Annotated in this window: 57 protein-coding genes and 2 pseudogenes (1 of these 59 only partly in view); 32 read left to right on the top strand and 27 right to left on the bottom strand. The window is 70.6% G+C overall.

Annotation, left to right across the window (positions count from 1 at the left end; translation table 11 throughout):
- Positions 1 to 891, top strand: the 3' portion of a protein-coding gene (locus ACIRHA_RS33255; protein WP_403853585.1) for a Bax inhibitor-1/YccA family protein. The gene continues 12 nt to the left of window position 1, outside the view; 891 of the gene's 903 nt are visible here — the last part of the coding sequence; the start codon falls outside the window, past its left edge; it ends in the stop codon at positions 889 to 891.
- Between the two features lie 105 nt (positions 892 to 996).
- Here ACIRHA_RS33255 and ACIRHA_RS33250 read toward each other — a convergent pair whose 3' ends face one another.
- Positions 997 to 1,227, bottom strand: coding sequence for a DUF4287 domain-containing protein (locus ACIRHA_RS33250; RefSeq protein WP_326019949.1), 231 nt, complete (start codon positions 1,225 to 1,227; stop codon positions 997 to 999).
- Between the two features lie 87 nt (positions 1,228 to 1,314).
- Between ACIRHA_RS33250 and ACIRHA_RS33245 the strand changes: the two genes are divergently transcribed.
- Complete coding sequence (locus ACIRHA_RS33245; RefSeq protein ID WP_403853583.1) at positions 1,315 to 1,626, top strand: hypothetical protein; 312 nt, start codon at positions 1,315 to 1,317, stop codon at positions 1,624 to 1,626.
- 134 nt (positions 1,627 to 1,760) lie between these two features.
- On the opposite strand, the gene ACIRHA_RS33240 is transcribed toward ACIRHA_RS33245, so the two are convergent.
- The 3 genes from ACIRHA_RS33240 to ACIRHA_RS33230 form a co-directional block, all read right to left on the bottom strand.
- Entirely contained in the window at positions 1,761 to 2,579 is an 819-nt protein-coding gene (locus ACIRHA_RS33240; protein ID WP_403853954.1) for a hypothetical protein, read from the bottom strand.
- 243 nt (positions 2,580 to 2,822) lie between these two features.
- Complete coding sequence (locus ACIRHA_RS33235; protein ID WP_403853581.1) at positions 2,823 to 4,043, bottom strand: acetyl-CoA C-acetyltransferase; 1,221 nt, start codon at positions 4,041 to 4,043, stop codon at positions 2,823 to 2,825.
- A gap of 299 nt (positions 4,044 to 4,342) precedes the next feature.
- Positions 4,343 to 5,362, bottom strand: coding sequence for an SGNH/GDSL hydrolase family protein (locus ACIRHA_RS33230; RefSeq protein ID WP_403853579.1), 1,020 nt, complete (start codon positions 5,360 to 5,362; stop codon positions 4,343 to 4,345).
- Between the two features lie 158 nt (positions 5,363 to 5,520).
- On the opposite strand from ACIRHA_RS33230, the gene ACIRHA_RS33225 reads away from it, so the two are divergent.
- Positions 5,521 to 6,912, top strand: coding sequence for a cystathionine beta-synthase (locus ACIRHA_RS33225; protein ID WP_403853577.1), 1,392 nt, complete (start codon positions 5,521 to 5,523; stop codon positions 6,910 to 6,912).
- A gap of 295 nt (positions 6,913 to 7,207) precedes the next feature.
- On the opposite strand, the gene ACIRHA_RS33220 is transcribed toward ACIRHA_RS33225, so the two are convergent.
- Together ACIRHA_RS33220 and ACIRHA_RS33215 are read right to left on the bottom strand one after the other, a co-directional pair.
- On the bottom strand, positions 7,208 to 8,089 hold the full coding sequence (locus ACIRHA_RS33220) for a MurR/RpiR family transcriptional regulator (RefSeq protein ID WP_403853575.1): 882 nt from the start codon (positions 8,087 to 8,089) through the stop codon (positions 7,208 to 7,210).
- Between the two features lie 147 nt (positions 8,090 to 8,236).
- Entirely contained in the window at positions 8,237 to 9,715 is a 1,479-nt protein-coding gene (locus ACIRHA_RS33215) for an aromatic amino acid ammonia-lyase (RefSeq protein ID WP_403853952.1), read from the bottom strand.
- A gap of 189 nt (positions 9,716 to 9,904) precedes the next feature.
- Here ACIRHA_RS33215 and ACIRHA_RS33210 point away from each other — a divergent pair, with 189 nt between their 5' ends.
- From ACIRHA_RS33210 to ACIRHA_RS33185, 6 genes are read left to right on the top strand one after another with little or no spacing between them, the layout of a single operon-like run.
- Entirely contained in the window at positions 9,905 to 11,131 is a 1,227-nt protein-coding gene (locus ACIRHA_RS33210; RefSeq protein WP_403853573.1) for an ABC transporter ATP-binding protein, read from the top strand.
- Positions 11,128 to 11,784, top strand: coding sequence for an ABC transporter permease (locus ACIRHA_RS33205; protein WP_403853571.1), 657 nt, complete (start codon positions 11,128 to 11,130; stop codon positions 11,782 to 11,784). The genes ACIRHA_RS33210 and ACIRHA_RS33205 overlap by 4 nt, the downstream gene beginning before the upstream one ends.
- Before the next feature lie 7 nt (positions 11,785 to 11,791).
- Entirely contained in the window at positions 11,792 to 12,469 is a 678-nt protein-coding gene (locus ACIRHA_RS33200) for an ABC transporter permease (protein WP_403853569.1), read from the top strand.
- A gap of 20 nt (positions 12,470 to 12,489) precedes the next feature.
- Positions 12,490 to 13,425 (top strand): ABC transporter substrate-binding protein, encoded by a 936-nt coding sequence (locus ACIRHA_RS33195; protein ID WP_403853950.1) that lies wholly within the window; start codon positions 12,490 to 12,492, stop codon positions 13,423 to 13,425.
- Positions 13,426 to 13,437: 12 nt separating this feature from the next.
- Positions 13,438 to 14,850, top strand: a complete 1,413-nt coding sequence (locus ACIRHA_RS33190; protein WP_403853567.1) for a purine-cytosine permease family protein — start codon at positions 13,438 to 13,440, stop codon at positions 14,848 to 14,850.
- An 11-nt stretch (positions 14,851 to 14,861) separates the two neighbouring features.
- Positions 14,862 to 15,293, top strand: a complete 432-nt coding sequence (locus ACIRHA_RS33185; RefSeq protein WP_403853565.1) for a hypothetical protein — start codon at positions 14,862 to 14,864, stop codon at positions 15,291 to 15,293.
- A 73-nt stretch (positions 15,294 to 15,366) separates the two neighbouring features.
- On the opposite strand, the gene ACIRHA_RS33180 is transcribed toward ACIRHA_RS33185, so the two are convergent.
- From ACIRHA_RS33180 to ACIRHA_RS33165, 4 genes are all read right to left on the bottom strand, one after another.
- Positions 15,367 to 15,741, bottom strand: coding sequence for a hypothetical protein (locus ACIRHA_RS33180; RefSeq protein WP_403853563.1), 375 nt, complete (start codon positions 15,739 to 15,741; stop codon positions 15,367 to 15,369).
- A 66-nt stretch (positions 15,742 to 15,807) separates the two neighbouring features.
- Entirely contained in the window at positions 15,808 to 16,311 is a 504-nt protein-coding gene (locus ACIRHA_RS33175; RefSeq protein WP_403853561.1) for a roadblock/LC7 domain-containing protein, read from the bottom strand.
- 44 nt (positions 16,312 to 16,355) lie between these two features.
- The gene (locus tag ACIRHA_RS33170) at positions 16,356 to 17,114 is read right to left on the bottom strand and encodes a transcriptional regulator (RefSeq protein ID WP_403853559.1); all 759 of its coding nucleotides are present in this window, start codon (positions 17,112 to 17,114) and stop codon (positions 16,356 to 16,358) included.
- Positions 17,111 to 17,524, bottom strand: a complete 414-nt coding sequence (locus tag ACIRHA_RS33165) for a hypothetical protein (protein ID WP_403853556.1) — start codon at positions 17,522 to 17,524, stop codon at positions 17,111 to 17,113. Before ACIRHA_RS33165 ends, ACIRHA_RS33170 begins: the two co-directional genes overlap by 4 nt.
- Positions 17,525 to 17,820: 296 nt before the next feature.
- Here ACIRHA_RS33165 and hutU point away from each other — a divergent pair, with 296 nt between their 5' ends.
- The 5 genes from hutU (at position 17,821) to ACIRHA_RS33140 (ending at position 24,511) form a co-directional block, all read left to right on the top strand.
- Entirely contained in the window at positions 17,821 to 19,479 is a 1,659-nt protein-coding gene (hutU, locus tag ACIRHA_RS33160; protein WP_403853554.1) for a urocanate hydratase, read from the top strand.
- 92 nt (positions 19,480 to 19,571) lie between these two features.
- On the top strand, positions 19,572 to 20,774 hold the full coding sequence (locus ACIRHA_RS33155) for an allantoate amidohydrolase (protein ID WP_403853948.1): 1,203 nt from the start codon (positions 19,572 to 19,574) through the stop codon (positions 20,772 to 20,774).
- A complete protein-coding gene (locus ACIRHA_RS33150; RefSeq protein ID WP_403853552.1) occupies positions 20,771 to 22,108 on the top strand; it encodes a formimidoylglutamate deiminase in 1,338 nt (445 codons plus the stop codon). The genes ACIRHA_RS33155 and ACIRHA_RS33150 overlap by 4 nt, the downstream gene beginning before the upstream one ends.
- A 234-nt stretch (positions 22,109 to 22,342) precedes the next feature.
- Positions 22,343 to 23,512, top strand: coding sequence for an imidazolonepropionase (hutI, locus tag ACIRHA_RS33145; protein WP_403853550.1), 1,170 nt, complete (start codon positions 22,343 to 22,345; stop codon positions 23,510 to 23,512).
- 258 nt (positions 23,513 to 23,770) lie between these two features.
- Entirely contained in the window at positions 23,771 to 24,511 is a 741-nt protein-coding gene (locus ACIRHA_RS33140) for a dienelactone hydrolase family protein (protein ID WP_403853548.1), read from the top strand.
- 65 nt (positions 24,512 to 24,576) lie between these two features.
- On the opposite strand, the gene ACIRHA_RS33135 is transcribed toward ACIRHA_RS33140, so the two are convergent.
- The 4 genes from ACIRHA_RS33135 to ACIRHA_RS33120 form a co-directional block, all read right to left on the bottom strand.
- The gene (locus tag ACIRHA_RS33135; RefSeq protein ID WP_403853546.1) at positions 24,577 to 24,990 is read right to left on the bottom strand and encodes a type II toxin-antitoxin system VapC family toxin; all 414 of its coding nucleotides are present in this window, start codon (positions 24,988 to 24,990) and stop codon (positions 24,577 to 24,579) included.
- Positions 24,987 to 25,283: a type II toxin-antitoxin system Phd/YefM family antitoxin gene (locus ACIRHA_RS33130; protein WP_403853544.1), complete on the bottom strand. Its 297-nt coding sequence runs from the start codon at positions 25,281 to 25,283 to the stop codon at positions 24,987 to 24,989. The genes ACIRHA_RS33135 and ACIRHA_RS33130 overlap by 4 nt, the downstream gene beginning before the upstream one ends.
- Positions 25,284 to 25,681: 398 nt before the next feature.
- A complete protein-coding gene (locus ACIRHA_RS33125; RefSeq protein ID WP_403853542.1) occupies positions 25,682 to 27,562 on the bottom strand; it encodes a ricin-type beta-trefoil lectin domain protein in 1,881 nt (626 codons plus the stop codon).
- Between the two features lie 278 nt (positions 27,563 to 27,840).
- Positions 27,841 to 28,752 (bottom strand): RNA polymerase sigma factor SigF, encoded by a 912-nt coding sequence (locus tag ACIRHA_RS33120; RefSeq protein WP_403853540.1) that lies wholly within the window; start codon positions 28,750 to 28,752, stop codon positions 27,841 to 27,843.
- Between the two features lie 243 nt (positions 28,753 to 28,995).
- Between ACIRHA_RS33120 and ACIRHA_RS33115 the strand changes: the two genes are divergently transcribed.
- The 6 genes from ACIRHA_RS33115 to ACIRHA_RS33090 all read left to right on the top strand — a co-directional run bounded on the left by ACIRHA_RS33115 (position 28,996) and on the right by ACIRHA_RS33090 (position 34,582).
- Complete coding sequence (locus ACIRHA_RS33115) at positions 28,996 to 29,379, top strand: STAS domain-containing protein (protein ID WP_403853538.1); 384 nt, start codon at positions 28,996 to 28,998, stop codon at positions 29,377 to 29,379.
- Between the two features lie 282 nt (positions 29,380 to 29,661).
- Positions 29,662 to 30,153: an ATP-binding protein gene (locus ACIRHA_RS33110; protein WP_403853536.1), complete on the top strand. Its 492-nt coding sequence runs from the start codon at positions 29,662 to 29,664 to the stop codon at positions 30,151 to 30,153.
- Positions 30,154 to 30,317: 164 nt separating this feature from the next.
- A complete protein-coding gene (locus ACIRHA_RS33105) occupies positions 30,318 to 31,022 on the top strand; it encodes an LPXTG cell wall anchor domain-containing protein (protein WP_403853534.1) in 705 nt (234 codons plus the stop codon).
- 136 nt (positions 31,023 to 31,158) lie between these two features.
- Positions 31,159 to 32,070 (top strand): hypothetical protein, encoded by a 912-nt coding sequence (locus ACIRHA_RS33100; protein ID WP_403853532.1) that lies wholly within the window; start codon positions 31,159 to 31,161, stop codon positions 32,068 to 32,070.
- The gene (locus tag ACIRHA_RS33095; protein WP_403853530.1) at positions 32,067 to 33,230 is read left to right on the top strand and encodes a hypothetical protein; all 1,164 of its coding nucleotides are present in this window, start codon (positions 32,067 to 32,069) and stop codon (positions 33,228 to 33,230) included. The genes ACIRHA_RS33100 and ACIRHA_RS33095 overlap by 4 nt, the downstream gene beginning before the upstream one ends.
- Before the next feature lie 38 nt (positions 33,231 to 33,268).
- Positions 33,269 to 34,582 (top strand): hypothetical protein, encoded by a 1,314-nt coding sequence (locus tag ACIRHA_RS33090; RefSeq protein WP_403853946.1) that lies wholly within the window; start codon positions 33,269 to 33,271, stop codon positions 34,580 to 34,582.
- Between the two features lie 63 nt (positions 34,583 to 34,645).
- Here ACIRHA_RS33090 and ACIRHA_RS33085 read toward each other — a convergent pair whose 3' ends face one another.
- Genes ACIRHA_RS33085 through ACIRHA_RS33075 form a run of 3 tightly spaced genes read right to left on the bottom strand, consistent with a single transcriptional unit; the run spans position 34,646 to position 35,216 of the window.
- On the bottom strand, positions 34,646 to 34,774 hold the full coding sequence (locus ACIRHA_RS33085) for a hypothetical protein (RefSeq protein WP_403853528.1): 129 nt from the start codon (positions 34,772 to 34,774) through the stop codon (positions 34,646 to 34,648).
- Entirely contained in the window at positions 34,771 to 35,073 is a 303-nt protein-coding gene (locus ACIRHA_RS33080) for a hypothetical protein (protein WP_403853526.1), read from the bottom strand. The genes ACIRHA_RS33085 and ACIRHA_RS33080 overlap by 4 nt, the downstream gene beginning before the upstream one ends.
- Positions 35,070 to 35,216: a hypothetical protein gene (locus tag ACIRHA_RS33075; protein ID WP_403853524.1), complete on the bottom strand. Its 147-nt coding sequence runs from the start codon at positions 35,214 to 35,216 to the stop codon at positions 35,070 to 35,072. The genes ACIRHA_RS33080 and ACIRHA_RS33075 overlap by 4 nt, the downstream gene beginning before the upstream one ends.
- A 163-nt stretch (positions 35,217 to 35,379) precedes the next feature.
- On the opposite strand from ACIRHA_RS33075, the gene ACIRHA_RS33070 reads away from it, so the two are divergent.
- Entirely contained in the window at positions 35,380 to 36,228 is an 849-nt protein-coding gene (locus ACIRHA_RS33070) for a helix-turn-helix transcriptional regulator (protein ID WP_403853522.1), read from the top strand.
- Complete coding sequence (locus ACIRHA_RS33065; protein WP_403853521.1) at positions 36,204 to 36,410, top strand: DUF397 domain-containing protein; 207 nt, start codon at positions 36,204 to 36,206, stop codon at positions 36,408 to 36,410. Before ACIRHA_RS33070 ends, ACIRHA_RS33065 begins: the two co-directional genes overlap by 25 nt.
- 73 nt (positions 36,411 to 36,483) lie before the next feature.
- Here the strand turns inward: ACIRHA_RS33065 and ACIRHA_RS33060 are convergent.
- Positions 36,484 to 36,624 (bottom strand): annotated as a pseudogene (locus ACIRHA_RS33060) (Txe/YoeB family addiction module toxin); the annotation flags it as partial.
- Between the two features lie 98 nt (positions 36,625 to 36,722).
- Positions 36,723 to 36,941 (bottom strand): annotated as a pseudogene (locus ACIRHA_RS33055) (type II toxin-antitoxin system Phd/YefM family antitoxin); the annotation flags it as partial.
- A gap of 177 nt (positions 36,942 to 37,118) precedes the next feature.
- Between ACIRHA_RS33055 and ACIRHA_RS33050 the strand changes: the two are divergent.
- Complete coding sequence (locus ACIRHA_RS33050; protein WP_403853519.1) at positions 37,119 to 37,322, top strand: hypothetical protein; 204 nt, start codon at positions 37,119 to 37,121, stop codon at positions 37,320 to 37,322.
- A gap of 82 nt (positions 37,323 to 37,404) precedes the next feature.
- On the opposite strand, the gene ACIRHA_RS33045 is transcribed toward ACIRHA_RS33050, so the two are convergent.
- On the bottom strand, positions 37,405 to 38,904 hold the full coding sequence (locus ACIRHA_RS33045; RefSeq protein WP_403853517.1) for a peptide MFS transporter: 1,500 nt from the start codon (positions 38,902 to 38,904) through the stop codon (positions 37,405 to 37,407).
- A gap of 458 nt (positions 38,905 to 39,362) precedes the next feature.
- On the opposite strand from ACIRHA_RS33045, the gene ACIRHA_RS33040 reads away from it, so the two are divergent.
- Together ACIRHA_RS33040 and ACIRHA_RS33035 are read left to right on the top strand one after the other, a co-directional pair.
- Positions 39,363 to 40,040 (top strand): response regulator transcription factor, encoded by a 678-nt coding sequence (locus tag ACIRHA_RS33040; protein WP_403853515.1) that lies wholly within the window; start codon positions 39,363 to 39,365, stop codon positions 40,038 to 40,040.
- Between the two features lie 211 nt (positions 40,041 to 40,251).
- Complete coding sequence (locus ACIRHA_RS33035) at positions 40,252 to 41,526, top strand: ATP-binding protein (RefSeq protein WP_403853513.1); 1,275 nt, start codon at positions 40,252 to 40,254, stop codon at positions 41,524 to 41,526.
- 22 nt (positions 41,527 to 41,548) lie between these two features.
- Here the strand turns inward: ACIRHA_RS33035 and ACIRHA_RS33030 are convergent, their stop codons facing one another.
- On the bottom strand, positions 41,549 to 42,076 hold the full coding sequence (locus ACIRHA_RS33030) for a GtrA family protein (protein ID WP_403853944.1): 528 nt from the start codon (positions 42,074 to 42,076) through the stop codon (positions 41,549 to 41,551).
- A gap of 70 nt (positions 42,077 to 42,146) precedes the next feature.
- Between ACIRHA_RS33030 and ACIRHA_RS33025 the strand changes: the two genes are divergently transcribed.
- From ACIRHA_RS33025 to ACIRHA_RS33010, 4 genes are all read left to right on the top strand, one after another.
- Positions 42,147 to 43,370, top strand: coding sequence for a 5-(carboxyamino)imidazole ribonucleotide synthase (locus ACIRHA_RS33025; protein ID WP_403853511.1), 1,224 nt, complete (start codon positions 42,147 to 42,149; stop codon positions 43,368 to 43,370).
- A complete protein-coding gene (purE, locus tag ACIRHA_RS33020) occupies positions 43,367 to 43,909 on the top strand; it encodes a 5-(carboxyamino)imidazole ribonucleotide mutase (RefSeq protein ID WP_403853509.1) in 543 nt (180 codons plus the stop codon). Before ACIRHA_RS33025 ends, purE begins: the two co-directional genes overlap by 4 nt.
- 5 nt (positions 43,910 to 43,914) lie before the next feature.
- On the top strand, positions 43,915 to 45,108 hold the full coding sequence (locus tag ACIRHA_RS33015; RefSeq protein WP_403853507.1) for a dipeptidase: 1,194 nt from the start codon (positions 43,915 to 43,917) through the stop codon (positions 45,106 to 45,108).
- Between the two features lie 282 nt (positions 45,109 to 45,390).
- Positions 45,391 to 46,491: a dipeptidase gene (locus ACIRHA_RS33010; protein ID WP_403853505.1), complete on the top strand. Its 1,101-nt coding sequence runs from the start codon at positions 45,391 to 45,393 to the stop codon at positions 46,489 to 46,491.
- On the opposite strand, the gene ACIRHA_RS33005 is transcribed toward ACIRHA_RS33010, so the two are convergent.
- Entirely contained in the window at positions 46,488 to 46,874 is a 387-nt protein-coding gene (locus ACIRHA_RS33005) for a VOC family protein (protein WP_403853503.1), read from the bottom strand. The genes ACIRHA_RS33010 and ACIRHA_RS33005 overlap by 4 nt on opposite strands.
- Positions 46,875 to 46,914: 40 nt before the next feature.
- Positions 46,915 to 47,277 (bottom strand): VOC family protein, encoded by a 363-nt coding sequence (locus ACIRHA_RS33000; RefSeq protein ID WP_403853501.1) that lies wholly within the window; start codon positions 47,275 to 47,277, stop codon positions 46,915 to 46,917.
- Between the two features lie 87 nt (positions 47,278 to 47,364).
- On the opposite strand from ACIRHA_RS33000, the gene ACIRHA_RS32995 reads away from it, so the two are divergent.
- Positions 47,365 to 47,868 carry a CGNR zinc finger domain-containing protein gene (locus ACIRHA_RS32995; RefSeq protein ID WP_403853499.1) on the top strand — a complete coding sequence of 168 codons (504 nt, stop codon included), beginning with the start codon at positions 47,365 to 47,367 and terminating at the stop codon, positions 47,866 to 47,868.
- 3 nt (positions 47,869 to 47,871) lie between these two features.
- On the opposite strand, the gene ACIRHA_RS32990 is transcribed toward ACIRHA_RS32995, so the two are convergent.
- Positions 47,872 to 49,197: a UDP-glucose dehydrogenase family protein gene (locus ACIRHA_RS32990; protein ID WP_403853497.1), complete on the bottom strand. Its 1,326-nt coding sequence runs from the start codon at positions 49,195 to 49,197 to the stop codon at positions 47,872 to 47,874.
- Between the two features lie 192 nt (positions 49,198 to 49,389).
- Here ACIRHA_RS32990 and ACIRHA_RS32985 point away from each other — a divergent pair, with 192 nt between their 5' ends.
- Positions 49,390 to 50,547 carry an acyl-CoA dehydrogenase gene (locus tag ACIRHA_RS32985; protein WP_403853495.1) on the top strand — a complete coding sequence of 386 codons (1,158 nt, stop codon included), beginning with the start codon at positions 49,390 to 49,392 and terminating at the stop codon, positions 50,545 to 50,547.
- Between the two features lie 38 nt (positions 50,548 to 50,585).
- Here ACIRHA_RS32985 and ACIRHA_RS32980 read toward each other — a convergent pair whose 3' ends face one another.
- The 3 genes from ACIRHA_RS32980 to ACIRHA_RS32970 all read right to left on the bottom strand — a co-directional run bounded on the left by ACIRHA_RS32980 (position 50,586) and on the right by ACIRHA_RS32970 (position 53,494).
- Positions 50,586 to 51,329, bottom strand: a complete 744-nt coding sequence (locus ACIRHA_RS32980) for an SAM-dependent methyltransferase (protein ID WP_403853493.1) — start codon at positions 51,327 to 51,329, stop codon at positions 50,586 to 50,588.
- A gap of 108 nt (positions 51,330 to 51,437) precedes the next feature.
- The gene (locus ACIRHA_RS32975; RefSeq protein WP_403853491.1) at positions 51,438 to 52,184 is read right to left on the bottom strand and encodes an SDR family NAD(P)-dependent oxidoreductase; all 747 of its coding nucleotides are present in this window, start codon (positions 52,182 to 52,184) and stop codon (positions 51,438 to 51,440) included.
- A 38-nt stretch (positions 52,185 to 52,222) separates the two neighbouring features.
- Entirely contained in the window at positions 52,223 to 53,494 is a 1,272-nt protein-coding gene (locus tag ACIRHA_RS32970) for an LCP family protein (RefSeq protein ID WP_403853489.1), read from the bottom strand.
- Positions 53,495 to 53,602: 108 nt separating this feature from the next.
- Between ACIRHA_RS32970 and ACIRHA_RS32965 the strand changes: the two genes are divergently transcribed.
- Entirely contained in the window at positions 53,603 to 54,151 is a 549-nt protein-coding gene (locus ACIRHA_RS32965) for an acyl-CoA thioesterase (protein ID WP_403853487.1), read from the top strand.
- Positions 54,152 to 54,309: the final 158 nt, after the last annotated feature.

Raw genomic sequence — 54,309 nt, 5'->3', positions numbered from 1 at the left:
AACCCGGTCTTCTCGCGACGGGGGTTCAGCCGCGACAACGGCTACGCGCAGTTCAACGCGAACGCGCAGCAGCCGCAGGCCGGGGGCCCCGCTGTCGGCACGGCCCAGGGCGGCCCCTACGCCCAGGCCCCCGCCGGCAACCCGTACGCGCAGAACCCCTACGCGCAGCAGGACGTCCAGTACGGGGCTCCGCAGGCGCCCACCACCGGCCGCATGACGATCGACGACGTCGTCACGCGCACCGCCACCACGCTCGGTCTGCTGATCGTGACAGCTGCGCTCTCCTGGGCGCTGCTGCCGGTCGACGAGGCCAACATGGGCAAGTCGTACGGCATCGCGATCGGCGCGGGTCTCGTCGCGATGGTCCTGGGCTTCGTCCAGGCCTTCAAGCGCAAGGCGTCCCCGCCGCTGATCCTGGCGTACGCCGCCCTTGAGGGCGTCTTCCTCGGCGTGCTCTCGAGCATCGTCGACACGTACATCGCCCCCGGCGCGGCCATGCAGGCCGTGCTCGGCACGATGGCCGTCTTCACGGCGGTCCTCGTCGCGTACAAGGCGGGCTGGATCCGCGTCAACCGTCGCTTCTACGGCTTCGTGATGGCGGCGGCCCTCGGCTTCGTGCTGCTGATGGGTGTCAACCTGCTGTTCGCCGTCTTCGGCGGCGGCGACGGCCTCGGCTTCCGCAGCGGGGGCCTCGGCATCGTGTTCGGCATCCTCGGCATCCTGCTCGGTGCCTGCTTCCTCGCCCTGGACTTCAAGCAGGTCGAGGACGGCATCGCGTACGGCGCCCCGAAGGAAGAGGCGTGGCTCGCCGCGTTCGGTCTCACCATGACGCTGGTGTGGATCTACATGGAGTTCCTGCGGCTCATCGCGATCCTGCAGGGGAACGACTAGGCGTAAACGACTGGGCGTACAGCCGCCCGACGGTCAGAGGCCCGCGCACCTTTTCGGTGCGCGGGCCTCTTGCCGTGAGGAGAGGGTTGTGAAGGGGAGTGGGCGCTAACGGAATCGCCGTGCGGCGCGCCTCAGGTCGTACTCGTGGATGATCGCTTTCGCGTGGCCGTACGCGAGATCGTGCTCGCCACGCAGCCAACTGACCTTCTCTTCGAAACGAAGGAAGCAGGGGCCTTCTTCGACGGTGCGCATCCAGTCGCCGAGTTCACGACCGGTGCAGTGGGGGATGCGAGCCAGCAGATTGCGGTGGGTCTCCTCGGAGAAGACTTGGGACATCGGCGCCTCCGGAACGCTTCGATGTGGCCGGTCCTTCACGCCACCGTGCCTGAGCGTTGGGGCCTTGTAAACAGCTACAGTCGGCGCGTGCTTGATACGACGCCTTTGACCGCAGCAGTGGATCAGTTCGCCGATCGGCTCAGGGCCGCGCCGCAGAGCAGATTGCAGCGGGGTGCCGCCGCGGAGGCGCTGGCGCTGGCCAGGGAGCTTTCGGGGCGGTCCCAGAAGTTGGACGAGCCCGGTGTGGTGGTGCGGGAGATGCCCGACGCGGGGATGTTCGCCGCGGCCGACCAAGTGACGGTCGCGGGCCGCGACTTGGCGGTTTCCCTCCGGGAGGCGGGGGAGCTGGCGGAGGCGGTGGACCTGGTCGAGCAATCCATGAAGCGAGCCGGGGTCTAACGGCCGGGGCTCCGCCCCGGACCCCGCTGCTCAATCGCCGCAGGGGCTTGAAATGCCCAGACCGCCGCACATCCAGCCCCGCCGGCGTTTGAGGCGCGGGGTCCGGGGCGGAGCCCCGAGGGTGCAACCACGGTTCAGGCCGAAGCTATGACCCGGTCCGCCAGGATGTAGACGCTGCCGTCGCCGCACTCGAAGGTCAACGCGTACGCACCGGAGACACCCGAGCCGCCGAGCAGCACCGGCGTCTGGCCCGCACGCAGGGCGGACGCCAACTGCTCCGCCGTCTCCCGGTGACCCGGGGTCATGCAGAGCGTCGTGCCGTCGGTGAACACGTACACGTCGAGCGTGCCGAGCGGACCGGGGCGGACATCGGCGAGGGCGGTCCGGGTCTGCGCCAGCTCCTCGAGGCACTGCACCGTCCGCTCGTGGTCGCCCACGACCGGCGACTGGACCGGAACGAAATCGGGGTGCGAGGGGTGCCTGCGGCGGGCCGCGGCCAGCTCGGGCGACTCCTCGACGACCTCGTCGAGGGCGGCCGTACCGGCGAACTCGTCCTCCGGCTCGAGCGCGTGCTCCCCGAAGGGCTCCAGGCCCACGAGGTCCGCCTGACGCGGCAGGAACATGTCGTCGCCGAGCGCGCCGCCCGCCAGGAACGGCGGCAGCTCCGAGCTGTCCCGCGCCTCCTGGGCGGCCCAGAACGCCCGGGCCTCCGCCAGCTCGCGCTCCCGCTCCTCGGCGAGGGCGTCGGCGACGGCGTTGCGTATCGCCTCGGCGTCCGGCGTGCTGCGGGCGGCGGGGACGCCGGGAAGCGCCTGTACGGCGCGATCCCTGCTCAGCTCGTCGCGCAGCTCCGAGACCTGTCGGCGCAGACCCCTGACGTGCTGCAGGGTGGCGACACCGACGGCCGTGGCAGCGGCCGTGGCGAGCACGAGGACACTTATGGCGGCAGGCATGGCGCTCACTGACGTACTCCCGGTTTCAAGTCGACCCCCGACTTCCTACATCAGCTTGAAGCCTGGACGAACCAGCTGTCAGTGCATTACGTCACGAAACGGACAGGTCTTTTGGCGGGTGTTTAGCACCGGTATGGGGTGGGAACGGGGTTGACCTGCGAAAATGAATCTCCCCCGAGACGCACGTCACATCCTGGGGGAGATTGGATCACGAACGGATAGACCGCCGCGGTCCGGACCGGGTCAGCTCAGGCGCTCGATGACCATCGCCATGCCCTGTCCACCACCCACACACATGGTCTCCAGACCGAACTGCTTGTCGTGGAACTGGAGCGAGTTGATCAGCGTGCCGGTGATCCGGGCGCCGGTCATGCCGAAGGGGTGGCCGACGGCGATCGCGCCACCGTTCACGTTCAGCTTGTCCTCGGCGATGCCCAGCTCACGGGCGGACGGGATGACCTGCGCGGCGAACGCCTCGTTGATCTCGGCCAGGTCGATGTCGTCGATGGTCAGGCCGGCCCGCTTCAGGGCCTGCTTGCTGGCCTCGACCGGGCCGAGGCCCATGATCTCGGGGGAGAGGCCCGAGACGCCGGTGGAGACGACGCGGGCGAGCGGGGTCAGGCCCAGCTCGCGCGCCTTGGTGTCCGACATGACCACGAGGGCGGCGGCGCCGTCGTTCAGCGGGCAGCAGTTGGCGGCCGTGACGAGGCCGTCGGGGCGGAAGACGGGCTTGAGGCCCGAGACGCCGTCGAGCGTGACACCGGCGCGCGGGCCGTCGTCCTTGCTGACGACCGTGCCGTCGGGGGTGGTCACCGGGGTGATCTCGCGCCCCCAGAAGCCGTTCTTGATGGCTTCCTCGGCGCGGTTCTGCGAGCGCACGCCGAAGGCGTCCATCTCGGCGCGGGTGATGCCCTTGATGCGGGCCAGGTTCTCGGCGGTCTGACCCATCGCGATGTACGCGTCCGGGACCAGGCCGTCCTCGCGCGGGTCGTGCCAGCTGGTGTTCTCCTGCGTGGCGACCTCGGCGGTGCGGGCCTCGGCCTCGGCGAAGAACGGGTTGTGGGTGTCGGGGAGGGAGTCCGAGTTCCCCTTCGCGAAGCGGGACACCATCTCGACGCCGGCCGAGATGAAGACGTCGCCCTCGCCCGCCTTGATGGCGTGCAGTGCCATGCGGGTCGTCTGGAGCGAGCTGGAGCAGTACCGGGTGACGGTGCAGCCCGGGAGGTGGTCCATGCCCATCTGTACGGAGACGATGCGGCCGAGGTTGTTGCCCTGCTCGCCGCCGGGGAGGCCGCAGCCGAGCATCAGGTCGTCGATCTCGCGCGGGTCGAGCTCGGGGACCTTGGCGAGGGCGGCCTGGATGATCGTGGCGGTCAGGTCGTCGGGGCGGAGGTCCTTGAGCGACCCCTTGAAGGCGCGGCCGATGGGGGAACGGGCGGCTGAGACGATCACTGCTTCGGGCATCACGCGGCTCCAGAGGGTTCGTATCGCTTTTCAGGCGGACCGTCTGGGAAGTTACCCGCACGTACCGCCCGGGTCACCGGGTGAGGTGTGTGACCCGCGCCGCATTTTACTAAGCGCTTGCTCAGGGCTTCGCGGGTGACCGGATTTTTGTTTGCGGCTACCCGGCGCACGGTCTCGGGGCTCCGCCCCGGACCCCGCGCCTCAATCGCCGGCGGGGCTTGATCTATCAAGCCCCGCCCTTTGGACGAGAGCCAGCGGGGTCCGGGGCGGAGCCCCGTGAGCGCACGCCGGGTGGGGTGTCACGTGTCGGCCGGGACCGGGTCCTCCGTCGTGACCCGCCTCCTGCGGCGCCGCTTCAGCAACGCCCACGGCCCCCGGGGACCGGTCGGCATCGCGGCCGCGACCTCCGTCCCGCCCTCCTGCGCCGCCTGCGCCGCCGCGCGGGCGACCGGGAGGAAGCCCTCGGCGCGGGAGGTGTCCGGACGCTCCTCCTCAGGCCACAGGCCCAGGGAGGCGCAGAGCGTGGGGAGCATCGCCATCGCCGCGGTCGCGTACCCCTCCACGGAGGGGTGGTAGTTGTCGGGGCCGAAGAGCTCGCGGGGGTTCGCCGCGAACTCGGGGCCCAGCAGATCGCCCAGCGACACCGTGCGGCCGCCCTGCTCCACCGTGCCGATGGTCTGCGCCGCCGCGAGCTGCCGCGAGGTGCGGCGGGCCAGCCAGCGCAGCGGCTGCTGGACCCGCTCCACCGACCCCAGGTCGGGGCAGGTGCCGACCACCACCTCGGCGCCGGCCGTGCGCAGCCGGCGGACGGCCGCGGACAGATGGCGTACGGACTTCGTCGCCGGCATGCGGTGCGTGACGTCGTTCGCGCCGATCATGATCACGCAGACGTCGGGCTGCCAGCCGGGGTCGGCGAGGCCGAGCGGCACCTGCCGGTCCAGGTCGTCGGAGCGCGCGCCCGGCAGCGCCACATTGCGCAGCTCCACCGTCCGCTCCGCCACCGCCGCGAGCCCGGAGGCCAGCAGCGCGCCCGGCGTCTGCCCCGCCCGGTGCACGCCCTGCCCGGCGGCCGTCGAGTCGCCCAGCATCAGGAAGCGCAACGGTTCGCCGTCATGAGGGCCGTACATCCGCCGCCCGTACACCCCGTCCGCCGCCGGCACGTGCACCGGCTCCGGACCGTGGTTGCCGACCTGACGTCGCGCGATCTGTACTTCGGCGAGCACCACTCCGACCGTGGCCGCGCCCAGCAGCCCGATCCCGCCGCCGCCGTACGCCGCGCCCGCTGCGATCCGCCGTGCCACCCTCGCCCTGCTCGACATGTTCCGCGGCCACCTGCCTCTGCGACTCTCTTATGGCTACAAGGACTCCTTGCCCCGTTATCCCTGTCGGCCAATCGCAACGCCGGATGAAGCGACATGGTCCAGCGTGTGCGCCTTACCCTGGCGGCACCATTACGGAGGAGAACCCGGAGACCACGGTGCGCATCCACGAATCGATGATCGACCTCGTCGGCAACACCCCGCTGGTGAGGCTCAACAAGGTGACCGAAGGGCTGCGGGCGACCGTCCTGGCCAAGGTCGAGTACTTCAACCCCGGCGGCAGCGTGAAGGACCGCATCGCGCTGCGCATGATCGAGGCGGCCGAGCGGAGTGGGGCGCTGGAGCCCGGCGGCACCATCGTCGAGCCGACCAGCGGCAATACCGGTGTCGGCCTCGCCATGGTGGCCCAGCAGAAGGGCTACAAGTGCATCTTCGTCTGCCCGGACAAGGTCTCCACGGACAAGATCAATGTGCTGCGGGCGTACGGCGCCGAGGTGGTGGTCTGCCCGACGGCGGTGGATCCCGAGCACCCGGACTCGTACTACAACGTCTCGGACCGTCTCGTCCGTGAGACGCCCGGTGCCTGGAAGCCGGACCAGTACTCCAACCCCGACAACCCGCGCTCGCACTACGAGAGCACGGGCCCGGAGCTGTGGGAGCAGACGGACGGGCGGATCACCCATTTCGTCGCGGGCGTCGGCACCGGCGGCACCATCTCAGGGACCGGCCGCTATCTGAAGGACGTGAGCGAGGGGCGGGTCAGGGTCGTCGGCGCCGACCCCGAGGGCTCGGTGTACTCCGGTGGCTCCGGGCGCCCGTATCTCGTCGAGGGCGTCGGTGAGGACTTCTGGCCGACGGCCTACGACCGGGAGGTCGCCGACGAGATCGTCGCGGTGTCCGACAAGGACTCGTTCCAGATGACACGGCGGCTCGCCAAGGAGGAGGCGCTGCTCGTGGGCGGCTCCTGCGGAATGGCCGTGGTGGCGGCGCTGCGGGTCGCGGAGGGGCTCGGTCCCGACGACATCGTGGTCGTGCTGCTGCCGGACAGCGGGCGCGGGTACCTCAGCAAGCTCTTTAACGACGACTGGATGGCGGACTACGGATTCCTCGAGGACTCCGGGCCCAGCGCGCGCGTCGGCGACGTACTGAAGGACAAGGAGGGCGGCGCGCTGCCCTCCCTGGTCCATATGCACCCGGAGGAGACGGTCGGTCAGGCCATCGAGGTGCTGCGCGAGTACGGCGTCTCGCAGATGCCGATCGTGAAGCCGGGAGCCGGTCACCCGGACGTGATGGCGGCCGAGGTGATCGGGTCCGTTGTCGAGCGCGAGCTGCTCGACGCGCTGTTCGCCCAACGGGCCTCCCTGCACGACCCGTTGGAGAAGCACATGTCGGCGCCGCTGCCGCAGGTCGGCTCCGGCGAGCCGGTGGCGGACCTGATGAGTGTGCTCGGTGCGGCCGACGCTGCGATCGTGCTGGTGGAGGGCAAGCCGACGGGTGTGGTGAGCCGTCAGGACCTGCTGGCGTTCCTGGCGAAGTCGGGCACCAAGTAGTCCGGAAGCCGCGGTTCGCGCAATCGGTACGAGCGCGTCACGTGCGCGCAGCACCGGCTTAACACGGGTCCGGCACATTGGTGGATGTCGGAAAGGGGCGGGAGCGGCTCCCCGCCCCACCCGGCACCGAGCGGCGTCAAAGGAAACTCCGGAGCGGCTCCCGGACCTCCACGGACGCCCTGGGTGTGCACACGGCCTGACCGGTGCAACACCCTTCGCGGGGACCGCCGTCGTCCCGCCCCCCGTTCACGGGGGTGCGGCGGTCCCCGCGCAACTCTCTCCCCCTATAAGGGTGTTACTCGACGAAGAGGCCGCGCTCCGCCGCCCGTACGTCGAACTCCTCAAGACGTGCCTGTGCCTGCGGAAGCCCGTCGCACATCGCCTCCAGCAGCACCCGGCCGAGAAGCATCGGCGAGCACGCCGTGTCGAAGGCGAGGCCCGTGCCGACCGCGGCGGGCAGCAGCAGATCGGAGTGGCGGGCGACGGGGGCGAAGACGGAGTCGGCGACCGTGACGACGGTCAGGCCCGCCTCCTTCGCGTACGCGAGGGTGTCGACGACCTCGCGCGGGTGGCGGGGAAGCGCGAAGCACAGCAGGGTCGTGGCGCCCGCGCGGACGGCCGCGTCGATGCGGTCGGCGAGCATGGTGCCGCCCTCGTCGAGGAGGCGTACGTCGGGGTGGACCTTCGCGGCGAAGTACGCGAAGCCGAACGCCTGGGACGCGGCCGCGCGCAGCCCGAGGACGAGCAGCGTCGGTGAGGCGGCGAGGATCCGGCCCGCCCGCTCGACCGGCTCGGGGTCGGCGAGCAGCTCGGCGAGGTGCCGGAGGTTGGCGATCTCGGCTTCCACCGCCTGCTGGTACTCGTTGGCCTTGGTGGCGGTGGCCGGTTCGGTGGGCGCCGTATCGCGCAGGTGCTTGCGCAGCGCCGGGTAGCCGTCGAAGCCGAGCGCCACCGCGAACCGGGTCACGGAGGGCTGGCTGACGCCCGCGAGCTCGGCCAGCTCCACGGACGACAGGAACGGCACCTCGGCCGCGCGCCGCACCATGCAGTGCGCGATGCGGCGCTGGGTGGGGGTGAGGCGGTGCCCCTCGAAGAGGCTCTGGAGGCGGGCGGAGGGGCCCTGTGTCCCCGCGTCGTGGTCCGCCCCGCTCCGTGTGCTGTCCGTGCGCTCGCTCATGTCTCCCGCCATGTCTCCCGCCGGTCCATTCAACGGTCCCGTTTCGTGCATGATTCTATTCAGGGCAGGGGGAGGGGCGCCAGGGTTCCGGGCGTTCCGGCTTTCCGGCTTTCCGGTCGTGCGGGATCCCCTCCCTCACCCCCTCCGTCACTGCTCGGCGAACCGACCCAGCAGGGCCGCCGCCCGTTCCACGTCTCCCGTCAGGGGCCGGTCCGTCACGTCGTCGGGAAGTTCCTGCAAGGCCAGCGCGAAGGCCCGCCCCACCGGAAGCTCCTCGTCGGGGTGCAGGTCGCGCAGCCTCAACGCCCGTACCGCCGCGACCAGTTCACAGCCCACGACCTGGCGGAACGCCGCGCACACGCGCAGGGTCTGACGGGCCGCCAGGGAGGCGAAGCTGGCCTGCTCCTCGACGCCGCGCGAGAGCACGGCGTGGCCGAGGGAGGCGGGGGCGGAGAAGGCGCGCAGGTCGGCGAGGGCGCCGCCGGCCGCGTACTCCAGGATCATCACGCCGGACGAGGCCGGTTCGCCGTCCGCGAGGAACGGGCGCAGGCGGGTGAAGCCCGGCTCGTTGAGGGTGGAGAGGCGGGAGGTGGAGAGCCGGGCCACCTGGCTGATGGCGAGCCGGAAGTGGTCGAGTGCCAGGGCGAGTTGGGCCATGTAGAAGCCGCCGTGGTGGTAGGCCGCCATCTCCGTGTACGAGATCAGGGGGTTCTCCGCCGCCGCGTTGATCTCGACGGTGAGGATGTCCTCCAGGGCATCCGCCGCGTCCTGCGCCGGGCCGTGGATCTGCGGCACGCAGCGGAAGCCGTACGGGTCCTGGATCCGGCCGAGCGGGGGCGTGGGGTGGTCGTCGGCGCCGAGGATCCCGCGCATCCGGGCCGCCACGTCGAAGCTGCCCCGGTGGCGGCGCGACTCGTGCACGGGCAGGGCGTACGCCTCGTAGGAGCCGTCGACCGCGAGCAGGCTCAGGGCCGCCACCAGGTCCGTGGCCGCCAGCAGATCGCGCAGCTCGTGCAGGGCGAGGGCGGCCTGGCCGAGGGTGAGGGCGTTGGAGGAGATCAGGGCCAGGGCGTCGTTGTTGTCGAGGGGCTGCGGCTTGGGCGGGGTGCCCTTGCCGCGCCACGGGTGTTCGCCGGCGAGGGCCAGGCCCATCTGGGACAGCGGCGCGATGTCGCCGGTGCCGACCGAGCCGTGCTCGTTGACCGCCGGGTACGCGCCCGCCTCCAGGGCCTCGCAGAGCGCCGTGACGACCGTGGGGCGCAGGCCCGCGCCACCGGCCAGGAGCTGGTTCGCGCGGACCGCGAGCATCGCCCGCACCTCGCGCTCGGGCAGCTCGTCGCCGATCGCGCCCGCGTGGCTGCGCAGCAGGCGAAGGCCGTGGTCGGCGGCGGCCTCGGTGGGCACGTCCTCGCTGCGGTTCGCGCCGACGCCGGTGGAGCGGCCGTAGACCCTGCCCCACGCCGCGATCTCCCGCGCCGCGTTCCAGGACTTCTCCACGCGCTTCATGGCGTCGGTGCCGGGGACCGGGCGGGCGCTCGTGTCGGCGAGGCGGACCACGTCGGCGACCGGGAGGCCGTGGCCGTCGAGCACGACGACCGGGTGGGCCGAGTGGTCCGGATGGGACATCACGGGCTGTTCCTCCTCGAAAGGTGATCAACGGGCGCCTATGCCTCAAAAGGTTTTCCGCATCTCATAGTTCGGCCCCGTCAAGGGGATTTACCGATGATTTACACGGAGGCATTGACAAATTATTCACGCACCGAGAACTCTGCATGACGATATGCAGGACGGGCAAGAGGACTCCAGAGGCGCTCCATGATCCAGTTCGAAGCGGTCCACAAGCGATTCCCGAACGGCACGACAGCGGTGCATGATCTCTCGCTCGACATGCCGGAGGGGGGCGTGACCGTCTTCGTCGGGTCGTCGGGCTGCGGCAAGACGACCAGCCTCCGGATGATCAATCGTATGGTCGATCCCTCGTCGGGCACCATTCGGGTCGGCGGGCGCGATGTTCTGGAGCAGGACGCCGCTGAGCTGCGGCGCTCCATCGGGTACGTGATCCAGCAGGCGGGGCTCTTCCCGCACCGCACCGTGCTCGACAATGTCGCCACGGTGCCGCTGCTGCTCGGCTGGGGGCGGAAGAAGGCGCGGGTCGCGGCCGGTGAGCTGCTCGAGCGGGTGGGGCTCTCCGCGGAGATGGGCAAGCGGTATCCGCATCAGCTGTCCGGCGGTCAGCAGCAGCGGGTGGGGGTGGCGAGGGCGCTGGCCGCGGATCCGCCGGTGCTGTTGATGGACGAGCCGTTCGGGGCGGTCGACCCGGTCGTTCGTACCCAGCTTCAGGATGAACTGCTGCGGCTCCAGACGGAGTTGAGCAAGACGATTGTGTTCGTTACGCACGACATCGATGAGGCCGTGCGGCTCGGGGACCGGATCGCGGTGTTCCGGGAGGGCGGGCACCTTGTGCAGTGTGCTCCGCCGGAGGAGCTGTTGGCGCGGCCGGCGGATGAGTTCGTGGCGGACTTCCTCGGTGCCGAGCGGGGGCTCAAGTTGTTGTCGCTCTCGACGCTCGCGGATGTGGCGCAAGGGGCTGCGCCCGAGGGCGGGGCGTGGGAGCTGGTGCTCGACGAGGGGCGTAAGCCGGTCGCTTGGCGCGAGCGGGACGGCGGGGGCGAGGCTCCTGTGCGGGCGCTCCGTGACGGGGACTCGTTGCTGTCCGCGTTGAACGAGTCGGTGGCGTCGCCCTCCGGGCTGGTTGTCCGCGTCGATGCGGATGGGGTGTTCACGGGTGTGTCGTCCCGGGACGACGTCCACGAGCGGTCCGGTCGGGCGCACAGTGACGCCCAGTCGGGCGCAACGCCTCGGGGCTCCGCCCCGGACCCCGCTGCTCAATCGCCGCAGGGGCTTGATTTGGCCGCACCGGCGCTTGATGACGCCGAGGAGGCTGGTGGCGCCGAGACGGCTGGTGGGGTTGAGGCCGAGGTCGGCGAGACGGCTGATGGGGTCGAGGCGGAGACCGGCGAGAAGGCCGGGGGTGGCGCGTGAGTATCGATTGGGAATGGGTCGGGTCGCATCAGGGGGATCTTCTCGCCCTCACCGCCTCCCACCTCCAAGCCGCCCTCAGCGCCGTGCTGTTCGGGCTCGTCATATCCCTGCCGCTCGCTGTCGTCGCGCATCGGGTGCGGCCGCTGCGTGGGTTTCTGCTCGGGATGTCGAACGTGCTGTTCACCATCCCGTCCATCGCCGTCTTCGTGCTGCTGCTGCCCGTCTCCGGGCTCACCCGCACCACCACCGTCATCGGGCTGACGATCTACACCCTCGTCGTCCTGCTCCGTAACACGGTCGAGGGGCTCGACTCCGTGCCCGCGAAGACGAAGGAGGCCGCGAAGGCCATGGGGACGCGGCCGATGCGGACCCTGCTCACCGTCGAGCTGCCGCTCGCGCTGCCCGTGATCATGGCGGGCGTACGGATCGCCACCGTGATGGCCATCTCGCTCGTGTCCGTGGCGACGTACATCGGCGACGGCGGGCTCGGTCAGCTGTTCACGGACGGGTTCCAGCGGAACTTCCCGACCCCGGTCATCGTCGGCGTCGTCCTGACCCTGTTGCTCGCGCTCGTCGCGGACGCGGCTCTCGTCGGCGTCCAGCGGCTGCTCACGCCGTGGGCCCGTACCCGTACTCGGACCCGGAAGGCCTGAACCCGCCATGTTCGAACTCTTCAAGAACCTCGGCGCCTGGCTGGTCGGCGGGGAGCAGTGGGCGGGGAGCGACGGCATCGCGACGCGCGTCGCCGAGCACCTCCAGTACTCGCTGCTCGCCACGCTCGTCGCCGCCGTGATCGCCCTGCCGGTCGGGCTGCTCATCGGGCACACCGGGCGTGGCGCCTTCGTCGCCATCAACCTGTCGTCCTTCGGGCGGGCGCTGCCGACCGTCGGGCTCGTCGTGCTCGTGTTCCTCGCGAGCGGGCTCTCCATGTGGCCGGTCTATATCGCGCTCGTCGCGCTCGCCGTGCCGTCCATCGTGACGAATACGTACGCGGGAATGACCGCCGTCGACCCGGAGGTCAAGGACGCCGCGCGCGGGCAGGGCATGAAGGCCCACCAGGTGCTGTTCCAGGTCGAGTTGCCGCTCGCGCTGCCGCTCATCATGACCGGGCTGCGGCTCGCGCTCATCCAGGTCGTCGCCACCGCCACCATCGCCGCGTACGTGTCCTTCGGCGGGCTCGGCCGCTACGTCTTCGACGGGCTCGCCCAGCGGGACCTGGTGCAGGTGCTCGGCGGGGCCGTGCTCGTCGCGGTCGTCGCCATCGTCCTCGACCTGGCGCTTTCCGGGCTCCAGCGGCTCCTCTTCCGTAACCGCCCCACCACTCTCAAGTCCGCCTAGGAGCAAGCCAGATGAGCAAGATGAACCGACGTGCCCTTCTGGGCGGTCTCGTCGCCGCGGCCTCCGTCCCGGCCCTGTCCGCCTGCTCCAGCGGCATCACCTCGCTCGACCAGCAAGGGGGCTCGATCTCGGGCGGCGGCTCCAGCAAGAAGGGTGTCACCATCGGCACCGCCAACTTCACCGAGAACCAGGTGCTCGGGTACCTGTACGCGGCCGCGCTCGACGCCGCCGGTGTGAAGACGAGCGTGCGGCCCAACCTCGGTACCCGCGAGATCCTCATCCCCGCACTCAAGAGCGGCGACATCGACCTGCTGCCCGAGTACCAGGGCGCCCTCCTGCACTACCTCGACACCAAGTCGAAGGCGACCGAGGAGGGCGAGATGCAGAACGCCCTCGCCATGGTGCTCCCGGCGGGCCTGCAGATCCTTCCGTACGGCCTCGCCGAGGACTCGGACGCGTTCGTGGTGACCCGTGAGACCGCGAAGAAGTACAAGCTCAGGTCCCTCGCCGACCTCGCTAAGCACAACGGGAAGCTCGTCATCGGCGCCGCCCCGGAAGTGAAGAAGCGTCAGGTCGGTGCCGTCGGGCTCAAGGACGTGTACGGCGTCGAGTTCAAGGAGTTCAAGTCCCTTGATTCCTCCGGGCCGCTGGTCAAGGGCGCGCTGAAGAAGGGGGATGTGGATGTCGCGAATCTGTTCACCACCGACACCGATATCGCCGCCAACGACTGGGTCGTCCTCACCGACCCCAAGAACCTGGTTCCCGGTCAGCACGTCGTCCCGCTGATCGCCGACCGCAAGGCCGACTCGACCGTCCGCAAGGCCCTCGCCCGCCTGGGCAACGTGCTGACGACCGAGGACCTCACCGAGCTCAACCGGCTCGTGGACAAGGACAAGAAGGACCCCGAGGACGTCGCGAACGACTACGCGCGCCGCCACGGGATCAGCAAGAAGTAGGGAGGCCATCGGATGGCAGCGGTAGTGGAGAAGCACTCCATCGACGTCGTGCCGGACAGCGAACGGCACGGCAGAGCGTTCAACCAGTTCACCCTCTGGCTCGGCGCGAACCTCCACATCACGGCCGTCGTCACCGGCGGTCTCGCCGTCGTCTTCGGCGGCGACGTGGTCTGGTCGCTGATCGGGCTCGTGCTCGGCAATCTGCTCGGCGGCGCCGTCATGGCGCTGCACTCGGCGCAGGGGCCGAAGCTCGGGCTGCCGCAGATGATCCAGTCCAGGGCCCAGTTCGGGGTGAAGGGCGCCGTCGTCCCGCTGCTCCTCGTCATCCTGATGTACGTCGGGTTCTTCGCGAGCGGCACCGTGCTCGCCGGGCAGGCCACCGCGCAGCTGACGCACACCAACGACACGACGGGCATCATCGTCTTCGCGCTCGTCACGGGCATCGTGGCGACGGTCGGCTACCGCGTCATCCACGTCCTCGGGCGGGTCGCGAGCGTGGTGTGCGCGCTCGCCTTCGTCTACCTGGGCATCCGGCTCTTCGACCGGGCCGACGTCGGCGCGCTCCTGTCCGACGCGCATTTCTCGATGCCGATGTTCCTGCTCGCCGTCTCCCTGTCGGCCTCGTGGCAGCTCGCCTTCGGCCCGTACGTCGCCGACTACTCGCGCTATCTGCCGCGTACGACCAGCGGCAAGTCCACGTTCTGGTGGACGCTCGCGGGCTCCGCGCTGGGCTCGCAGTGGTCCATGGCGTTCGGCGTCCTGGTCGCGGCGAGCGCGGGCGAGAAGTTCATCGACAACCAGGTCGGCTACGTCGTGTCGCTCGGCGGCGCGGGCCTCGTCGCGTCCTTCTTCTACTTCGTGATCGCGCTCGGCAAGCTCACCGTCAACGTGCTCAACACGTACGGCGGCTTCATGTCGATGGTCACCGGCATCAGCGGATTCCGCGGGCAGCGGGTCCTTTCGCAGCGGGCCCGTGCGCTCTACATCGGGATCATCATGGTCGCGGGCACGGTGGTCGCACTGCTCGGCAAGGACAGCTTCCTGACCTCGTTCAAGGACTTCCTGCTGTTCCTGCTGACGTTTTTCACGCCCTGGTCCGCGATCAACCTGGTCGACTACTACCTGATCTCCCGCGAGCGCTACGACCTCCCGGCCCTCTCCGACCCGAACGGCCGCTACGGCGGCTGGCGCTGGGACGCGCTCGCGGTCTACGGGGTCGGGCTGCTCGCCCAGCTGCCGTTCCTGGCCACCGCCTTCTACACGGGTCCGCTCGTCGGTCCGCTCGGCGGGGCGGACGTGTCGTGGATCGTGGGACTCGTCGTCCCGGCCGTCCTGTACTGGCTGCTCGCCCGGGGCCGGGCGGGGGACTGGCCCAGTGAGAAGACGGGGGACAGCCCTACTGCGGTGGGCGCCTCGGCTCCGTAACGTCGGACGGTATGGAAGCCCGCGAACACGCACGCGACGCCGAACTCAAGAAGGAACTCGACGCCACCCTGCACGCACGCAGGGAACTGGGCGACGAGTACGAGCCGGCGCTCGTCGACTCGTTCCTCGACAAGGTCGAGCAGCGGCTCGACTCCGTCGTCGACCGCAGGGTGCGGCGACAGCTGGCCGAGCACCGGATCACCGTGGCCCGCGGGGCCCGCGACTCCGGCGCCGAGAACTGGGGCGAGCGCTTCGGCTTCGCCGTGATCTCCCTCGTCCTCGCCATCCCGCTGTCCGCGATCGCGGTGGCCAACGCCGACCTGCCCGGGCTCTTCGTGGCCTGGGGCGGGATCGTCGGCGTGAACGCGCTGCATGCGGTGCGGTGGGGGCCCGTCCGCAGGCGGGAGCGCCGCGACCGCGAGGAGTCCGACTGGGAGGGGTAGCCGGGCGAGCGCCGTTGGCCGTGCGGGCGCCGCGCTTCATGGAAGCGCGGCGCCTTCTCACGTGCTCACGTGCTCAGACCTCCAGCTCGCCCTCGATCTTCTTCAGCTGGTGACGGGCCATCGCCAGGTTGGCGCGGGCCTTGTCGAGCACCAGGTACAGGAACAGGCCGTTGCCGCCGCGTCCCTTGATCAGGCGGATCAGGTGGTACTGGGTGCCGAGGGTGATGAGGATGTCCTCGATGCCGTCCTTGAGCCCCAGTTGCTCCATGGTGCGCAGCTTGGCGCGGACGACGTCGGTGTTGCCCGCCGCCGCGATCTCCAGGTCGAAGCCCTTGGAGCCGCCGATGGTGCCGAGGGCCATGCCGCTGGTGTAGTCGACGAGGGCCGCGGCGGTGGCGCCTTCTATGGAGGCGAGGGCGTCCTTGAGGGCAGTCTCGGTATTGGCCATGATGCGGGGTCCTTTCGTGCTTCTTGTCGTGCTTCTCTTCGTGCTTCTTTGCGGGTGTGCCGGTCGTCAACGCGTGGGCTGCGGCGGCACATTGGTGGTCGGCCGGACAGGGAGTCCGGTCTCGGTCGTCGTGGGCGACGCCGTGCGGGCGCGGGCCCGGCCGCGGGTGCGGGGGGCCGGCTCGGGCGGCGCTTCCTCCTCGGCGGGAGCGGTGAGTTCCCCGATGCGGGCGCCGGAGCGGCGCCCCTCGAGATGCAGGCGGCCGACGTTGACCCGGTCCTCCGCGAGGAGCGTGAGGACGGCGGTGTCCCCGGCCGCGTAGGTGGCGATGTAGCCGTCGGCGCCGCGTACCAGGAGCTCGCGGAAGGCGCCCTGTGCGGTGGCGTCGGCGAGGCGCTGGGCGACGCCGAGTGCGGTGGCGGTGAGCGCGGCGACGCCCTCCGGTTCGACGCCCGGGGTGTCCTGGGCGAGGACCAGGCCGTCGACGCTGGCGGCGAGGGCGCCGGTGACCTGGGGCACGCGGACCCTCAACCGTTGCAGTTCGGCGAGGAGTTCGCCCTGGTCGACCATCGGAGGTCTCCTTTCGGGGGTACGTGAGGAACGCAGCAGGCGTCTCACAGGGCCTCCAGACCGGCGCGCAGCCGCCGCAACAGGGCCACGTCGGGGTCCTCGACGACGGCGAGCTCCAGCCACTCGGGCGGAGCCGGGGCGGGGGCCGTGGTCACGAGGCCGCACGCGGCGAGGCGCCGCAGGTCGACAAGGGTGTGGAAGGCGGGCCTGCCCAGGGCGAGCGCTATCTGGGAGGCCGTCCGCGCGCCGTCGACCAGGTCGAGGACGCGGCGCCTGCGCGGTGGCACGCCCGCCTCGCCCTGGCGGACGATCCGGCTGAGCGGCGCCATGTCCGTGTCCGGCTCCGGCCAGATCCGCTGGAGCAGCTCGCGTCTGCGCTGCGTCTCGCGCTCGACGGCCGCCACCGGCACGGGCCGCACCGTCCCGAACCAGTGGGAGACGCCGTACCGGAACCGGGTGGGGCCGCTGCTGGGGGCGAGCGTGAAGTACGAGGCGTCGAACAGGGCGCCCAGATGGCACAGTTCGAGGGCGCCGTCCGAGAGGCGGCCCCGCTCCACCAGATAACGGCCGACGCGCTGCCTCGCCCCCGCCCGGTCCACCGCCTCCGACCAGCCCTCGGCCTGCACCGCGCCGCCCGCCGTGAGCAGGACGTCCATGCCGGGGGTCGCGGGCGACTCGGCGTGCACGACCCGCCCGTCCTCCAGGTAGAGGGTGCCGTGCTCGCGGATCAGGGCGCCGGTGGCCTGCTCGTCCGCGAGGCGGCTGAGCATCGGCGAGACGCCGGCGCGGACGTCGGTGCTCATCCCAGGACCAGCCGGTCGGCCATGTCGGCGAGCCGGATCCGGGCGAGGGCGAGATTGCCCTCGTCCCGGCCGAGCCACAAGTGGACGAAGACGCTGCTGTCGAAGGTGGTGCGCACGAAGCGCAGCACGTGATAGCTGTCGCGGTTGGTGACGATGACGTCCTCGACCGGGGGTGCCTTGTCGCCGGCGGAACCCTGGGACCAGTCGCTTCCGTCGGCAGGGGCGAAGGTGCTGTGCTCGGCGGCGAGCCGCGCCAGTTCGGCGGCCTCGGCGGCGTCCGCCTCGTGGTCCCCGCTCCGCGCCGCGCCGACCGTGCCCAGGGCGAGCCCGCTGGTCCAGTCGACGACCGAGGCACCGCGTGCTCCCGGGAGCCGCATGACCTCCAGGAGACACTCGTCAATTCCGGGCACGCCTCGGACTCCCCACCTGATCGCCACGTATGCGCCACTGGTGCATCTGTGACGATGAAGCTACGGACAGTGCGGAGGCCAGGTGAGGCTTCTGGCATTTCCCGGTGGAACATGCGCAGGAGGACTAAAATCCGCCAACCAACCGCAGGGCATGGCGAATTGACGCAGATGTGGCCCCGATCGTGAACGGCGGCCACAGCGTGCCGCCGACCACCTATTGACTAGCCCTATTCAGGGAGCCAGGATGTGAATAGAAGTTCCAACAGCTTGTTGATACGCACACCAGGAGGCCGCCGATGTCAGGACCCCGCCCCGTACGAGCCCCGCGCGGCACCGAGCTCAACACCCTCGGGTGGCAGCAGGAGGGCGCCCTGCGGATGCTCATGAACAACCTCGACGGCGAGGTGGCGGAGCACCCCGACAAGCTCGTCGTCTACGGCGGCACGGGCAAGGCGGCCCGGTCCTGGGAGGCGTACGACGCGATCGTGCGCACGCTGAAGACGCTGAAGTCGGACGAGACCCTCCTCGTCCAGTCCGGCAAGCCGGTCGGCGTGCTGCGCACCAGCGAGTGGGCGCCCCGCGTGCTGCTCGCCAACTCCAACCTGGTCGGCGACTGGGCCAACTGGGAGGAGTTCCGCAAGCTGGAGGCCGAGGGCCTCATGATGTACGGCCAGATGACGGCCGGTTCGTGGATCTACATCGGCTCGCAGGGCATCGTCCAGGGCACGTACGAGACGTTCGGTGCGGTGGCGCGCAAGAAGTTCAACGGCACGCTGGCCGGCACGATCACGCTCACCGCCGGTGTCGGCGGCATGGGCGGCGCCCAGCCCCTCGCGGTCACCATGAACGAGGGCGTCGCGATCTGCGTCGACGTCGACGAGACGCGCATCGACCGCCGCATCGGCACCCGCTACCTCGACGTCAAGGCCGACAACCTCGACCACGCCATCGAGCTGGCGGTCCAGGCCCGCGACGAGCGCCGCGGCCTGTCCATCGGCGTCGTCGGCAACGCGGCCGAGGTCTTCCCGGAGCTGCTGCGCCGCGGCGCCCCGATGGACATCGTCACCGACCAGACCTCCGCCCACGACCCGCTCGCCTACCTGCCTGTCGGCGTCTCGGTCGAGGACTGGGACAAGGAGCGCGAGGCGGACCCGGCGGACTTCACCGAGCGCGCCCGTCAGTCGATGCGCCTGCACGTCGAGGCGATGGTCGGCTTCATGGACGCCGGCGCCGAGGTCTTCGACTACGGCAACTCGATCCGCGACGAGGCCCGCAAGGCCGGCTACGACCGCGCCTTCGACTTCCCCGGCTTCGTCCCGGCGCACATCCGCCCGCTGTTCGAGGAGGGCCTCGGCCCGTTCCGCTGGGCGGCACTGTCCGGCGACCCGGAGGACATCGCCAAGACCGACAAGGCGATCAAGGAGCTGTTCCCCGAGAACAAGCACCTGCACCGCTGGCTCGACATGGCCGCCGAGCGCATCGCCTTCGAGGGCCTCCCGGCGCGCATCTGCTGGCTCGGCTACGGCGAACGCCACCTGGCGGGCCTCAAGTTCAACGAGATGGTGGCGAGCGGCGAACTCTCCGCCCCCGTCGCGATCGGCCGCGACCACCTCGACTCGGGCTCGGTCGCGTCCCCGTACCGCGAGACCGAGTCCATGAAGGACGGCTCCGACGCGATCGCCGACTGGCCGCTCCTGAACGCCCTGGTCAACACGTCGTCCGGTGCCACCTGGGTCTCCCTGCACCACGGTGGCGGCGTCGGCATGGGCCGCTCCATCCACGCGGGCCAGGTCTGCGTCGCGGACGGCACCCCGCTCGCCGCGGAGAAGATCGAGCGCGTCCTCACGAACGACCCGGCGATGGGCGTCATCCGTCACGTGGACGCGGGCTACGACCACGCGGCCGAGGTCGCGGCCGAGCGCGGGGTCCGTGTTCCGATGCGGGAGTCCGAGTGACCTCCTATCAAGCCCCTCCGGCGTTTGAGGAGGCCCGTCCGGCAGGACTTTCGGGAAGGGGCGGGGTGGGGAATCCTCCGAGTTTTCTGGAGATGTGGCGCGAGCTGCACCCCATCGGCCGTAACCCCGACTCCGGCGGCTACCGCCGCTACGCCTGGACCGCGGCCGACACCGACTGCCGCGCCTGGTTCAAGGCCCAGGCCGAATCCCGTGGCCTGACCTACGAACTGGACCGCAACGGCAACCAGTGGGCCTGGCAAGGCGACCCGAAGGCCGGCGACGCCATCGTCACCGGCTCCCACCTGGACTCCGTCCCCGACGGCGGCGCCTTCGACGGCCCCCTCGGCGTCGTCTCCTCCTTCGCCGCCCTGGACGAACTCCACCGCAGGGGAGCGGAGTTCACCAAGCCCCTCGCGATCACCAACTTCGGCGACGAGGAAGGCGCCCGCTTCGGTCTCGCCTGCGTCGGCTCCCGCCTCACGTCCGGCGTCCTCACCCGCGAGGCGGCCCACAAGCTCACGGACGCCGACGGGACGACCCTCCCGCAGGCGATGGAGCGGGCCGAGTACGACCCGGACGCGATCGGCGCCGACCGCGAACGCCTCGACCGCATCGGCGCGTTCATCGAACTCCACGTGGAACAGGGCCGCGCCCTCGACCTGTCCGGCGACGCGGTCGGTATCGCCAGCTCCATCTGGCCGCACGGCCGCTGGCGCTTCGACTTCCGCGGCGAGGCCAACCACGCGGGCACGACCCGCCTGGTCGACCGCCGCGACCCGATGCTGTCCTACGCGGAGACGGTCCTTGCGGCCCGCCGCGAAGCCCAACTGGCAGGCGCGGTAGCGACATTCGGCAAGATCGCGGTCGAGCCGAACGGCGTCAACGCCATCCCCTCCCTCGTACGCGGCTGGCTCGACTCCCGCGCCGCCGACCAGGAGTCCCTGGACGCGACGGTCACGGCGATCGAGAAGGCGGCCCGCGAATACGCGGACGCGCACGGCATCGACGTATCGCTGACCCGCGAGTCGTTCACGCCGATCGTCGAGTTCGACGACGCGCTGCGCGACGAGCTCGCCCGCATCCTGGGGACGTCCGACGCGCTGCGGGTCCCCGTCCTCGGAACCGGAGCGGGACACGACGCGGGAATCCTCGCCCAGTCGATCCCCACCGCCATGCTGTTCGTACGCAACCCGACGGGCGTCTCGCACTCCCCGGCCGAGAACGCGGCCGAGGACGACTGCCTGGAGGGCGTGCGCGCACTGGCCGACGTACTGGAAGGGCTGGCCTGCAAGTGACGACGACCTACTGGTTGGAACACGCCTGGCTCGGCACGCATGTCGAGCCGGGCGTGGCCGTGGACGTGTCGGACGAGGGCCGTTTCACGGCGGTCCGCACGGGGGTCGGCGCACCCCCGCCCGGCGCGACCGCGCTGCGCGGCCTCACTCTCCCCGGCCTCGCCAACGCCCACAGCCATGCCTTCCACCGGGCGCTCCGCTCGACCGTGCAGGTCGGGTCCGGGACGTTCTGGACGTGGCGCGAGGTCATGTACTCGGTGGCGGACCGCCTCACGCCGGACACGTATTACGCGCTGGCGCGGGCGGTGTACGCGGAAATGGCGCTCGCGGGCATCACGGCGGTGGGGGAGTTCCACTACCTCCACCACGCCCCCGGCGGCACGGCGTACGCCGACCCGAACGCGATGGGCGAGGCACTGATCGCGGCCGCGGACGAGGCCGGCATCCGCATCACCCTCCTCGACACGGCGTACGTCTCCTCCGGCTTCGGCAAGGAGCCGGACCACCACCAGCGGCGCTTCAGCGACGGCACGGCGCAGGCGTGGGCGGAGCGTGCGTCGCTGCTCAAGGAGCGCCCGGGGGTCAGGATCGGAGCTGCCGTCCACTCGGTACGCGCGGTCCCGGCGGCGCAGCTCTCGACGGTGGCGGAATGGGCCTCGGCCCGCCGGGCCCCCCTCCACGTACACCTCTCCGAGCAGACGGCGGAGAACGACGCGTGCGAGGCGGCCCACGGCTGCACGCCGACCCAACTCCTCGCGGACAACGGCGTATTGGGGCCCAATACAACGGGCGTCCACAACACCCACCTCACGGACGCGGACATCGCGCTGCTCGGCGGCTCGTCCACGGGCACCTGCATGTGCCCGACGACGGAACGCGACCTGGCGGACGGCATCGGCCCGGCGGTGGCGCTGGAGCGGGCGGGCTCGCCCCTCTCCCTCGGCTCCGACAGCCACGCGGTGATCGACCTCTTCGAAGAGGCGCGCGCCATGGAGTTGAACGAACGCCTCCGTACCCGTACGCGCGGCCACTGGACGGCAGCGGCCCTGCTCCGCGCGGCTTCGGCGACCGGTCACGCGTCGCTCGGCTGGGACGACGCGGGCGTCATCGAGACGGGGGCGATCGCCGACCTGGTCACGATCCGCCTCGACTCCGTCCGCACGGCGGGCCCCGAGCCCCGCTTCGGCGCGGAAACGGCGGTCTTCGCGGCGAGCGCCTCCGACGTGACGGACGTGGTGGCGGGTGGCCGGGTGGTGGTCCGCGACGGCACCCACGCCTTGCTCGGCAACGTGGCGGACACCCTGACCACCGCCATCGCATCGCTACACGCCTGACCCCCCGGGGCTCCGCCCCGCACCCCGCTCCTCAATCGCCGGAGGGGCTTGATAAATCAAGCCCCTCCGGCGATTGAGGAGGCCCGTCCGGCAGGACTTTCGGTCAGGCCCGCCCACCCAGCCCGTCCGGCAGGACTTTCGGTCAGGCCCGACCATCCAGCCCGCCCGGCGATTGAGGGCTTTCGGGAAGGGGCGGGGCGGGGAGAAGAACCCCGGTCACCACGGAGAGGAACCATGACCACCACCACGGCCATCACCAACATCGGCACCCTGGTCACGAACGACCCGACCCTCGGCGAGGGCCCCCTCGGCCAACTCCACAACGCCGCCGTCGTCATCGAAGACGGCAAAATCGCCTGGGCCGGCCCAACAACCAGGGCCCCCGCCGCCGACACCACCCACGACGCCGCCGGCCGCACCGTCATCCCCGGCTTCGTCGACTCCCACTCCCACCTCGTCTTCGCAGGCGACCGCACCGCCGAGTTCAACGCCCGCATGTCGGGCCAGAGCTACTCCGCGGGCGGCATCCGCACAACGGTGGCGGCAACCCGCGCAGCCACGGACGAGGCCCTGGAGGCCAACCTCAAGCATCACCTCGCGGAGGCCCTCCGCCAGGGCACGACAACGTTCGAAACGAAGTCGGGCTACGGCCTCACGACGTCCGACGAAGAACGCGCCCTCCGCATCGCATCGGCCCACACCGACGAGGTCACCTACCTGGGCGCCCACATCGTGTCCCCGGACTACGCGGACGACCCGGCGGCGTACGTCGACCTCGTCACCGGCGAGATGCTGGACGCCTGCGCCCCCCACGCCCGCTGGGTCGACGTCTTCTGCGAGAAGGGCGCCTTCGACGGCGACCAGGCGCGCGCGATCCTGACGGCGGGCAAGGCGAAGGGCCTGCTGCCCCGCATCCACGCGAACCAGCTCAGCTACGGCCCGGGTATCCAACTCGCCGTAGAACTGGACGCCGCGTCGGCCGACCACTGCACACACCTCACGGACGCGGACGTGGACGCCCTGGCGCAGGGCAACACAGTGGCCACCCTCCTCCCCGGCGCCGAGTTCTCCACCCGCGCCGAGTGGCCGAACGCCCGCCGCCTCCTGGACGCGGGCGCGACGGTCGCCCTCTCCACGGACTGCAACCCGGGCTCGTCCTACACGTCCTCGGTCCCCTTCTGCATCGCCCTCGCCGTACGGGACATGGGCATGACCCCCGACGAGGCCCTCTGGTCGGCGACGGCGGGCGGCGCGAAGGCCCTCCGCCGCACGGACGTCGGCCACCTCTCCCCGGGCGCCCGCGCGGACCTGACGTTCCTGGACGCCCCCAGCCACGTCCACTTCGCGTACCGGCCGGGGGTGCCGCTGGTGTCGGAGGTGTGGCGGGCGGGGGTACGCGCCTAGACATGTTTGAGGAGTGGGCTGAGGATCCCGCCACCGCAAGAATTGCACTGGCGTCAGCTTTGTTCGGTGGACTACCTTGCCGGGATGACTACCGGGACGGCCTTGCGCCACACACGGATTGGTGACCCGGTGCTCTTCTGAGCGTCGTACGGGCCTGTGCGGGCCCGTTGTTCGACCGAGGGTCTCGCGCTGCTGCGCGTGCTCCGCCTCTGTCGTGTTGATCACAGGCTCGACGCATCAACCACGACAGGAGAGTTCATGCTCACCAAGACGTTGCAGATTCCCACCGTGGACGGCCAGGCCGATGCCTTTGCCGCCTTCCCGGGCTACGGCGAGCGGCACCCAGGGGTGCTGATGTACGCGGACGGCTTCGGCATCCGGCCCGTGCTGCGGGAGATGGCCCGCGAACTGGCCGGGCACGGGTACTACGTACTCGTTCCCAACGTGTTCTACCGGCACGGCCCTGCACCTGTGGTCGAACTTCCCGAGCACATCGGAGCAGAGGACCGGACCGCCGTCATGGGTCGGCTGATGCCCCTGATCGGGGCGCACACCGTCGAACGGACCCTGCGCGACGCCGACGCCTACCTCAGGTTCCTCATCGCCCAGCCCGAAGTCGGCGACGGACCGGTCGCGGTGACCGGCTACTGCATCGGCGGCCTTCTGGCAGTGCGCACCGCCGCAGCCCACCCGGGCCAGGTGTCCGCCCTCGCCGGATTCCACGCCCCCGTGGGCGCCGACGGGCCCGACAGCCTGCGCCGCCTCACCGCCCAGGTCCACTTCGGCCACGCCGAAACCGACCTGACGCGCGAGACCCTCGGCGAGCTCAACCAGGTTCTGGACGTCGCGGGTCTCGACTACACCTCCGAGATCTACCCCGGCACCGTCCACGGCTTCACCATGTCCGACACCGACGCCTTCAACCCCACCGCGCTGCGTCACCACTGGGACCGTCTGCTTCCCCTCCTCGGCAGCACCCTGGCCAACGGGCGAGGCTGATGTGCTGTCCGGGCGGGGCATGACGCGGGCTGTGTCGAGGGGCCCTCAGGGCCAAGGGCTCCCCGTCAGGCACTCCAGCCCGCTCCGGGCGATTCGACCGGCAGTCCGCGTTCCAGCGCCGCCCCAGCCAGTCGCTTGTCGTACGTGACGAACGCGGTCAGGGCGTGTTCCAGGTACTCGGCACTCGCCAAGTGGATGGCATCGAGGCTGCGCAGATGCTCGACGGGGAACATCCCGGCGGCCCGCAACACCGGGTCAGTGACGCGGATGCGAAGCAACCGGTCCAACAACTCCTCCGCCGCGTCGCCCACTTCGGGCTCTGCTCCAACCCGCACGAGCGCCCGGAACACCTCGGTCTGCGACAGCGCCGACGTCACATGCCCCTCCGCCGCGCGGGACGACAGGAAGGCGCGCAACGCTTCGGTCTCCGCTTCGGGCAGGACGAGCTTCAGCAGCGCGCACGAGTCGAGGTAGATCACCGGTCCTCTTCCTCGCGCATCTGCAGCAGGACATCGGACAGCTTCGACGGGGCGCCCGGACGGGCGGGCAGCGGCTGCCAGTCACCCAGACCGCGTGCCGACGCGGCATTGTCCGGGTCCACGGTCCCCGTACGGACCAGGTCCTCCATGACACGCTGCTCGGGGTCCGGTGGCCCGAGCACCGCGATCAGCCGCCCGTTCCGGGTGATCTCCACGCGCTCGCCCGCCGCCACGCGGTCGATGAGCTCGCTGGCGTGCTGTTGCAGTTGTCGGATCGGAACGCGTGTGGTCATGACCTCACGCTACGAGCAGCGTGCGGCGCCTTCCAGAATCGTGCGTCACTTTCACCCGGCCGAGCTACGCCACGGGTGCGCCGGCCAGTCGCACCCAGACCGGCTTCCCGTCCCGCGCAGGCAGCACGCCCCACCTCGCGTCCACCGTCGGGATCAGGTACATCCCGCGCCCGCACTCTGCCTCCCAGTCGGGTTCGGGGCACAGCACCGGCAGAGCTCCTCGCCCAGGTCCAGGAGTCCCTCAACTGTCTGCCTGGCCGGGCCGGTTGGGCCTGCTCCTGGATCGGGGCACCGGCAGGTGCGGCTGTCGGTGTGTCACTTTCTCCGAAAGTGTCACACGCTCTGCAACGCCGGGGGGACAGACGGGAGCAGCCGTGGGCGCGCGGAGCGAAGTCCGGTCACGGGGCCTTCCCCGCCCGCCAGCGCTGCTCGTCCCCACCCCGGAACTTCGTCTGGCCGACGCGGAAGGACCCGTCGTCCAGCGGGGTCAGCGCCGTGTTCCAGTCCGTGGCCGGGCGGATCGAGCCGTCGCCGTGCACGGAGAAGGCGAGGTTGGCGGCGTTGTCGCCGTCGGCCGCCGCGCAGTGGTAGAGGCCGATGGCGCGGTCGGTGTCGCCGCGGTTGTCCAGGCAGAAGTCGGGGTTGGCGGCGGACTGGATCACGCCGCGGTCCGCGTCCACGCGCCACTGCTGGCTGCCCGTGCGGTCGCACTTCGCGGCCACGACGTCGTCGCCGTCCGCCATGGGCGTACGGGAGACGTCGAGGCACAGCCCGGAGGCGACGTCGATCACCTCCGCGTACTCCTCGCCGGGTGGCCGGAAGTGCGGAGGCTTCGGCTTGTGGGACGAGGAAGGGTTTGAACTCGGCTTTCCCCGTGGGGGGTTGGTCGTGGGCTTCGGGGGCGGGGGCACCGTGATCGTCTCCGTGCTCCGTGCGGTCGTCGTCGCGGTGGCGGTCGTCGTGGTCGTCGTGGTGGCCGTCGTCGTCGCCGTGACCGTCACCCGGGCCGGGGGCGGGGTCGAGGGCGTGGCGCCCATGCCCTGGCCCACCGCCGACAGGTCGGGGCGGCCCTCCGTCAGCGTCAGGATCAGCAGCGGTACGAGCGCCACGCCGACCGCGGCCGAGGCGAGCGCGAAGCCCATCGGCGTCGCGCGGACGGGCGTGTGGTGCCGGGGGTCCTTCCGGCGGGCGCGGCGGGCCGGGCGGCGGTCGGCCCGCGTCGGCGGCTTCGCGCGGTGGCGGCGCGGGGCGGCTGTCGGGGGTGCGGGGGCAGGCGCGGGGGCAGCGGGCGGGGCCGTGGCGGGGGCCTCGGTCAGCAGGTAGTCCGTGCCGCCCCACGGCAGCAGGCCCTCCGCGAGGGCACGGCGCGGGTCGTCCCGCAGGGCCGTCAGCTCCAGGTACGCGGCGGTGCAGCTCGGGCAGCGGGCGAGGTGCGCGTCCAGGTCGGCGGTGCCGCGCGGCCGGCCCGGTCCAGGGCCTGTCGTGGGGGTCGGGCCGGGCTCGCGGGGCCTGGTACGCACGCTCGCGGCGTTGTCGTCGGTCGACGACTTCCCCAAGCTCTCGGCTTCGCTCGAGCAGGGGAGGCCCCATTCGCGTCGCCTCCCTCCTCCGCCTTGCGATCGCACGTACCAGGCTCCGCTCCCTGATCCGGCCCGACCCCCACGACAGGCCCTCGTCGCCTCCTCGATGAGGCGCCCGTAGCCCCGGCAGTGCGTGCCCTGCGCGCGGGCCACGCGCGCCGCGAGGCAGGCGCCGCGCAGTGCGTCGAGCGCCGCACTCCGCGCCTGCGCCACGTCCCGCGCGGGCGCGGCGACGGCGATGCCGGTGGCGGCGTCGGAATCCCCGTCCACCACGGAGTGCCAGAGCAGCGTCTGGGTGCGCGCCGGCAGCGTATGGAAGGCGGCGAGCAGCGCGGGCGCCCGGTGGGCGTCGGGCGAGCCGAGGGCGCCCAGCAGGCCGGGAGCGAGGCGCGCGCGGCGCTCGTCCGCGGCCCATTCCGCCGCGGTGCGGTGGACGAGCAGCAGCGCGTGGTGCCGCCAGGAGCCGCGCGGTTCGACGCCGCGCGCGACCTCGCGTGCGGCGCGCGCGAAGGCCTGCGCGCCCAACTGCCGTGCGGCGTCCGTGTCGTCGGCGCACACCCGCGCGTAGGCGAGGAGCGCGTGCCGGTGCCTGCCGCGCAGCTCGCCGAGCGCCTGGAACGCGGTCGGGGTGTCGCCCCTCAACTGGGCGACGAGCCGGTGGTCGGGCGCCGTGGCATGGGCGCCACCGTTCGCAGACACCGTGTCTCCTCCTGTCGCCGAGGCCCAGAGCGGAGGCCCAGATGGGTGCTCATAGTGGTGCAGGAGAGGTGGTACGGATAGGTGTTCCCCGCGGTAACCGGGCGCCGGTCGGCGGGAGTTGGCGTAAAAACACCGAGGGGGCCGACCGTGGTTACGGTCGACCCCCTCGGTGTGACAGGGCGTTACGGGTGCTGCGGGTGCTGCGGGTGCTGCGGGTGCTGCGGGTGGTGCAAGTGGTGCAGTGATGCAAGTGGTGCGGGTACTACGGGGCCGAGCGATTATTCCTCGAGCGTCAGACCCTTGCGCAGGCGCACCAGCGTCCGCGACAGCAGCCGCGACACGTGCATCTGCGAGATGCCCAGTTCCTCACCGATCTCGGACTGCGTCATGTTGGCGACGAAGCGCAACGAGAGGATCTTGCGGTCGCGCGGCGGGAGGTCCGCGATCAGCGGCTTCAGGGACTCGACGTACTCGATGCCTTCGAGTCCGTGGTCCTCGTAGCCGATGCGGTCCGCGAGCGCGCCCTCGGAGTCGTCCTCCTCGGGCTGGGCGTCGAGCGAGCTGGCGGTGTAGGCGTTGGACGCCGCCATGCCCTCGACGACCTCTTCCTTCGACAGGCCCAGGCGTTCGGCGAGCTCGCCCACCGTGGGGGCACGATCAAGCTGCTGGGCGAGTTCGTCGCCCGCCTTGGCGAGGTCGAGACGGAGCTCCTGGAGGCGCCGGGGCACCCGTACCGACCAGGACGTGTCACGGAAGAAGCGCTTGATCTCGCCGACGATGGTCGGCATCGCGAAGGTCGGGAACTCGACGCCGCGGCTCAGCTCGAACCGGTCGATCGCCTTGATCAGGCCGATGGTGCCGACCTGGATGATGTCCTCCATCGGCTCGCTGCGGGAGCGGAACCGGGAGGCCGCGAACTTGACCAGGGCCAGGTTCAGTTCGACCAGCGTGTTGCGGACGTACGAAAATTCGTGGGTGCCTTCTTCGAGGGACTCGAGCCGCTCGAAGAGGGTCTTGGAGAGGGCTCGGGCGTCGAGCGGCCCCACCTCGTCATACGGAGGGATCTCCGGGAGACCTTCGAGGCCTTCGAGGCTCTCGGTCTCGACGTCGATGTGCGTTTCCGGGGGGAGTGTCGACGTCGCCAGGTCAGTACGCGATTCGTCGAGCCGGGCTGACATGATGTCCTCCATGCGTTCTCGGCATATGGCTGCCGATGCCAATGCGTGCACTGCTTCTTAGTGCGGCGCCTCCGAAGCCGGCCGTGGTCGAATGTTGTCCTTACTAGGCCTACCCGTTTTCCACACCCGGTCGCAAGTGCGCTCTGTGGCGAAATGTCCGAATTCTAGAGGTTGTTCGGGTGTCGATGCACTGTCGGAGGGCGTAGTGTTCGAGGGCGTCAATCGGCACGTCGAAGGCAGCGAGAGAGAGACGTCATGGACCGCGGGACAGTCGGCAGTGCGCATCGGGGCCGGCTTCTGGTCGAGGTGCGACAAGAGGGCTTCAGTGCCGTCGTGACCCCGGCCGGTGAGTTGGATCACCATACGGCCGATCTGCTGCGCGAACCCCTGGATGAATGCCTCAGTAATGGACATTCCAGGCTGGTAATCGACTGTTCACGCCTCGAATTCTGCGATTCGACGGGGTTGAACGTGCTGCTCGGGGCCCGTCTCAAGGCCGAGGCGGCCGGTGGCGGAGTGCACCTCGCGGGCATGCTTCCGGTGGTTGCCAGGGTGTTCGAGATCACCGGCGCGGAGGCCGTCTTTACGGTGCACGCGTCACTCGACGACGCCCTCGCGCCGGACCCCTCCGGCGACTGACCGGAATCGGGCGGCTGCGTGCTGTGGTCGACGGCAGAAGTTACGCTCCAGTTGTCGCTGCGTGATCGTGGCGTTACCAGCGTCACAGGAGCCGTTCTGAACAAGTGGGTGTTTCCGTCGTTCCGTCGGGCAGGAGACCCCCGAACGTGACTCCGACCCTGCGACTTCGATGCCCCTCCGACCCCGATCCACGACCCGGACTTCTTGGCCGGGCAGTGGGCACTCGGACCCTGAATCCTGAATCCTGAAGCTGAATTGGTGAATCGGTGAGGTGAAGTGCTGATGAGCACCACCCGGCCTTACTCGCCGGGCGACCACGGCCCCGAGTCCGGTGAAGTGCCGGTCGTCGCGGGCGCGCGGGTCCGCAGGCTGAGCCTCAGCGGCGTGAGTGGCATCGTGCCGCTCGCCCGTGACTTCACCCGCGAAGCGCTGCACGCCTGGGACTGGCTGCCGGCGGCTACCGCGGACCGCCGGGCCGCGGCGGAGGACGTGCTGCTCGTCGTCTCCGAACTCGTCACGAACGCGTGCCTGCACGCCGAGGGGCCCGACGAGATCATCCTGTATTTCGGCGACTCCCCGGCCAACAAGGTGCTGCGCATAGAGGTCGCGGATCGCGGGGCGGGCCAGCCGGCGCCGCGCACCCCGCACCGGGCGGGCCGCCCCGGCGGGCACGGCATGTTCATCGTCCAACGCCTCTGCCTCGACTGGGGAGTTGTCCGCACTCCGGGCGTCACGGGCAAGGTCGTGTGGGCGGAGGTAGGGGCTCCCGCCTGATTCAAGCGGCAGGGCCTGGCCCCCTTTCGTACGTTTTGAAGAGCACGCCGGATCGACTTCGATCCGGCGTGCTTTTTGTCTTCCCTCGACAAGGGCCCCGGCGTACCTTGAGCCACCCAGATCTGATGAACCGTCAGTAACCTTCGGTCTGAAGGGACTTCGAGGTGTCGTACCGGACGTACCAGAAACGAACCGCCGCGTTCGCGCTCAGCGCGGCTTTGGCAGGCTCGGCGGTGCTGATGGCCGCCCCCACCGCCTCGGCCACGGTGCAGAACGTCAACTATCAGTGCAAGACGCCGATCGGGAACAAGGCGGCTGTATCCCCGATCGACATGAAGAGCGCCAAGAGCGGCAGCGGCTACAAGATCACGATGTCCTTCCAGAAGGGCGTCTCCTCCAGCCCCGTCGAGCTCGGCAAGGGCGCCATGCACCCGAGCGCGGTCATCAAGGTGGGCGGCGCGGACAGCGGCCAGTTCACCGCGACGGGGCCGCCGAACGACAAGGCGATCCCCGCCAACAGCCCGATCAAGATCAGTGATCTGACCGGGACGTACACCCCCAAGAAGAGCGGCAAGGTGAACTTCACCGCCGGCGTCCTCACCATCAAGGCGCTCGGTACGAACACCACCTGTACGCCGTCCAACAGCCCCAAGCCGTCGCTTGAGATGGACGTGAAGGGGGCCGCGGGGGGCGGCGGGGCCGCGGACTCGGGTTCGTCGGCGTCGGCGCCGTCCGGGGGCGGGGAGCTGCCGCAGACCGGGCCGGAGGATTCCGCGATTGCGCTCGGGACGCTGGGTGGGACGGTGCTTCTGGCCGGGGCGGCGGGAGTGTTGTGGTTGACCCGGCGGAATCAGGCGGCGTCCCGTTAAGGGGGCGTGAGTCGCCGAGATGACGTTGCGCTCGTCGATGGGTGGTGGGGTTCCGCGGGGTTGCGGCCGCGGGGCTCTGCCCCGGACCCCGCTGCTCAAGCGCCGCAGGGGCTTGAACTGGTTGATTGTTGCTGTTGTGGCGCTTGCCGCAGGTGGGTTCGTCGCCCCTGCCCAAGCCGCCGGACCCGCCTGGACCGTCGCCCCCTCCTCCGCCGGCGGCACCCGGCACGCCGATGACGATGGGCGGCCGTACGTGTATGCCGAGGGGGCGCCCGGGGCGGTGTTGGAGGACAAGGTGGCGGTCACGAATCCGGGTGGCGAGCCGCTGAAGGTCTCGTTGCGCGGGGCCGACGCGCGACCAATACAAAGTGAGGGTGCGCTGGACGTCGGCAAGGCCGCCAAGAAGGCCACGGACACCGGGGCCTGGATCCGGTTCGCCGAGAAGTCCGTGAAGATCCCGGCGCGCACCCGCGCAGAGGTGCCCTTCACGGTCTCCGTGCCCGCGGGCGCGACCCCCGGCGACCACCCGGGCGCGGTCGTGGCACGGGCGGCCGGGCGCGACGCCGGAGTCAGCGTCCACCTGCGGGTCAGCGGCCCCACGCTGTCCGCCCTCACGGTCGAGAACGTACGGGTGGCCAAGGGCGCCATCGCCTACGACGTGGTGAACCGCGGCAACACGACGCTCTCGCCGCGCCTCGCGGTGCGGGCCGACGGGGTGCTCGGCGCCACCTTCGACAGGAGCCGGGCCCTGCCGGTGCAGCTGCTGCCGGGCCGCAGGGTCAGCCTCACCGAACCGTGGAAGAACGCCCCGGCGCTCGACGCCGTCGACGTGAAGGTGACGGTCACGGCGGGCGGCGGCGCGGCGGACTCGGCCACGGCGAGCGCCCGGTTCGTGCCGTGGGCAGCGGTCGGCGGGATCCTCGCCGTCCTCGCGGGCGCGGGGTGCGCCGCCTACTGGTACCTGCGCCGCCGACGGCCCACCTGGCCCGTACCGCCGCACCTGCTCCGACTGCTCCGCCGACAAGGGAACGTAAGGAGTGCGCCATGAAACGCCGCCGCCGTAGCGCCTCGCGGCTGCTGACCGTCCTTGCCCTCCTGGGCGCCCTGCTCGCGGGGACCGCGCCCTGGGCGGCCTCCGCCTCCGCCGCCGACAAGCCGTCCGTGAGCCTCTCCAAGTCCCAGGCCGGGACCGGGGGTTCGATCACCGTGAAGGGTGCGGACTGGCGGCCCGACACGCTGCTGATGATGCTGATCTGCGGGCAGTCGAGCCCGTCGCGCGGCGTCATCGCCGGCACCAACTCCTGTGCCAACTCAGAGGGGCGCGCGGTCACCACCGACGCCGAGGGGGCGTTCAGCAAGTCCCTGCCGGTCGCCGAACCGCCGAACCCGTGTCCGTGCGTCGTCCATGTCGCCACGGTGACCGGGCAGAAGGCGCAGGCGGACGCCGTGTTCCAGGTGGCGGGGCATCCGGTGAAGGCGCTGCCGAAGGCCTCCAGTAGCGGGCAGCTGACCATGGTGGCCGACACCCGGCTCGAAGGCTCCAGCGGCCTGCTCACCTGGTTCGGCGCCCCGCCGTCGCGGTCCTTCTCCTTCACCGTGGGCAACGTCGGCTCGACCCCGGTCAAGAACCCCGTCTTCCAAGTCGGCAGCTCCCACGGCGTGTTCGCGCCGCAATGGGAGGACCAGCAGTGGCGCGGCACGATCAAGCCGGGGCAGAAGGAGCGGATCGAGCTGCCCGTCGAGCTGTCGGCCGGCGCGCACGGCGACTATCTCGTCTCGCTCAAGTACGGCGGGAAGGTGCTGGCCGAACAGCCCTGGGGCGTGGGCCGCCCCTGGGGCGTCACCCTCTTCTGGATCCTGCTCTGCGTCGTCGTGCCGGCCGCCGTCTTCCGGATCGGCATGGCGGTCGTGGACCGCGTACGACCGCGTGATCGCCGGTCGGGGTTCAAGGGGTCCAAGGGACCCAGGGGCTCCAAGGGGTCGGGCGGGCACACCGTACGGCTTCCGAAGGTGCGGCTGCCGCAGCAGAAACCGAAGCGGCCCGCGCCCGCCGACGCCCCCACCGCGCCGGCCGGCGCCGGCACGACACAGACCACGACTCTGCCCTGGTTCACCCCGGACACCGGTCCCTCCGGTCCGGAGCGGCCCGCGGCCGGTCAACTCTCCGCACCGTCCGAGAACAGTCCGACGACGAAAGGGAATACGTGAGCATCCAACGGAGAGTGAGCGCGGCCGGTGTCGCCCTGATGCTCGGCGGGGCGGGCCTGCTGTTCATGGGGGCGTCCCCCGCGCAGGCCGCCGACATCTCGTACAAGACGGAGTGCATACCGCCCTCGATCTCCGGCCTCGACCCGGTGCAGGGCACGACGATCACGCAGATCGCGGCGCCCGCCACGGCGAAGGTCGGCGACACCGTCAATGTGACCTGGAAGTTCGTCCAGGGCGCGTCGAAGAACCCGGACGTCCTCGACCTCAGCGAGAACACCGTCCAGCCCACCGGCACGCTCAAGGCGGCCGGGGCGCAGACCGGTGACATCGACATGCAGGGGCCGCGCGAGAACCCGGCGATCCCGAAGAACAGTCCGATGAAGCTGTCCACGATGACGGGCAAGCTGAAGCTGACGAAGCCGGGGGACGTGAAGCTGACCCCGGACAAGTACAACATCAACGTCAGCAAGCCGATGTCGACGGACACCAAGTGCTCTCCGAAGGAGAGCGTGGATCCGGGCGCGATCATCAAGGTCCTTGAGGGGGCCGGGAGTTCGGGCGGTTCGAGCGGCTCGGGTGGCGCCATCGGCGGCCTGCCGGGTACGTCGACGGGAGGCTCGTCGAGTTCGGGTGGCGGCACCACGGGCGGCACCACCGGTGGCTCTACGGGTGGCTCTACGGGCGGCGGCGACAGCGGCGGCAAGAGCGACTTCACCGGCAAGGACGTCAGCGTCCCGTACGCCTGCAAGACGCCCATCGGCGACAAGAGCGCCACGTCTCCGGTGCAGATCAACGCCAAGAAGGACGGCGGGAACTTCGGCCTCACGGTGAAGTTCAAGAAGTCCGTGATGGACAGCCCCGCCGACATCCCGGCCGACTCGGTGAAGCCGTCGATGCAGGTGAAGCTGGGCGGCTCCGACAAGGGCACGGTCCCCGTCGAGGGCCCGACCAACAAGAAGGCGTTCAAGTCCGGTGACCCGATCGAGATCCCGGATCTCACCGGTACGTACAAGCCGGGCGCCGACGGCAAGTCGACGCTCTCGCCGGGTGTCCTCACGGTGAAGGCGCTGGGCACGACCACGACCTGCACGCCGAAGTCGGCCCCGGTCTCCCTGGAGCTCGACACGTCGAAGCAGGCGGGCGGCGCGGCAGGCGGCACGGGTTCGGCCGGCGGTTCTGCGGGAGGCTCGGCGGGCGGCGGCTCGGCGGCAACCGGCGGCGGCCTCGCCGAGACCGGATCCTCCAGCGACGGCGCCCTGCGCGCCCTCGGCCTGGCGGCCGGCACGGTGATCCTCCTGGGCGGCGCGGTGTTCACCTTCCTGCCACGGGCACGGCGGGCGCGCATGCGGTGACACGAACAGGTTCAGCGTGAGGTCCCCTTCACCGACCGGTACCGGCCGGTGAAGGGGACCTCTTCAGGGGTGCGCCCCCGCGCAGACACAGATCGCGGCGAGCAGCGCGCCCACGCTGCACAGGGTGAGCGCCCCGCTCCAGAAGGCCCCGTCGTACCGCCGCCGGTGCCTGCGCCGCCGTCGTGTGCTCACGACGGCGCCGCCCGCAGCACCACCCCGTGCTCCTCCTCCAGATGGGTACGCAGCCGTACGTTCATGTCGGTCTGCACGCTGTAGTCGTACGCGGCGCGCGCTCGCGCCCGCCCGGCCGCGAAGTCGGCACAGACCCCGCACCCGTCGACCGGTACGGCGGGCTCCAGGCTCTCGTGCACCCCCAACTCCCGTTCTCGCGAGCCGACTTCGCCGTAGCGTCCCGCCGCGTGGGCGGCGTCCCGCTGTGCCCGCAACGCGGTGCACACATCGCAGTAGCCGACTGCCGCCTGCTCGCTCACGCCGCCGCCACCAGCTGCCGCAGTGCCCGCTCGACGGCCCGCAGCGTGGCCGGGTTCGCACCCACTGCCCACGTACGTGCCGGGCCCGAGCCCTCGTGCCGCCTGCGCCGCTGGGGGAGAACCCTGCTGTTGTCTGTCTTCATCGCTGTATCCAGCCTTTATTCGGGATTCGCCCCTGCGTGACGCAGTGGTGGAGTTACCGTGCGTAGTGGGCGGTGGTACGAGGATGCCGCCCAGTGGAGCCGAAAACACCCTGGAACAGCGCTAGTTCAATTTCCGGCCGCCAAATTCAACAAAGGCAACACCATGCCGATGAGACGGACTGTCACCGACCGCAGCACCGAACCCCGCCGCCGATACGCCGAAGAGGCCCGCGCCCTGCGCCGGCGCAACGGCCTCAGCCTGCGCCAGCTCGCCAAGAAGGCGGGGTGGGACGCATCTCAGCTCAGCAAGGTGGAGAGCGGGCAGACGCTGGGCGGCCCCGAGCTGGCCCAGGCGTTGGACGACGTCTACGGGACGCCCGAATTCCTGCTCACCCTCTGGGAGTTGGCACAGAACGACCCGACACAGTTCAAGCAGCAGTACCGCAGGTACATGCTGTTGGAGGCGGAGGCGACGAGCTTGTGGCACTTCGGGATCAGCAGCGCCCCCGGCGTGTTGCAGAGCAAGGGATACGCGACTGAGTTGCTCACCGCAGGCGGTCACGAGGGCGAGGAGCTCACTCGCCAGGTCGAGGCGCGCCTCGGTCGCGCAGAGCTGCTGACGAAGGACGGGGCCCCGAACTTCCGCGCCATCCTGTCCGAGTCCGTCCTGCGCCTGCGGCTGCGCGACCCGGAGGCCCAACGTGCCCAACTGGAGCACCTGGTGGAGGCGTCGCGGCGCCCGAATGTCGTACTCCAGGTGCTGCCGTTCAGTGCCGGACCCTTCGGTCTGATGCACACCCAGGTGATGTTCCTGCGTGACGCGAACGGACGTACGGTGGCATACACCGAGAACGACGTTCGCGGTGAACTCATCGAGGACAACAGCCAAGTCGAGCCACTGCAACTCGCCTACGATGCGATGCGCGACCTGGCGTTGTCCCCCGCCGCGTCGCGGGAGTTCATCGGGGAACTGCTGGAGGGAGCACTGTGCGCACCACCACCATCGACCTGACCGCCGCGACCTGGCGCAAGAGCAGCTACAGCAACACCGACGGCGGCGAGTGCCTCGAAGTCGCCGACAACATGCCGGAGGCGGTCGTCCCTGTCCGTGACTCCAAGAACCCCGAAGGGCTCGCCCTTGTCTTCGAGGCAGCGGCCTGGGGGACGTTCGTGGCGTCGCTGCGGACGCGCTGATCCACGTACACGCGAGTACGAAGGAAGGGGCCACCGCACCGAACCGGTGCGGCGGCCCCTTCGCCATGACCGGTCACGCGTAGTAATAGCGGGCCTTGAGGATCTTCACTTCCTTGTCGTCGGCCCGGTACACGAGCCGGTGTTCGTCGTCGATGCGACGTGACCAGTAGCCCGACAGATCGCCCTTGAGGGGCTCGGGCTTGCCGATGCCCTCAAGTCCTCCCAGGCGGCGGTGTCGAAGTGGACACTCCTCACTCCTCGCCCCCCCGAGAGGGCCCGCAACTCGTCCAGCGACTTCTCGGCGCCGGGGTGGCCCGCGCGGTCACGCGCCACGGCCTCCATCAGGCGCTGGGCGTTGGCGGGGGAGCGCAGCAGGTAGACCGTCTCCTGCCAGGCGTCGTAGTCGTCGGCGGACATCAGGACCGCGACCCCGCCCCGCGACGTGATCCGTACGGGCTCGTGGTCGTCGTTGACACGCTCTATCAGCGGGAACAAGGTGGCGCGGGCTTCGCTGGCACTGGCGTGGGCAATGCAGAAGCAAATAGTCCTCACGGCGTTGCCCGGCCCAAAGTGTGTCTGGCTCGATATTCGCCACCCCTCGCAGATCCCTTTGCAGTGTGCTTGTGTGGATGATCCCGGCCCCGGCCGGGGGCACACGCTGTGCTTGACCAGGCACAGCACGAACGATTGACGCAAGGGGAATTGTCGATGCGCACATTGCGGAGGGCCGGTGCGGTCGCGCTGCTCACGGCGGGGCTGACGTTCGGAGTGGCCGGTACGGCCGGCGCGGCCGGCGGAGGTGGCACCGGCGGCTACGGCGAGGACAGCCCGGCCCAGTGGCAGAGCGGGGGCACCGGGTACGCCCTCGGCTGTTCCATGGCGCGGTGGCTGTTCCACACGCACTGCAAGTGACACCGGATACGCGAAGGGGCCCGGCCGCACCGAACGGTGCGGCCGGGCCCCTTCGTTGTCACGTGGACCGGAGGCGGTGGCGTCAGTGCACGCCGGCCATCAGCGGCTTGACCTTCCGGCGGAACATGAAGACCGCGACACCCGCGAGGACGGCGAGGGCGCCCTGCGAGGCGAACCACCACTCGGTGTCGGTCGGCGCGCCGATCAGCTGGAGCAGCGCGATGACCGAGTCACCGGCCGTGACGGCCAGGAACCAGACACCCATCATCTGTGAGCCGTACTTCTCCGGCGCCAGCTTCGTGGTGAGCGACAGGCCGACCGGGGAGAGCGTGAGCTCACCGATGGTCTGGATCAGGTAGACCGCGCACAGCCACAGCGGAGTGACCTTGGCGTCGCCGGAGGCCGCGGCCTGGGCGAGCATCATCACGAAGAAGGAGATACCGATCAGGAAGACGCCGTTGGCGAACTTCGAGATGGTGCTGGGCTCCTTGCCGCGCTTGTTGAGCCAGATCCACAGCCAGGCGGCGACCGGCGCGAGCGCCATGACGTACAGCGGGTTCAGGGACTGGAACCAGCTGGACGGGAAGTCGAAGCCGAACAGCGTGTTGGTGGTGTCGTTCTGCGCGAACAGGGTCAGCGTGGAGCCGGTCTGGTCGTAGATGCCCCAGAACACGGCGGCCACGACGAAGAACCAGATGTACGCGGAGACGCGGGACTGCTCGGTGTCCGACAGCTCGCGGTCGCGCTTCATCTTGACCAGGTACCAGATCGGCAGCACCAGGCCGAGGATGGTCAGCGGCCACAGGATCCAGTTGACGGTCAGCAGACCGCCGACGCCGGTGGCGGCGTAGAACACGACGGCCAGACCGGCCCAGAGCGCGACCTTCTTCCAGATCGCGGTCTTCTCGGCGTCGCTCATCGGCGACGGGACGACGGTGGACTCGTCCGAAAGGTAGCGGAAGCCGAACAGGAAGCACACCAGGCCGAGCGCCATGCCGACACCGGCCATCGCGAAGCCGAGGTGCCAGTTGACCTTCTGGCCGATCGTGCCGATCGACAGCGGCGCGAAGAAGGCGCCGACGTTGATCGCGATGTAGAAGATCGAGAAGCCGCCGTCACGACGCGGGTCGTTCTTCTCCGGGTACAGGTGGCCGACCATCGTCGAAATGTTGGCCTTGAGCAGACCCGAGCCAGCGGCGATCAGACCGAGGCCGAGGTAGAACGAACCGGCCCACGGCAGCGCCAGAGTGAAGTGGCCGACCATGATGATCGCGGCGCCCACCGCGGTCGTCTTGCGCGGACCCCATACGCGGTCGCCGAGCCAGCCGCCCGGCAGGGCGAGCAGGTACACAAGGGCGTTGTAGACGGAGTAGATCGCCGTCGCCGTGGCGATGTCGAGGCCGAGACCGCCGTCGATCACACCGGCCGACAGGTACAGAACGAGAAGCGCGCGCATCCCGTAGAAGCTGTACCGCTCCCACATCTCCGTCAGAAACAGAAAGGCCAGGCCGCGAGGGTGGCCAAGGAAGGTCTTCTCACCGGCGCCGGGCGCGGTGGATTCCTTCGTCAGGCTGGACGCCATGGGGGTTCCTTGCTCGCTCGGGACGCCGCACCTTCGTGGGGAGTCGACGCCCGCGTGGGGGAGGCCGGCACCGAAGCCCGCCGATGCGGCGGGCCCGAGATCCACACCCAACGCGCTTCCTTACACGCGGGGCCCGGCCACAGGTCATTCCTGAACAACACTGATGGAAGTCAGCTCACACAAGGAAGGGACCTTGGGTGCGCAGTGCGCTCCAAAGGTCCCCCAGTAGTGCATCAGGCGTTGAATCACCTTACGAACGACATGGCGCGCTATGGAAGGACTTGAGAGATGGATCACAGGCCTTCGCGGAACCGCCCGCACTGTTTCCAAGGTGTTCCCCACGATGGCACCCGGACACCGCAGGACGCGAACCCGGAAGCAAAAATTCCGTTCGCCGCGCGGGGCCGCTGTATCCGATCACCCCACGGGCGTCGTCCGCCGCGGACTACCATCACCCCATGACCCGTGTACTGCTCGCCGAGGACGACGCGTCCATCTCGGAGCCGCTGGCCCGCGCCCTGCGCCGCGAGGGTTACGAGGTGGAAGTGCGCGAGGACGGTCCCACCGCCCTCGACGCCGGACTGCAGGGAAGCATCGACCTCGTCGTGCTCGACCTCGGACTGCCGGGGATGGACGGCCTCGAAGTGGCCCGCAGAATGCGCGCCGAGGGGCACACGGTGCCGGTGCTGATCCTCACCGCCCGCGCGGACGAGGTGGACACGGTCGTCGGCCTCGACGCCGGCGCCGACGACTACGTGACCAAGCCCTTCCGCCTCGCCGAGCTCCTCGCCCGCGTCCGGGCCCTGCTCCGCCGCGGCGCCAGCGAGCCGGTCCAGGCCCCGGCCACGCACGGCGTCCGCATCGACGTCGAGTCGCACCGCGCGTGGATGGGCGAGGAGGAACTCCAGCTCACGGCCAAGGAGTTCGACCTCCTGCGGGTCCTCGTCCGGGACGCGGGCCGCGTGGTCACCCGTGACCAGCTGATGCGCGAGGTCTGGGACACGACGTGGTGGTCGTCGACCAAGACCCTCGACATGCACATCTCCTGGCTCCGGAAGAAGCTGGGCGACGACGCGGCGAACCCGCGCTACATCGCGACGGTGCGGGGTGTGGGTTTCCGCTTCGAGAAGAGCTGAGGCCACCCGCACGGGGCTCCGCCCCGGACCCCGCGCCTCAAACGCCGGCGGGGCTGGATCGCCTCAATCGCCGGCGGGGCTTGATAGACCAAGCCCCGCCGGCGATTGAGGCGCATCTTTAAGCCCCTGCGGCGATTGAGCAGCGGGGTCCGGGGCGGAGCCCCGTGTCCGTGACCACGTTGCCGCCGATGCATCCGGGACACTGGGACACATGCGTCGCCGACTGATCAACTCCACCCTCGCCGTGGTCCTGGTGGTGATCGCCGTCTTCGGCGTCTCCCTGGTCATCGTGGAGACCCGAACCATCACCAACAGCGCCCAGGAACGCGTGGAGTCGGAGGCCGTCCGCCTCGCCTCCATCGTGGACAGCCGCATCCTCGGCGAGGAACAGATCACGGGCAGCATCCTCCAGGACCAGGTCGCGGGGGACCGCTACGCCGAGATCGACATGCCGGGCCGCCAACCGCTCACCATCGGCACCCAACCCGTCGGCGACGTCATCTCCTACACGGCCAGGGGCGAGCAGGGCGAGAAGGTCACCGTCGAGGAGGCCCGCTCGGCCGTCACCACGGAGGTCGGCCGCACGCTCCTGATCATCGCGGGCGTGGCCCTGCTCGCCATCGTCGCCGCCGTGCTGCTCGCCGTACGCCAGGCGAACCGCCTCGCATCCCCGCTCACCGACCTCGCCTCCACGGCGGAGCGCCTCGGCTCCGGCGACCCGCGCCCCCGGCACAAGCGCTACGGCGTCCCGGAGCTGGACCGCGTCGCCGACGTCCTCGACGGTTCGGCGGAGCGCATCGCCCGCATGCTGACGGCCGAGCGGCGCCTCGCGGCCGACGCCTCGCACCAGCTGCGTACGCCCCTCACGGCGCTCTCCATGCGCCTGGAGGAGATCACCATGACCGACGACCTGAACGAGGTGAAGGAGGAGGCGACCATCGCGCTCGCGCAGGTCGAGCGGCTCACCGACGTCGTCGAACGGCTGCTCACCAACTCCCGCGACCCGCGCACCGGCTCCGCCGTCCCCTTCGACCTGGACGAGGTGATCAAGCAGCAGCTGGAGGAGTGGCGGCCCGCCTACCGCAGCGCCGGACGCGCGATCGTCTCCTCCGGCAAGCGCCACCTCACGGCGGTCGGCACCCCGGGCGCGGTCGCGCAGGTACTCGCCGCGCTGATCGAGAACTCCCTCATGCACGGCGGCGGCACGGTCGCCCTGCGCACCCGTGTCACCGGCAGCCAGGCCATCGTCGAGGTCACGGACGAGGGTCCCGGCGTCCCGCCGGAGCTGGGCTCGCGGATCTTCGAGCGGACCATCAGCGGCCGCAATTCGACGGGCATCGGCCTCGCCGTCGCCCGCGACCTGGCGGAGGCCGACGGGGGCCGCCTCGAAATGCTCCAGAGCAGCCCGCCGGTCTTCGGCCTGTTCCTCTCCCGTACGCCACTGAAGAAGACGGCGGACGGCGACGAGGAGCAAATGATCAGGTAGCGCCCGCGCTCACTTCACGCGCTCACTTCACGCGCTGCACCGAAGGCGCGTCGGCCGACTCGCCGAGGAACGATTCCGCGCTGGCCACGGCCTCCCTCGCGGGCAGCGTCTTGAACACCCACGTCCGGTACGACCAGAACCGGAACAGGGTCGCGAGTCCCATGCCGAGGAACTTGAAGATGTTGCTCTGCAGCGAGCTGTTCCAGCCGAACCCGTACGTCGCCGCGTACAGGACACCGTTCTCGATGATCAGGCCCGCCGCGCTGAACAGCAGGAACAGCGTGAGTTCCTTGGTGCGGCCGCTCTTGTCGCGGTCGCGGTACGTGAAGTAGCGGAACCCCACGTAGTTGAAGCCGATGGCGACGACCGTCGCGATCACGCTGGCCCGCACCACCTGGAGGTCGGTGCTGTGCCGCATGAGGTTGAAGACGGCGAAGTTCACGAGGACGCCCAGGGCGCCGACGACACCGAACTTCGCGACCTCACGGGCCACGCCCGCGAGCCGCTGTCGCAGTGCGCCGATGCGGCCGGTTCGTCCCGTGATGCCCATGATGGTCGCCTCAGCCCCCGTGATGTCCGTCGTGCCCGTCGTGTCGGATCCGGTCGTGACCGACCCAGCCATGCTAACCACGCGCCTTCGCTCTGTGCCTGTGCTCTGCAGGACGCGGTGCGGGTACCGGACACCTGGCCGATACCCTGTGGGTGTGACGTTCCCCGTAGTCGGCATGGTCGGCGGTGGACAGCTCGCTCGTATGACACACGAGGCAGGCATCCCGCTCGGCATCAGGTTCAAGCTCCTCAGTGACACCCCGCAGGATTCCGCGGCGCAGGTCGTCGGCGATGTCGTGGTCGGCGACTATCGCGACCTGGACACGCTGCGTGAGTTCGCGCGGGGCTGCGACGTGATCACCTTCGATCACGAGCACGTCCCGACAGAGCATCTACGGGCCCTGGAGGCGGACGGCATCCCCGTCCGCCCGGGTCCCGACGCGCTGCTGTACGCCCAGGACAAGGGCGAGATGCGCGCGAAGCTCACGTCGCTCGACGTGCCGTGCCCGCGCCACCGCATCGTGAAGGACCCGGCGGATGTGGCGGCTTTCGCGGCCGAGGGCGACGGTTTTCCGGTCATCCTCAAGACGGTGCGCGGCGGCTACGACGGCAAGGGCGTGTGGTTCGTCCGATCCGAGGCCGATGCGGCCGACCCGTTCAAGGCGGGCGTGCCGGTCCTCGCCGAGGAGAAGGTCGACTTCGTACGGGAGCTGGCGGCCAACGTCGTCCGCTCCCCGCACGGCCAGGCGGTCGCGTACCCCGTCGTCGAGTCCCAGCAGGTCGACGGTGTCTGCGACACGGTGATCGCCCCGGCCCCCGAGCTCGACGAGGCCCTGGCGGGCGAGGCGCAGGAGCTGGCGCTGCGCGTCGCGCACGAGCTGGGCGTCGTCGGCCACCTCGCGGTCGAGCTCTTCGAGACCCGCGACGGCCGCATCCTCGTCAACGAACTGGCGATGCGCCCGCACAACTCCGGCCACTGGTCGATGGACGGGGCGATCACGTCCCAGTTCGCGAACCACGTCCGCGCGGTCCTCGACCTGCCGCTCGGCGACCCGCGCCCGCGTGCGCCGTGGACGGTCATGTGCAACGTCCTGGGCGGCGACTACCCGGACATGTACAGCGCGTATCTGCACTGCATGGCCCGCGACCCGCAGCTCAAGATCCACATGTACGGCAAGGACGTGAAGCCCGGCCGCAAGGTCGGCCACGTCAACACCTACGGCGACGACCTGGACGACGTGTTGGAGCGCGCCCGTCACGCAGCCGGCTACCTCCGAGGAACGATCACCGAATGACTTCCGCAGAGCGCCCCGTGGTGGGCATCGTCATGGGCTCCGACTCCGACTGGCCCGTCATGGAGGCCGCGGCGAAGGCCCTCGACGAGTTCGAGATCCCCTACGAGGTCGACGTCGTCTCCGCGCACCGGATGCCGCACGAGATGATCTCGTACGGGGAGCAGGCCGCCGAGCGCGGCCTCAAGGCGATCATCGCGGGCGCGGGCGGCGCGGCCCACCTGCCCGGCATGCTGGCGTCGGTGACGCCGCTGCCGGTGATCGGCGTGCCGGTCCCGCTGAAGTACCTCGACGGCATGGACAGCCTGCTGTCCATCGTGCAGATGCCGGCCGGTGTCCCGGTCGCGACGGTGTCGGTCGGCGGCGCGCGCAACGCGGGCCTGCTCGCGGCGCGCATGCTGGCCGCGCACGACGAGGAACTCCTCGGCCGGATGAAGGACTTCCAGCAGGAGCTGAACGACCAGGCGACGGAGAAGGGCAAGCGGCTGCGGGCCAAGGTCGAGGGCGGCGCCGCCGGCTTCGGTTTCGGCTCGGGGAAGTGACGCGCGTGAGCACCTCTTCCGGACTTGAGGAAGCCCGCTCGATCCTCGCCGAGTTCCCGGTCGTCGACGGGCACAACGACCTGCCGTGGGCGCTGCGCGAGCAGGTCACGTACGACATCGACGCGCGCGACATCGCCACCGACCAGAGCGCCCATCTGCACACGGACCTGGGCCGGTTGAAGGCCGGTGGCGTCGGTGCGCAGTTCTGGTCGGTCTACGTCCGCACGGACCTCACCGGCGACGCGGCGGTCTCCGCCACGCTCGAACAGATCGACTGCGTCGACCAGTTGATCGCCCGGTACGAGGGTGAGCTGCGCGAGGCGCGGACCGCGGCGGACATGGAGGCGGCGCGGGCGGAAGGCCGTATCGCCTCGCTCAAGGGCGCCGAGGGCGGCCACTCGATCAACAACTCCCTCGCCACGCTGCGTGCGTTGTACGCGTTGGGCGTGCGCTACATGACGCTCACGCACAACGACAACATCGCGTGGGCGGACTCGGCGACGGACGAGCCGGGTGTCGGCGGCCTCTCCGCGTTCGGCCGCGAGGTCGTGCGGGAGATGAACCGCGAGGGCATGCTGGTCGACCTCTCGCACGTGGCGGCGACGACGATGCGCGCGGCGCTGGATGTCTCGGTCGCGCCAGTGATCTTCTCCCACTCCTCCTCCCGTGCGGTGTGCGACCACCCGCGCAACATCCCGGACGACGTACTGGAGCGCCTGTCGGGGAACGGCGGGGTGGCGATGGCCACCTTCGTCCCGAAGTTCGTGCTCCAGGCGGCGGTCGACTGGACCGCGGCCGCGGACGACAACCTGCGCTCGCACGGCTTCCACCACCTGGATACGTCCCCGGAGGCGATGAAGCTGCACCGCGCCTTCGAGGAGGCGCGGCCCCGGCCGATCGCCACGGTCTCGACGGTGGCGGACCACCTCGACCACATGCGCGAGGTCGCGGGCGTCGACCACATCGGCATCGGCGGCGACTACGACGGCACGGCGTTCACACCGGACGGCCTCTCGGACGTCTCCGGTTACCCGAACCTGATCGCCGAACTGGCCGACCGCGGCTGGTCCCGCGAGGACCTCTCCAAACTGACGTGGCGCAACACGGTCCGGGTGCTGGGCGACGCGGAATCGGTCGCGTCCGACCTCCAGTCGCAGCGGGGCCCCTCGAACGCGACACTGACGCAACTGGACGGCTAGCCCACACCGACACCGCACGGGCACACCAGCCCGTGCGGCGGCCAATCAAGCCCGTGCGGCCGCATATCAAGCCCGTGCGGCGGCAAATCAAGCCCCTGCGGCGATTGAGCAGCGGGGTCCGGGGCGGAGCCCCGTGACGTGGGAACGGCCCACCGCAACGCAACACCGGCCCCGCCCAACCACACCCCCGCCCACCCGAACGGCACCGGTCGCCGAGCCCCCGCTCACACCGCGTGCAACGGTGGTTCGAACGACTGTCCCACCGACGTCCGGAGCCCTGCCATGGCAGACCTACAGGACGAGCTCAACGCTCCCGCCGAGGCGGGCGACCTGGAGGCCGCCAGGCCCGCCGTCGCCGACCCCGAAAGATCCGCACCCGCAGAGGCCGACGCGGGCCCCGCGACCCCCGCACCCGCGACCCCCACCGCCCCCCGCGACCTCCTCGCCCGCCACCCCGTGGCCGACGGTTACTGCGGCCTCCCGCAGGTCCTGCGTACGCTCCCCTGGTACGACCTGGAGCTGGGCGAGAGCGCCGTGGAGGCCGATCTGCCGAGGCTGCGCGCGGGTGGCACAGGCGCGCAGCTGTGGGCACCCCACGTAGACCCGGACGCCCCGGTCACCAGCACGCTGGAACAGATCGACCTGATCAAGAACGTCGTCGCCCGCCACCCGGAGGACCTCCGCCTCGCCCGCTCCGCCTCGGACACCGCCGACGCCCGCGCCCACGGCCGTATCTCCGTCCTCATCGGCCCGGTCCCTGCCACGGCGGCGGCGGACTCGCTCGGCACGCTGCGCTCCCTGCACGCCCTCGGCCTGCGCGCCCTCACGCTGAGCGGCACCTCATGGGCGTCGGAGGAGGGCCTCACCCTGTTCGGTGACGAGGTCGTACGGGAGATGAACCGCCTCGGCATGCTCATCGACCTCACCGGTGCCTCCGCCGCGACCGCCTCCCGCGTCCTCGCCGTGTCCAAGGCCCCGGTCGCCCTGACCCGCTCCGGCGCCCACGCCCTGAACCGCCACCCCGGCAACGCCCCGGACGAGCTCCTCGCCACGCTCGGCGCGAGCCGGGGGCTGTGTCTGGTGCCGTGCTCCGCGGACCGCGCGGGCCCCGCCCTGCGCGACGTGGCCGACCACGTCGACCACGTGCGCCGCCTCGCCGGTCCCGAGTCGGTGGGCCTGTCGGGGACGTACGACACCGGGGACGCGCACCCCGAGGGTCTCGGCGACGTCGCCGGCTACCCGGCCCTGATCGCGGAACTCCAGGCCCGCGGCTGGACCGACGCCGACCTCGCCCTGCTCACCTGGGGCAACGCCCAACGGGTGCTGCGCAGCACGGAGTTCGTCTCCCGCGCCGCGCAACACCGCAGGGGCTCCAGCTTCTAGCCGGCGTCCGGACGGATCAAGCAGAACGGATGCCCCGCCGGGTCCGCGTACACCCGGAAGTCGCGGGCGCCGCCCTCGTCGTCCAGGTCGAGCGGCACCGCTCCGAGGGCGAGGATCTTCTCCTGCGCGGCCTCGATGTCCGCCACGTCCAGGTCGAGGTGGAGCTGCTGCGAGTCGTGGTCGGCGGCGGGCCACTGCGGGGGCTTGTGGTCCGGAGCGCGTTGGAAGGACAGCCGCTGGCCGTCCGGCGCGTACAGGTCGTACCAGTCGCCCTTGCCCTGGTAGTTCTTGATCTCCCCGCCGAGCACGGCCGCGTAGAACTCGGCGAGTGCGGCGGGGTCGGGGCAGTCGTAGGCGACGGTGCCGATTTTCGCGAAGGCCATGGCGGCTCCCTTGGTCGGAAGGACCGGCTGGTCGGAAGGATCAGCAGGCGCAGAGGCAGAACGGGTGCCCCGCGGGATCCGCGTAAACCCGCCAGCTGCGCGAACGGTCCGCCGCGTCGAGCACCGTGGCGCCCAGCGCGAGCACCTCCTTCTCGGCCGCGTCCAGGTCCTCGGCGGTCAGATCGAGGTGGAACTGCTGGGACGCGTCCGGCGCGGGCCAGGAAGGGGCCACGAAATCCGGCGCCTTCTGGAACGCGAGGCTGTGGCCGCCCGGCGCCGTCACGTCGACCCAGTCCTCCTCGCTCCCGGTGATGCTGCCGCCGAGTACCGCGGCGTAGAACTCCGCCAGCTCGCGCGGCCGCGGACAGTCCAGGACGACGACTCCGAGTTGTGCGATGGGCATGATGCCTCCTCGTGTTACCCCTACACGGGGTTAACAGGTAACTGCGGCGTTACTGCATACTCCCGCACTGGGGGTAACGTCGCAACCATGAATGCCCGCCAGACCGCACCCGGCGGCCTCGCCCTGATCGAGGCCCTGGTGAACACGCTGCTCGACATCGCGACGGGCGAGGACGCGCTGGAGCGGGCCGAGGTGCGCGAGCGCTTCGGCATCGCGGCGGGCGGGCTCGACGAGGCGCGCGAACTGCGCGAGTCGCTGCGCGCGACATGCCTGGCCCACGCGGGCCATCCGCCGCACCGCACCGTGACCCCGCTGGGCGAGCTGCTCGCCACGGTCCCGCTGCGGGTGGCGGTCGACGAGCGGGACGGCGCGGCGAGCCTCGTCCCGGTGCACGGCGAGTCCCTGGCCGGGCGTGTGGCGGCCGCCATCGCCGAGGCGCGCGGGGACGGCACCTGGGCACGGCTCAAGGCCTGCGAGGCGGCCGACTGCCACTGGGCGTATTACGACCGGAGCCCCGCGGGCCGCGGTCGCTGGTGCGACATGGCGGTCTGCGGGGCTCGGGCGAAGATGCGGCGCTACCGCGCCAAGTAATGGCTAGGCGGAGGGGCGTCCCATCGCCCGGTACGTCCACCCGGCCGCCCGCCACAGCGCACTGTCCAGCGCGTTGCGCCCGTCCAGGAGCACCGGGCTCGCGGCGACCTTGGCCAGCTCCGCCGGGTCGAGCTCGCGGAACTCGCGCCACTCGGTGAGGTGCAGCACGATGTCCGCCCCGCGCACCGCCTCGAGGGCCGAGTCCGCGTAGCCGAGCGTCGGGAACACGCGCCGCGCGTTCTCCATGCCCTTCGGGTCGTAGACCGTGACCTGGCCACCCTGAAGGTGGATCTGCCCGGCCACGTTGAGCGCGGGCGAGTCGCGTACGTCGTCGGAGTCCGGCTTGAACGTGGCGCCGAGGACGGCCACCCGCTTGCCCAGGAACGCCCCGCCTCCGAGCGCCTCGCGTGCCATCTCGACCATCGCGCCGCGCCGCCGCATGTTGATCGAGTCGATCTCGCGGAGGAACGTCAGCGCCTGGTCGGCGCCGAGTTCACCGGCGCGCGCCATGAACGCGCGGATGTCCTTGGGCAGGCAGCCGCCGCCGAAGCCGATGCCGGCCCGCAGGAACTTGTGCCCGATCCGCTCGTCGTAGCCGATCGCCTCGGCGAGCTTCGCGACGTCGCCGCCGCCCGCCTCGCAGACCTCGGCCATGGCGTTGATGAAGGAGATCTTGGTGGCGAGGAACGAATTCGCCGAGGTCTTGACCAGCTCCGCCGTCGGATAGTCCGTCACGACGAACGGCGTGCCCTCGGCGAGCGGCTTCGCGTACACCTCGCGCAGCAGCTGCTCGGCCCCGTCGCTGTTCACGCCGACCACGATCCGGTCCGGGTGCAGCGTGTCGTTCACGGCGAAGCCCTCGCGCAGGAACTCCGGGTTCCACGCCAACTCCGCGTGCCCCGGCAGCAGTTCGGTGAGGCGGTCCGCCGAACCGACCGGCACGGTCGACTTGCCGACGACGAGCGCGCCCTCCTTCAGGTGCGGCGCGAGCGAGGCGAAGGCGGAGTCGACGTAGCTCATGTCACAGGCGTACTCGCCGTGCTTCTGCGGCGTGTTCACGCACACGAAGTGCACATCGCCGAACTCGCCGGCCTCGGCGAAGTCCATCGTGAAGCGCAGCCGCCCGCTCGAACCCTCGAACCCCGAGACGTGCTTGCGGAGCAGCTCCTCGAGGCCGGGCTCGTACATCGGGACCTCGCCCCGCGTGAGCATGTCGATCTTCTCGGGCACGACGTCCAGGCCGAGCACCTCGAAGCCGAGTTCGGCCATGGCTGCGGCGTGTGTCGCGCCGAGGTAGCCGGTGCCGATCACGGTGATCTTGAGGGCCATATCGGGGGGCTCCAGAGGTGTGGGTGCTTCAGGGCGCTGCCGAGCATAGCCGTGGCATGTGGAGGCGCCTCACCGGGCAACTTTCCCTCTGTCGCATAGCTCACGTATCCGCGCTGGGGGCGGCGACCTAAGATTCGGGTTACTTAACGGTAATTAGCATCAGTAAAAGCGTGTCTTGGAGCGTGAGAGACCTTGGCCGGATCGGCTGACTTCGACCTGTACCGCCCGTCCGAGGAGCACGACATGCTCCGCGACACGATCCGCGCGCTGGCCGAGGCGAAGATCGCCCCGCACGCCGCCGCGGTGGACGAGGAGGCGCGCTTCCCGCGCGAGGCCCTCGACGCGCTCACCGCCTCGGACCTGCACGCCGTGCACGTACCCGAGGAGTACGGCGGCGCGGGCGCCGACGCGCTCGCCACGGTCATCGTGATCGAGGAGGTGGCGCGCGTCTGCTGCTCGTCCTCCCTGATCCCGGCGGTGAACAAGCTCGGCTCGCTGCCCGTCATCCTCTCCGGCTCGGAGGAGCTGAAGAAGAAGTACCTGGGCCCGCTGGCCAAGGGCGACGGCATGTTCTCGTACTGCCTGAGCGAGCCGGACGCCGGTTCGGACGCCGCGGGCATGAAGACCCGCGCCGTGCGCGACGGCGACCACTGGATCCTCAACGGTGTGAAGCGCTGGATCACCAACGCCGGCGAGTCCGAGTACTACACGGTGATGGCCGTGACCGACCCCGAGAAGCGCTCGAAGGGCATCTCCGCCTTCGTCGTCGAGAAGTCCGACGAGGGCGTCTCCTTCGGCGCCCCGGAGAAGAAGCTCGGCATCAAGGGCTCGCCGACCCGCGAGGTCTACCTCGACAACGTGCGGATCCCCGCCGACCGCATGATCGGCGCCGAGGGCACCGGCTTCGCGACCGCGATGGCGACCCTCGACCACACCCGCATCACCATCGCCGCGCAGGCGCTGGGTGTCGCGCAGGGCGCACTCGACTACGCCAAGGGCTACGTCCAGGAGCGCAAGCAGTTCGGCAAGCCGATCGGCGACTTCCAGGGCGTCCAGTTCATGCTCGCGGACATGGCCATGAAGATCGAGGCCGCCCGCCAGCTGACGTACGCGGCCGCCGCCAAGTCGGAGCGCGGGGACAAGGACCTGACCTTCCAGGGCGCCGCCGCCAAGTGCTTCGCCTCGGACGTTGCCATGGAGGTCACCACGGACGCCGTGCAGCTGCTCGGCGGCTACGGCTACACCCGTGACTACCCGGTCGAGCGCATGATGCGCGACGCCAAGATCACGCAGATCTACGAGGGCACGAACCAGGTCCAGCGCATCGTCATGGCGCGCAACCTGCCGTAACACCCCGTACGCCGAAGGCCCCTGATGACCCGCACGGATCAGGGGCCTTCGTGCGTCCGGCGCAGCACGAGGCAGACGAAGCCGAAGCAGTGCCGGTAGCCGCGCAGCCACTCGGTGCGGCGGGTGGTGACCAGGTCCAGGAGTTCGGCGCCGGCGGGGTCCTGCGGGTGGTCGAGGGCCCGGTTCGCCACGGAGCCGAGCCAGGACCATTCGTAGGCGTCCAGTTCGTGCCGGGTGCTGAGGTGCGCCGCGACCGGGGTCCAGCCGGCCCCGGCGACCCGGTCGAGGGTGGTCGGCAGGTCGGCGAAGTCGCCGAGCAGCTCCACGGCCTCGGGGGAGGGGCCGGTCTCCCAGTAGCCGTCGCCGATCAGGACGCGGCCGCCCGGGGCGAGGTGTGTGCGGGCCGCGTCGAGGGTGGGCAGCAGGCCGCCGAAGGCGTGGGCGGCGCCGACGCTGAGCACGGCGTCGAAGGGCTTCTCCGGTACGAAGTCCTCGGCGGCCGTGTGGTGCAGGGCGAGCCGGTCGGCCACGCCCGCCGCCTCGGCCCGCTCGTGGGCCTCCGTGAGGGAGCCCTCGTCCAGGTCGATCCCCTCGGCCCGTACGCCCGGCCGGTCGGCGAGGGCGCGCAGCAGCCATTCGGCGGGGCCGCAGCCGAGGTCGAGGACGCGTTCGGCGCGGTGGGGCAGGGTGTGGCGCAGCAGTTCGCGTACGGAGTCGTCGCCGAGGGGGGCCTTGATGGGGTGGTCGGTGTGGGCGATGCGGGAGATCTCTTCGCGATCCATCGGCGCAGAGTCTCAGGAGCGGGACGGTTCCGGTATCCGTTTTCCTACGCCGCGGGGCGCTGCCCCGGACCCCGCGCCTCAATCGCCGGCGGGGCTGGAAAGACCTGCTCAATCGCCGCAGGGGCTTGAGCAGGGGCTTGATGTGGTCTCCGGGAGTGCCGCCAGGTAGCCGCCGTCCACGGGCAGGCAGACCCCGTTGACGTACGAAGAGGTGGGCCCGGCCAGGAAGGCGACGACGTCGGCGATCTCCGCGGGGGAGCAGAGGCGGCCGAGCGGGTAGTCCGCCTCGACGCGGGCGCGGGCGGCGGGGTCGCGCCAGCGGTGGGCGTTGCGCTCGACGGGCACGAAGCCCGGCTCGATGACGTTGGTGCGCACGCCCAGCGGACCCCACTCGGTGGCCGCCGCGCGGGCGAGGGCGCCGAGGCCCGCCTTGGCGACGGCGTACGGGGCGCAGTCGGGCGCCGCGCCGTGCGCGTGCACCGAGCCGACCAGGACCACGGACGCGGGCCCCTCGCCCTTGCGCCGCACCAGCTCGGCGGCGGCCTGCCAGGCGGAGACCAGCCCGACGTCGAAGACCTTGTGCCACTGCGACGGTGTCAACTCGCCCAGTGGAGCGCGTAGTTCGTGCAGAAGTGCGTGCACGAGCACGGAGGGCGGCTCGGGTGCGGCATCGAAGGCCCGCCCGATGGTGGCCACTTCGGTGGCGTCGCCGACCAACACCGCGTGCGCAGACGGGAGTTGATGCACCGTCGGGTCCTGGTCGACCGCGACGACATGCGTACCGCCGGCGGCGAGCCGGGCGACGATCGCCCGGCCGACCCCACCGGCGGCACCGAGAACGAGAGCGGACGTCATGACGACATCCTGGCCCAGTCGCTGCCTCAGTCGCTGCCTCAGTCGCTGGAGACCGTGACCTTCTCGTCGTTGTTGAACTGGTCGACGAGCTGCTTGACCTTGGCCTTGTCCCACAGCAGGTTGCCGCCGACACTGCCGCTCGTCGGCATGTTCATGGACTTGCCGTCGCCGCCGTTGGCCGCCTTCATCGCCAGGAACATCTTGCCCAGCGACCACAGGCTCATGTCCTTGTCGACGGTGAGCGAGTCCAGGCCCGCGCCCATCGTCGGGTACAGCGTGAACGGGTTCAGGACGGTTCCGGGCGAGGAGACCTTGTGCGCGAGCGCCCCGAGGAACTGCTGCTGGTTCTTGGTGCGCTGCAGGTCGGACTGGGCGAAGGCGTGCCGCGTACGGACGAAGGCGAGGGCCTGCTGGCCGTCCAGGGTCTGCTCGCCCTTCTGGAAGTCGGCCCCGGACCACTTGTCCTTGAAGCCCTCCTTCAGGTTCATGTCGACGCCGCCGACCGCGTCCACGATGCTCGCGAAGCCGCCGAAGCCGATCTCCGCGTAGTGGTCGATGTGCAGCCCGGTGTTGGACTCGACGGTGCGCACGAGCAGCGTCGGACCGTCCTCCGCGTAGGCGGCGTTCAGCTTCGTCTGGCGGCCCGTGGCCGGGTACGTCTTGCCGGACTCGGCGCCCTTGTACGAGGGGATCTCGACGTTCGAGTCACGCGGCAGCGAGACGAGGGTGTCCCCGCTGGAGCCGACGTGCAGGATCATCATCGTGTCCGTGCGCTTGCCCTCGGCGGAGCCGGTGTGCAGCTTCTTCTTGTCCTCGGAGGTCATGCCCTCACGGCTGTCGGTGCCGACGATCAGGTAGTTCGTGCCGTCGCCCGCCTCGGGCCGGTCGATGACCTTCGACAGGTCGACGTCGCGGTGCAGCTTCGAGTCGGCCCAGAAGTACGTGCCGACGCTCGCGACGACCACCACGACGACCACGGCCAGGACGGTCCGCTTGATGCGCTTGCCCCAGTTGGGGGGCCGCACCGGGCGGCCGGTCGGCGGCCCGTAGTCGCCACCGTCGTCGAAGCCGGAACCCCGGCCCCTGCCGCCCGGCTGGCCGTAGACCTGGCCCGTGTTGTACCCGTCGTCGTACGACGGGTTGTAGCCGCCACCGTCGTACGGGGGCGGCGGCTGCTGCTGCGGGACGGGGCGCTGCACGTGCGGCATGGCACGGACGCCCTCCGGACGTGTGCTGCCGCTGCCGCGGCCGTATCCGCCGCGGCCCGCGCCGCTCTGCCTGTCGCTCCGCCCGTCGGGCCATTCATTCATAGGGCTCAGTGTGCAGTGCTCGAATACGTGCCTCACAAGCCCTGAAGGGAAATCGCACCAGTGCTGTTGCAGAGCTAACACATTCGGCGCGCGCATAAGGTTGGTGGCATGACAGACCTGGCCCACGGCGCGGAATCGGATATTCCGGGCAAGCCGACTTCCTCTTCCCGCACGACGTTGTCGCACATCATGACGCACAACGACACCAATCTCCTCGGCACGGTGCACGGTGGCGTGATCATGAAACTGGTTGACGACGCGGCGGGCGCCGTGGCCGGCCGGCACTCGGGCGGACCTGCGGTGACGGCCTCCATGGACGAGATGGCGTTCCTGGAGCCGGTGCGGGTCGGTGACCTGGTGCACGTGAAGGCGCAGGTGAACTGGACGGGGCGCACGTCGATGGAGGTGGGCGTGCGGGTCCTCGCCGAGCGCTGGAACGAGTCGACGCCCGCGCAGCAGGTCGGCTCCGCGTACCTGGTCTTCGCGGCGGTCGACGCGGACGGCAAGCCCCGCACGGTCCCCCCGGTCGAACCGGAAACCGACCGCGACCGCCGCCGCTACCAGGAAGCCCAAATCCGCCGCCAACACCGCCTGGCCCGCCGCCGCGCCATCAAGGAACTGCGAGCGCAATCCCACCCAAGCCCCGCCGGCGATTGAGGCGCGGGGTCCGGGGCAGCGCCCCGGGGCTCCGCCCGGCCCCCGCTGCTCAAACGCCGCAGGGGGGTGATTTTCTCACCCCCCCACCACCAGGTCCCCCGTCACCCCCCCGGAAGCCCCCCCGTCCGCCGCTTGCGCCCCCCCCTTCCGCACCCCCG

Origin of the sequence: Streptomyces sp. NPDC102360 (assembly GCF_044766085.1) — a bacterium.
GTDB lineage: Bacteria > Actinomycetota > Actinomycetes > Streptomycetales > Streptomycetaceae > Streptomyces.
The sequence above is the reverse complement of the archived record's forward strand: the minus strand, read 5'-3'. Positions and strand labels throughout refer to the sequence as shown.

Coding starts and splice junctions, on each gene's coding strand:
- ACIRHA_RS33250 (WP_326019949.1), bottom strand. CDS start 1,227: ATGTCCCAAGTCTTCTCCGAGGAGACCCACCGCAATCTGCTGGCTCGC.
- ACIRHA_RS33240 (WP_403853954.1), bottom strand. CDS start 2,579: ATGCCTGCCGCCATAAGTGTCCTCGTGCTCGCCACGGCCGCTGCCACG.
- ACIRHA_RS33235 (WP_403853581.1), bottom strand. CDS start 4,043: ATGCCCGAAGCAGTGATCGTCTCAGCCGCCCGTTCCCCCATCGGCCGC.
- ACIRHA_RS33230 (WP_403853579.1), bottom strand. CDS start 5,362: ATGTCGAGCAGGGCGAGGGTGGCACGGCGGATCGCAGCGGGCGCGGCG.
- ACIRHA_RS33220 (WP_403853575.1), bottom strand. CDS start 8,089: ATGAGCGAGCGCACGGACAGCACACGGAGCGGGGCGGACCACGACGCG.
- ACIRHA_RS33215 (WP_403853952.1), bottom strand. CDS start 9,715: ATGTCCCATCCGGACCACTCGGCCCACCCGGTCGTCGTGCTCGACGGC.
- ACIRHA_RS33210 (WP_403853573.1), top strand. CDS start 9,905: ATGATCCAGTTCGAAGCGGTCCACAAGCGATTCCCGAACGGCACGACA.
- ACIRHA_RS33200 (WP_403853569.1), top strand. CDS start 11,792: ATGTTCGAACTCTTCAAGAACCTCGGCGCCTGGCTGGTCGGCGGGGAG.
- ACIRHA_RS33195 (WP_403853950.1), top strand. CDS start 12,490: ATGAACCGACGTGCCCTTCTGGGCGGTCTCGTCGCCGCGGCCTCCGTC.
- ACIRHA_RS33190 (WP_403853567.1), top strand. CDS start 13,438: ATGGCAGCGGTAGTGGAGAAGCACTCCATCGACGTCGTGCCGGACAGC.
- ACIRHA_RS33185 (WP_403853565.1), top strand. CDS start 14,862: ATGGAAGCCCGCGAACACGCACGCGACGCCGAACTCAAGAAGGAACTC.
- ACIRHA_RS33180 (WP_403853563.1), bottom strand. CDS start 15,741: ATGGCCAATACCGAGACTGCCCTCAAGGACGCCCTCGCCTCCATAGAA.
- ACIRHA_RS33175 (WP_403853561.1), bottom strand. CDS start 16,311: ATGGTCGACCAGGGCGAACTCCTCGCCGAACTGCAACGGTTGAGGGTC.
- ACIRHA_RS33170 (WP_403853559.1), bottom strand. CDS start 17,114: ATGAGCACCGACGTCCGCGCCGGCGTCTCGCCGATGCTCAGCCGCCTC.
- hutU (WP_403853554.1), top strand. CDS start 17,821: ATGTCAGGACCCCGCCCCGTACGAGCCCCGCGCGGCACCGAGCTCAAC.
- ACIRHA_RS33155 (WP_403853948.1), top strand. CDS start 19,572: ATGTGGCGCGAGCTGCACCCCATCGGCCGTAACCCCGACTCCGGCGGC.
- hutI (WP_403853550.1), top strand. CDS start 22,343: ATGACCACCACCACGGCCATCACCAACATCGGCACCCTGGTCACGAAC.
- ACIRHA_RS33140 (WP_403853548.1), top strand. CDS start 23,771: ATGCTCACCAAGACGTTGCAGATTCCCACCGTGGACGGCCAGGCCGAT.
- ACIRHA_RS33130 (WP_403853544.1), bottom strand. CDS start 25,283: ATGACCACACGCGTTCCGATCCGACAACTGCAACAGCACGCCAGCGAG.
- ACIRHA_RS33120 (WP_403853540.1), bottom strand. CDS start 28,752: ATGGAGGACATCATGTCAGCCCGGCTCGACGAATCGCGTACTGACCTG.
- ACIRHA_RS33115 (WP_403853538.1), top strand. CDS start 28,996: ATGGACCGCGGGACAGTCGGCAGTGCGCATCGGGGCCGGCTTCTGGTC.
- ACIRHA_RS33110 (WP_403853536.1), top strand. CDS start 29,662: ATGAGCACCACCCGGCCTTACTCGCCGGGCGACCACGGCCCCGAGTCC.
- ACIRHA_RS33095 (WP_403853530.1), top strand. CDS start 32,067: ATGAAACGCCGCCGCCGTAGCGCCTCGCGGCTGCTGACCGTCCTTGCC.
- ACIRHA_RS33090 (WP_403853946.1), top strand. CDS start 33,269: ATGCTCGGCGGGGCGGGCCTGCTGTTCATGGGGGCGTCCCCCGCGCAG.
- ACIRHA_RS33075 (WP_403853524.1), bottom strand. CDS start 35,216: ATGAAGACAGACAACAGCAGGGTTCTCCCCCAGCGGCGCAGGCGGCAC.
- ACIRHA_RS33070 (WP_403853522.1), top strand. CDS start 35,380: ATGCCGATGAGACGGACTGTCACCGACCGCAGCACCGAACCCCGCCGC.
- ACIRHA_RS33050 (WP_403853519.1), top strand. CDS start 37,119: ATGCGCACATTGCGGAGGGCCGGTGCGGTCGCGCTGCTCACGGCGGGG.
- ACIRHA_RS33045 (WP_403853517.1), bottom strand. CDS start 38,904: ATGGCGTCCAGCCTGACGAAGGAATCCACCGCGCCCGGCGCCGGTGAG.
- ACIRHA_RS33040 (WP_403853515.1), top strand. CDS start 39,363: ATGACCCGTGTACTGCTCGCCGAGGACGACGCGTCCATCTCGGAGCCG.
- ACIRHA_RS33035 (WP_403853513.1), top strand. CDS start 40,252: ATGCGTCGCCGACTGATCAACTCCACCCTCGCCGTGGTCCTGGTGGTG.
- ACIRHA_RS33030 (WP_403853944.1), bottom strand. CDS start 42,076: ATGGGCATCACGGGACGAACCGGCCGCATCGGCGCACTGCGACAGCGG.
- ACIRHA_RS33025 (WP_403853511.1), top strand. CDS start 42,147: ATGCTAACCACGCGCCTTCGCTCTGTGCCTGTGCTCTGCAGGACGCGG.
- purE (WP_403853509.1), top strand. CDS start 43,367: ATGACTTCCGCAGAGCGCCCCGTGGTGGGCATCGTCATGGGCTCCGAC.
- ACIRHA_RS33010 (WP_403853505.1), top strand. CDS start 45,391: ATGGCAGACCTACAGGACGAGCTCAACGCTCCCGCCGAGGCGGGCGAC.
- ACIRHA_RS33005 (WP_403853503.1), bottom strand. CDS start 46,874: ATGGCCTTCGCGAAAATCGGCACCGTCGCCTACGACTGCCCCGACCCC.
- ACIRHA_RS33000 (WP_403853501.1), bottom strand. CDS start 47,277: ATGCCCATCGCACAACTCGGAGTCGTCGTCCTGGACTGTCCGCGGCCG.
- ACIRHA_RS32995 (WP_403853499.1), top strand. CDS start 47,365: ATGAATGCCCGCCAGACCGCACCCGGCGGCCTCGCCCTGATCGAGGCC.
- ACIRHA_RS32990 (WP_403853497.1), bottom strand. CDS start 49,197: ATGGCCCTCAAGATCACCGTGATCGGCACCGGCTACCTCGGCGCGACA.
- ACIRHA_RS32980 (WP_403853493.1), bottom strand. CDS start 51,329: ATGGATCGCGAAGAGATCTCCCGCATCGCCCACACCGACCACCCCATC.
- ACIRHA_RS32975 (WP_403853491.1), bottom strand. CDS start 52,184: ATGACGTCCGCTCTCGTTCTCGGTGCCGCCGGTGGGGTCGGCCGGGCG.
- ACIRHA_RS32970 (WP_403853489.1), bottom strand. CDS start 53,494: ATGAATGAATGGCCCGACGGGCGGAGCGACAGGCAGAGCGGCGCGGGC.
- ACIRHA_RS32965 (WP_403853487.1), top strand. CDS start 53,603: ATGACAGACCTGGCCCACGGCGCGGAATCGGATATTCCGGGCAAGCCG.